We start from the raw sequence: 57,671 nt of genomic DNA on the forward strand, positions 1-57,671 counted from the left end.
CGAGCTGGGCATCGACCCCAAGCGCTTCACCCCCAAGACCTTCGCCCACCGCATCTCCGACCTCAAGAACGAGCTCGTCACCCCCGTTGAGTTCGCCGAGGAGGCGGTGACCTCCAACCCCCTGGAACGCCACCTGGCCGAGGTCTACCCCGCCTACCAGGCCCGCCTGGGGGCCGCGAACGCCCTGGACTTCGACGACCTCATTATGCGCACCGTCCAGCTCCTGCGGCAGCGCCCCGACGTGGCCGAGGCCTACCGGCGCCGCTTCCGCCACGTGCTGGTCGACGAGTACCAGGACACCAACCACGCCCAGTACGTGCTGGTCCACGAGCTCATCGGGGGACCGGGCACCTCCGGGGCCGACTCGGCCCTCCCCCCCGGTGAGCTGACCGTGGTGGGGGACTCCGACCAGTCCATCTACGCCTTCCGCGGAGCCACCATCCGCAATATCGAGGAGTTCGAGCAGGACTACCCGACGGCCCGCACCATCCTGCTGGAGCAGAACTACCGCTCCACCCAGAACATCCTCACCGCCGCCAACGCCGTCATCTCGCGCAACCCCGGGCGCCGGGAGAAGAACCTGTGGACCGACTCCGGCGACGGGCCCGCGATCATCGGCTACGTGGCCGACTCCGAGCACGACGAGGCCCGCTGGGTCAGCACCGAGATCAGCCGCCTGGCCGAGGAGGCCGGTGTGCGCCCGCGCGACGTCGCCGTCTTCTACCGCACCAACGCCCAGTCCCGTGCCCTGGAGGAGGCCTTCATCCGCTCCGGGCAGCCCTACAAGGTCGTCGGCGGCACCCGCTTCTACGAGCGCAAGGAGATCAGGGACGCCATCGCCTACCTGCGTGGCGTGGACAACCCCGACGACGACGTCTCCCTGCGTCGCGTCCTCAACGTGCCCAAGCGCGGGCTGGGGGACAAGGCGGAGGCGGCCCTGGGCGCGCACGCCTCCAGGTACTCGGTGAGCTTCGGGCGGGCCGTGGCCGACGCCGCTGGCGAGCCCCGGCCCGCCACCGGGCCGGCAGGGGCGGCACAGCCCGCGCCCGGGGCCCAGGACGGGACGGGTGAGGTGGGCTCCGGGGCGCCCGGGGCCCAGGAGCCCGCGACCACCCCGCCCGCCGTCCAGGGGCTGACCGCCCGGGCCACCCGGCAGGTGACCGCCTTCCACCAGCTCCTTACCGGCCTGCGCCACCAGCTCGCCGCCGGCGACGGCGTCGCCGACATCCTGGACTCCGCCCTGGACGCCTCCGGGTACCTCGCCGAGCTGCGCGCCAGCGACGACCCGCAGGACGCCAGCCGGGTGGAGAACCTGGCCGAGCTCCACGCGGTGGCCTCCGACTTCCAGGCGGCCAACCCCGAGGGCACGCTGGCCGACTTCCTGGAGCGGGTCAGCCTGGTGGCCGACTCCGACCAGCTCCCCCCGGGCGCCGACACCCAGGACGCCCACGCCCCGGACCAGGAGCAGGGCCAGGTCACCCTCATGACCGTCCACACCGCCAAGGGCCTGGAGTTCCCGGTCGTCTTCGTCACCGGCCTGGAGGACGGGACCTTCCCGCACTCCCGGGCCCTGGCCGAGGAGACCGAGCTGGCCGAGGAACGCCGCCTGGCCTACGTGGCCCTCACCCGCGCCCGTGAGCGCCTCTACGTGACCCGGGCCGCCGTGCGCTCCGCCTGGGGGGCGGCCAACGCCATGCCCGCCTCCCGCTTCCTGGAGGACATCCCCGCGCAGACCATGGAGTGGAGGCGCATCGCCTCCTCCACGGACGCCCTGCGTGGGGGCGGCACCGGCTGGGGGAGCAGCTGGGAGGGCGGGCTCGGAGGCGGGCGGGGCTCCTACGGCACCGGGGGCGGTGCCGGGAAGGCCGCGGGGGGCCGCCGTCGGCCCTCCTACGACGACGACTTCGCCCCGCCGATCGGCTCGGGCCGCCCGAAGCGCACGGGGCGGCTCGGCCGGGTCGAGACCCCCAAGGACCGCTTCGAGGCGCGGCGGGCCGAGCGCATGGCCAAGCGGGGCAGGCCCACGCGGCTCGACGGCTCGAGCGCCGGGGCCGATGGGGCCGACGGCGGGGCGCTGCCCGCCGCCGTCGCCGGTCTGAAGGTCGGGGACCGCGTCCGCCACGACGCCTACGGCGAGGGGGACGTCGTCGCCCTGGAGGGCGCGGGGCGCTCGACCGTCGCCCGCGTCACCTTCACCGTCGACGGCGCGAAGAACACCAAGCGCCTCATGCTGCGCCTGGCGCCGATCGCCAGGATCTGAGGGGTCCGCGCCGGCTCGGACCTGGCCGAGGCGTCCGCTACGCCCTTTTGTCTCTGCTACGCCTCTTGACCCTTCACTGTACGAGAAAAAGGAGCGTAGCAGAGGGTGAAGGGGCGCAGTAGACGGAAAAAGGCGTAGCAGACGATCCGGGGCGGTCGGGGCTGGCGCGGGCCGAGCCCGCCTCGCACAATGCGAGCCCGGGTGACATCACCAATTCGACCCCCCAGGGGGTGGAGCCGTCGCAGACGGTGTCCGCGGCGCTCGGGGTGGTGCCAGCTCCACCCCGAACCCGCCGGCTCCACCCCGGACCCTGGTGCTGGCCCCATGGAGGGGTGGGAGAGCTCGTGATGTCATTGCCGCATGGCACAGCATCCTCGTCCTCTCACCGTTTCCGCGGCCCCCGCCGCTCCGGGCTCGCGCGAGCGACGCTCCTGGCTCCAGGGGCTCGCCGGAGCGGGGCTCTTCCTCCTCACCCAGACCCTGATCATCGTCGTGGCACGAGGCGGCACGCACCTGCTGACATCCGTCATGCCGCAACCCATGGCCTACCTGACGACCGCGCTCCTCGTCTCGGCGACGTGCGTGATCACGGTCGTGGCGGGGTACCGCCTCATCGTCCGACGAATCGGTTGCCGTGAAGCGCCCGAGATGGGCGGCCCCGGCGCACTGCGCGAGCTCGCCGCGGGGCTGGCGCTGGGCGGCGCGCTCATCTGCGCCGTCTTCGCAGTCCTCGCCCTGGCGGGGGCCTACCGCATCACCGGGGTCGGCTGGTCGGAGGGCATCGCCGTCGGCCTGATATTCGGGGTCGTCGGAGGATTCAACGAGGAGACGATGTTCCGCGGATTCCTCCAGCGACTCATCGAGACCAGGCTGGGCAGCTGGTGGGCGCTCGGAACCATCTCCGTCGTCTTCGGCCTGCTGCACCTGACCAACTCCGGAGCGACCCTGTCCGGCTGCCTCATCATCGCCCTCACGGCCGCGCCGCTGCTCGGGGCCTGCTACCTGCTCACCCGGCGCCTGTGGCTGGCCATCGGGGTGCACGCGTCCTGGAACTTCATCCAGGGCGGCGTCTTCGGCTCCGACGTCTCGGGGACCGGAATGATCAAACGGGGCCTGTTCGAAGCGACCTTCCACGGGCCCGACTGGCTCACCGGCGGCCGCATGGGCGTGGAGGGCTCCGTCGTCACCGTGGTCGTGTGCGCGACGGCGGCCGCGGTGATCCTCCTGATGGCCCGACGCCGGGGAATGCTGCTGGCGCCGCGATGGCGGCGTCCGGCGCCGGCGGACGACGACGTCGTCGAGCGGCGGTGACGGCGGCGGGTGCGGGCGGGCGCCGCGCCGTCGGACGCTGACGGACGACGACGAGCGGCGTCGAGCACCGCGGACAGCGGCGGCCGGTGACGATCCGCCCGGCTCACGGGGCCATCGGGGTTGCGAGCCGGACCTGGTCGGGCCCGGCCCGCCCGGTTCACGACCGGGCCGGCACCAGGCGCACGGCCCGCCGATCGGCCCGGAAGTCGTTGACCGGGGCGTCGGAGGCGTAGCCCAGGGCGAAGCCCGTGATGAGGCCGTAGTCGGCCGGCGCCTCGAACTCGGCGTCGAAGGGGCGGCGCCAGGTGGCCAGGACCCCGAGGGGGCAGGAGTCGACGCCGCGGGCCTTGGCGGACAGGAACAGGGTTTGGAGCATGAGCCCGGCGTCGAGCGCGGCGAAGGGCATGAAGTCCTTGTGGATGAGGACGAAGCCGATGACCGGCGCGCCGAAGGCCTCGCAATTGCGCCGGGCGGCCGCGTCGCGGGCCTCGCGGTCCCGACGGGCGATGCCCATGTGCGCGTACAGCCGGCCGCCGACGGCCTGGGAGTGGGGCAGCAGCTCCGCGGGGTAGGGCGCCCAGGTGCGGTAGTCGCCGTCGGGCGCCCTGCCGCTCAGGACCAGGCGAGCCGTGGCGCCGCGCTCCTTGTGCTGGACGGGGAGGGTCGCGTCGAACTCGGCGACGTAGGCGGCGCGCAGGCGGTCCGCCCGCTCCCCGGTGGCCAGCGCCACCATGAAGGGCCGGGTGTTCGACCAGCTCGGGGCCTGGCGGGCGTCGTCGAGGATCGCGTCGAGGACCTCGCCCGGCACCGGGTCGGGCCGGAAGTCGCGCACGGAGTGCCGGGCGGCGGCCAGGTCGGAGAAGGCTTCGGGGTTCACGGCGGTGGCTCCTTGGGAAGTGCGGCGGTGCTGGCGGTCGGGGCCGCCCCGGACTCTACGACCGGCGCCGGGGGACGAAGGTGGAGTCGTCCAGCGTGCGGATGACCCGGGCGGGGGAGCCCACGGCCAGGGAGCGGGCCGGGATGTCGCGGGTGACGACGGCGCCCGCGCCGATGACGCAGTCGTCGCCGATCGTCACGCCCGGGCAGACGATGACGCCGCCGCCCAGCCACACGTTGTCCCCGATGACAATGGGATCGGCGCTCTCCAGCCCCGTTCGGCGCGGCGTCGGCTCCAGGGGGTGGATCGGGGTGAGCAGCTGGACGTTCGGGCCGAACTGGCAGTGCACCCCGATGGTGATGGTGGCGACGTCCAGGGCGGTGAGCCCGTAGTTGGCGAAACTGCCCTCGCCGACGATGATGTTCTCCCCGTAGTCCACGCGCACCGGCGGCAGGAGGATCGCACCGGCCCCCAGGTGCGGGATCGCGGCGCGCAGGTGGGCCTGGGCGTCGGGCTCGCCCTCGTCGAATGCCCGCTGGTAGCGGGACAGCTCGCGACGGGCTCGGGCGGCGATCCGCCGGGAGTCCGGGTCGTCGGACACGTACCAGTCCCCGGCGAGCATGCGCTCGCGGTTGGTCCGCGGATCCCCCTGGAGGTAGGGGGCGGCCAGGGGGAAGCGCTCCCCGGTGCCCTGGGACGGGGCGGGGGCGTCGTCGGTGCTGTGGGAGCCGGTCATGGGCACGAGCCTACCGGGCCCGCCCCGTCTGCGGCCCGTGGCGGCCCCGGCCCAGTGGGCAGACCGGGAGCCAGGAGGGTCACGGTGACCTGCGGCCCGTAGCGGGTCCGGCCCCGGCCTTGGGCGGGCCCGGCCCCGGCCCACCGCCTGGTGGCGGGCCCGCGGTCGGGCGTCGGCGGCGTGAGGGCCCGGCCCGCGGGCGGCCTCAGGGCAGGAGCGAGGCGTTAGCAGGATCCACGCCAGCGCGGCCCCCTGGGGCGGGCGGCATCAGGTGTGCGGCTCGCTCGGTGGCGGCGTGGGTGACGGCGTGGCGGTGCCGTCCCCTACCTGGAGGACCACCAGGGGCGGTGAGGTGGGCTGGGCGGAGCCGCCCCGGGGCTCCCGGGTGATGAGGACCTGCTGGCCGGGCCGGGGCGTGAGGGCCAGGAAGGAGAAGGTGTCCCCCGAGCCGGGGTCGTAGACCCCCAGCGAGGTCGTGTCGCCCCCCTGCCTGAGCCAGACCTGGAGGCTGGAGCCCGGGGCGGAGGCGGACATCCCCGCAGGCAGGCTCAGCGCCGTCATCCCCATGCCCTCCGACCAGGTCAGGGTGGCCACGTGGCCGTCTGGCATGGCCTGGGAGACCCGTCGCACGTCCTGGGCCTGGTTGAGGTGGGCGAAGTGCTCCGTGGAGGACATGGAGTCCATGGCGTTCCAGTGCCCCAGGACCGCGCCGGTGCCCAGGAGCGCCACGCACGCCGCCGCCCGCAGCACCACGGTGCGCCAGCGTCGTCGGCCCAGGGGGACCACGACGGCGTCGGCCCGCCCCGGGCCCGGGTCCTCGGACGGCGCCCTGGGCGCGGGGGACGGGGCGGGACGCTCCTGGGGCGTGCGGGCGACCTGCTCCAGGAGCCGGGCCCGCAGGGCGGGCGGTGGAGGGACCGGCTCCAGCGAGGCGCCCAGGAGGGAGGCGGTCTCCCCCTCCAGGAGCGCCTCCAGCTCGGCGTCGGCGGGGACGTCACGGGGGCCGGTGCCCCGGGTGCCGGTCATCGTTCCACCTCCAGGTGAGTGCGCAGCTTGAGCAGTCCGTCACGTACCCTCGTCTTGACCGTCCCCAGCGGCACCCCGCAGCGCCTGGCGATCTGTGCGTGGCTGAGGCCGCTGAAGTAGGCCAGCTCGAGGGTGGAGCGGTGCGGCTCGCCGACCTTCTCCAGGGCCCGGTGCAGCCGCGCCCCCTCCAGGTGGTCCTCGGCGGCCTGGGCGGTGACGTCGTAGTCGGGCTCGTAGCCGCCGCGCCAGGCGTGGTCACGGTCCCGGCAGGACTGGCTGGAGCGGACACGGTCGATAGCCCGACGGCGGGTCAGGGTCACCAGCCACGCCCGGGCACTGCCGCGCTCGGGACGGAACGTGGCGGCACGCTGCCACACCTCCAGGAACACCTCCTGGAGGACCTCCTCGGACTGGGCGCGGTCCACCACGATACGCAGCACCAGGGCCAGGAGCCTGCCCGCCCAGGCGTCGTACAGGCAGGCGAAGGCCTGGGCGTCCCCCTGCGCGACCCGGGTCAGCAGGGCGGCGTCCGGCTGTGCCTCCGGCCCCGCCCCCGTGGTGTCCTGCGGTGTCACGGTGACATCGTAGGGGACCGGGCCGGGCGGTGGCTCCCCGGCGTCGTAGCGGGGGTGGCCTGCGGGCCGGCCTGCGCGCCCTGGACGCCCGCGTGGCGCCCCGGCGCCCCGGTGTCGTGGTGGGGCGGGTGGCGTCCGGGGGACCTGTCACCCGAAGGTGAAGGAGTAGAGGGCCAGGCCGGGGGAGACGGTGAGCTCCAGCGTGCCGCTGCTGGTCTGCGGCGTGCTGAGCAGCTCCAGGGCGTCGGGCACCCCGGAGACGTGGAGGGTGCGCTCCTGGCCGCCGTCCACGCTGTAGGTGAGGTCGCCCTCGCCGGAGACCACCAGGTTGACCTGCCTGCCGTGGTAGGCCAGGCGCAGCCGGGCGGGGCCGGTCGCGGGGGAGACGGACTGCCGCCCCACGTCCCAGGTGCCCTCCAGGGCGAAGGTGTCCGGCTCCAGGGAGTCGGGGAAGGTCAGCTCCTGGCGGCCCTCCGGGAGACGTCCGGAGGCGAACGTGGAGGCCCGGGCCGCCCCCAGGTACGTCTCCGGGGTCCGCGACCCCGTCACGGTGGGGGCGTCGTCCTCGGGGGTGAACACGGGCTCGGGCAGGGCGGCGTCCGGGTCGGCCTGACGCAGCAGCTCACGCACGAGCCTCTCGGTGGTGGCCTCACCACCCTCCCCGAAGGCCACCTGACGCAGCTGGCCGGTGGCGTCGGCGAGGTAGTGGGCGGGCCAGTAGCGGTTGCCGAAGCTCCGCCAGGTGGCCAGGTCGGAGTCCACCGCCACGGGGTAGGTGATACCCAGCCTCCTGGTGCCCTCGCGCACGTTGTCCGTCTCCTTCTCGAAGGCGTACTCCGGGGAGTGGACGCCGATGACCTGCAGCCCGTAGGCGGCGTAGGTCTCGTGGAGCCTCTGGATACCGGGGACGGAGCGCTGGCAGTTGATGCACGAGTAGGCCCAGAAGTCGATGAGCTGGACCTTTCCCGCCCGGTCCGCCTCGCTCAGGGGCTGGTCGCCGGGGGTGTTGAGCCACGCGGTGGCCCCCGTGACGGCGGGCAGGGCGCCGCAGTCGGCCAGGTGGTCGGCGCCCGGGACGCAGGCCCGGTTCGACCCCGCGCCCCTGCCGTTGAGGAACCGGTCGACGCCGGCCTGGAGGGAGGCGGTGTAGTCGGGCAGGGAGCGCTGGAGGGACGCGGGCAGGTCGAGGACGAGCGCCACGGACAGGGCGACCATGAGGGCCCCGGCGGCCAGGCGCACGCCCCTCTGACGGGAGCGGAAGGCCCTGAGACGCTGGGTGACCCTCTGCCCCGCCAGCGCGAAGGCCAGCAGGGGCACGGCGGCGCCCAGGGCGAAGGACAGGGCCAGGGTCACGGTGTCCGCGCCGATCCTCCCGGTGGAGCCCGCCACGGAGACGGCCGCCAGGACCGGGCCGGCGCAGGGGACGTAGGCGGCGCCCAGGACCAGGCCCAGGGCGAGGCCGCCGGAGGGGCTGCGCGAGCCCAGCCTCTGGAACCGGGCGAAGGGGCGCTCCATGACCTCCATGACCCTCGGGACGATCATGCCCACGCCAATGAGGGCCAGCAGGACGATCCCCGTCCAGCGGACGAGGTCCTGGGGCAGGTGGAGGAGGGTGAGCAGGGTCGATCCCAGGAGGGTGAGGACGGTGAAGCTGAGCACCAGGCCGGTGACCACCAGGTAGGGGCGCCACCGGGAGGGGGGCTCGGGTCCGGCGTCGGGCCGTGCCGCCCGGGTGCCCCCGGACAGGAGGACGACAGGCAGGACCGGCAGGACACAGGGGGAGATCCCGGTAATGAGACCTCCGAGCACGCCTATGAGAACCAGGCTAATCATGACCGCTCCTTATCGGCAGGTGGTGTCACCCCGGGTTCGGAGCGGAAGGGGGTAGTGGATTGGAGGGGTGAGGGCCCCTTAAGGGGTCGGGGCTACAGCACCTCCGTCACGGCCCCCAGCAGGCCCTCACCGAGGCCGGCCGCCCGCAGGGAGGCCAGCAGGGCGGCGCCCGTCAGCCCGGAGCCCACGGCCGCCCAGGCGGCGTCCTTGACGATGTAGTCGATCCGTGCCTCCTCCAGCAGGGCGAGGACCTCCTCCTGCCAGGGGGCCTGCCGCACGGCCAGGCCGCCCACCTCCACCGTGGTCCCACGTCGTCGTGCGGTGGCGTCCACGACCCCGAGGTCCACGCTGAGCCCGCCCCCCAGGGTCGTCCCGTCGGCCTGGCGCGCAGCGGTCGGGACGTCCAGGGGGCGGCCGTCCAGGCGCACCTGTGCGGCACCGGGCGCCGACACGCCCAGGATCTCCAGCCTGAGGCGGCGGCGTGAGGGCACGACGCCCTGCGCCCCCTGCTCGCGTACGGACAGCCTGACGCCCTCCGCCGACCAGCTGGCGGTCAGGGTGGTGCGGGTCACGGCGTCGTCCCCGGGCTCCGGGGAGCCGTCGTCCTCCTCCAGCACGAACTCACCGCGCGTCCCCGGCGCGCCCGGGACCAGGACGAGCGCCAGGTGCACCGGGTTCGAGCCCGCCGCCTCGGACAGGTCGCCCGCCAGCACCAGGACGCAGCCCTCCCGCGCCAGGACCGGGAGGCGTTCCAGGGGCCGGAAGAAGGACAGCTCACGACCGCCCTCGGGGAGGACCTCGTAGCGTCGGCCCGTGACCACGTCCCACCACGTGCCCCGGGGCAGCCAGGCGTCCTCCCGGCCCAGGCGCGTGACGGCGTCGAGGGGGTGGACCATGGGGACCACCAGCAGGTCGCCGAAGAGGAACGTCGTGCGGTGGCTGTAGGCCCCCGGCTGCCGGGGGTGGTCGTGGTAGAGCGGTCGCACCGGGCCCACGCCCTGGCTGTGGGCCCGGCGGGCCCAGGTGTAGAGGGTGGGGACGAGACGGTGCCGGAGCCTCAGGTAGGCCTCCATGGTGGCCCGGGCGTCCCGGCTGTAGCGCCAGGGCTCCTTGGAGCTGAAGGCCGACCTCGTCGAGTGCAGGCGGTTGACGGGGGAGAAGCAGCCCAGCTGCACCCACCGGGCCGAGCGCTCCGGGTCGGCCGTGCCGAGCATGTGCCCGCCGATGTCGTGGGACCACCAGTAGTAGCCGATGTTCGCCGCCGTGGCCGTGAACTCCGGCTGGAAGGCCAGTGAGGCCCAGGTGGCGTGCGTGTCCCCCGAGAAGCCCACGGGCGTGCGGTGGCTGGAGGCGTCCGCGAAGCGGGAGAAGGTCACCGGCCGACGACGCCACGCACCCGGCCCGCCCCCGGTGGCACCCTCCCGGGCAGCTGGCCCGGCGGGCGACCCGGCGGGCGGGGATGCCTCCTCCCGCCGGGCAGCCGGCCCGGCGGCCGACTCAGCGGGCAGAGGCGCCTCCTGGCGGGCGGGGGCCGCCGGCCTGGCCCCGCCCCCGGGGCCCTGCGGGCGCTCGCGCCCGGAGTCCAGGTAGTGGACGTGGTTGAGCATCCACAGCGGGTCCAGGCCCGGGACGTCCGTGGCGCCCCCCTGCTGCCAGTCCAGCCACCAGAAGTCCACCCCCTGCTCCTCCAGGGGGTGGTGGACGCAGGTGAGGTAGGCGTCGGTGAAGGCCCTGTCCCCGATATTGAAGGGGATGCCCGTGCCCGTGTCCGGGTCCAGGCCCAGCCGGGCGGCCACGGCGCGGTAGGCGGCCTCGTGACGGCGGATCCCGTCGGCCGGGTGGAGGTTGAGGGCGACCTCCAGGCCGCGCCCGTGGAGGGCGGCCAGGAATCGCCCGGGGTCCGGGAAGAGCCTCCGGTTCCAGGTGTAGCCCGTCCAGCCGTTGCCGATCGCCGGGTCCACGTCCACCTCGTGCCAGTCCATGTCGACCACGGCCACGGACAGGGGGACGCCCTCGGCGGCGAAACGGTCCACGAGGGCCAGGTACTCCTCCTCGGAGTAGGCGTGGTAGCGGCTCCACCAGTTGCCCAGGAGGGCCCGGTCAATGAGCGGGGTGGGTCCGGTCAGGCGGAAGAAGTCGTCCAGGGCCGCGCGGTAGTCCTGCCCGTAGCCGAAGAGGTAGAGGTCCGTGTCCGGGGTGGAGCCGTCCACGGGGCTCGCACCGGGGCGGGGACGGACCCACTGGTCCTCGGTCAGGAGCAGGGAGGCCGAGTCGTCCAGGACGGCCCAGCCGGCCAGGGACAGCAGGCCGGGGCACAGGGGGACGGCGCCGTCGGCCTCGTCCAGGGTGCGGGCGGTACCGCCGAGGTTCGTGGGGTAGGGCTCCTGAGGGTCCCAGGTGTCCCCGAAGCGCCAGGTGCCGCCGTGGGGGTGGATGACCCGGGTGCGCAGGGCCACCTGGAGGCCGGTGCGGGAGAACCCCCGGAAGGGGCGGTAGGTGAGGTGGAGGTGCTCGGTGACGACCTCGACGCGCTCGCCCTCGCCGCTGCCGGTGCGGCGGACCCGGAAGTCCGGGACCGGGCCGAGGTCCCGGCTCGTGACGAGCTGGGTGGCGGCGTCGGTGAAGCCGCCCGGGACCGCCAGGTGCTCCATGCGGATGAGGCGGCTCGTGAGCACCGTGAAGCGGTAGCCGGGCCCCTCCACCACCGCCTCGGGGCGGGCGGGTGCCGGCAGCGGCCGGTCGGGGGCGGTGGACAGGGGCGATGACACGATACGGCTCCTGGCTGGTGGGCGGCGGGTGGGGTGTGGTACGTCAGGTGGCGGGGCCGTCGGGCATGACCCGGTGGCGCAGGGCCAGGGTGGCGGCACCCCGCGCCCAGTCGGCCCGGTGGTGCTCGCGCACCTCGAGGCGGACGTCCTCGGCCGAGGAGCGCCGCAGGGAGCTGATGCCCACCATGACCTGGTCCTCGAAGAGGGCGGCCACGTCGGCGCGCTCCCCGGCCACCACCACCACCTCGGGCAGGGTGAAGGCCGCCGCCATGGCAATGAGACGGCCCAGGCGCCGGGCGAAGGAGGAGACGACGGCCACCGCGTCCGCGTCACCCTGCACGGCCAGGCGCACCACCTGCGCAGCCTCCAGCGGGGACCGCCCGCACTCGGTCCGCCAGACACGTTCCAGGGCCGAGTCGGTCAGGGTGTCCATGGCCGCCCGGGCCGTCGCGGGGCGGGCGCCGTCGGGCACGGGGACGGTCCCCATGAGCCCGAGCTCGGCGGAGGGCGTCGTCACAACGTTCCCGTCGCAGGCCAGGCCGAAGCCCACGCCGGACCCGACCGTCACGACGTCGAAGCGGCGGTGACTGCGGCCGGCCCCGAACCACGCCTCGCCCAGGGTCAGGGCCACCAGGTCGTTGGCGACCGTGCAGGGGACGCCCAGGGCCTCCTCCGCCAGGCGGGCCAGGGGGACGGAGGACCAGCCGTAGAAGGTGGCCTCGCCCACCACCCGGCCGCCCCGGGTGGCGCCGCCCAGCGAGATCCCGGCGCAGGCCGGGGGCGGGAGCCTCCCGGCCCCGGACACGGCCTCGGCGACCGTGTCCTTGAGGAGGGCGACGACGTCGGCGGGGGAGCGGGACCCCAGCGGGACCTGGACGGAGGCGTGAGGGGTCAGGGTCAGGTCCGTGACCACGACCGTCAGGCTGGTGACGGACAGCGTGGCGCCCACGATGCTCTCCGCCTCGGCCCGCACCGCCAGGGGCGTCTGGGGGCGTCCCGTGGCCGCGACCTGCTCGGCCGTGGCCGTGAGCAGCCCGGAGGCGACCAGCGGGGCGGTCAGGCGCGTAATGGAGGCGGGGGAGATGCCGACGGCCTCCATGATCTGGGGCCGCGAGAGGCGGCCGTGGCGCAGCAGCTCCAGGACGATGCGCCGCTGGGTCCCGGTCAGGTCCGCCCAGGGGTTCTCCGGGAGGGTGGGCGGGCGACGCGTCGTCATGGGCCCATTGTGCCTGACCGGCGCGGCCGCGGCGTCCCGGCCCCGGTCTTTCTTCTGCCAGGAGAGGAAGACGGTGGCGTGGTGGCTGACGCCGGGACAGGTCCAGGTCCTCGCTTGCGCTCCTCTTTATTTAGGGGCAAAATAATCTCGTCATCGCAACGACGCACCGGGAGGTTCCCATGACAGCACTGAGCAGGCGCTCCTTCCTCGCCACGACGGCGAGGGCGGCGGCGCTCGCGGCGGCGGGAGGCTCGCTCGCCGCCTGCTCCTCGGGCCGGGACGGCAGGGTCCGCCTCGAGCTCTTCCAGTTCAAGAGCGAGGCCATAGGCCTCTTTGACAGGATCTGCGCCGACTTCAACGCGGCCAACCCGGACATCGAGGTCACCCAGAACTTCCAGGCGGACAACGTCACGGCCCTGCGCGTGCGCCTGGTCAAGGGGGACATGCCCGACCTGGTGACCATCAACGCCGACTACAACTACGGCGCCCTGGCCCGTACCGGCGTCTTCCACGACTTCGCGGGCTCCGACCTGCTGGGACGGGTCCAGCCCACCATCGCCGGCATCCTCACCAGCCTCGGCGCGGGCGCGGCGGGGGAGAACAACGGCCTGCCCTTCGCGGACAACGGCTCAGGCATTATCTACAACAAGGACGTCTTCGACTCCGTGGGCCTGACCCCGCCCACCACCTGGGCGGAGCTCATTGAGATCTGCGACGAGCTCACCGCCGCGGGCATCGCCCCCTTCTACTGGGGCTTCAAGGACAACTGGACCGGAGCCCCCATGTTCTCCTCCATCTCGGGGGGCTACCTCACCGACGGCGTCGCCGCCTGGTACCAGCGTCGCCGCGAGGGCGCGGTCTCCTTCTCCGAGCTCACCCCCGTGCTGGAGAAGATGCGCACCGTGGCTGGCTACGGCAACCCCAGCAAGTTCGAGCTCGGCTACAACGACGCCAACCAGGGCTTCGCCCAGGGCCGGGCCGCCATGTACTGGCACGGCACCTACGCCATCCCCGCCATCCGCTCCTACAACGCCGACATCAACCTGGGCACCTTCGCCACCCCCGCGGACGACGAGGCGGACACCAAGGTGGTCTCGGGGGTGGACGTGGCCCTGTGCACGGGGGTCAGCCCCAGGCACCCCGAGGAGTCCCTGCGCTTCCTGACCTACCTCATGCAGGAGACCAACCAGGCCTCCTACTGCACGCAGCAGGTCGCCTACCCTACCCTGACGGGCCTGGTCGCGGAGGACCCGGCCCTGGAGGGGCTCAACCCCTACTTCGAGGCCGGTCGCGTGGCCACCTACTCCGACCACAACTTCCCGCCCGCCGTCACCCTGAACGCCTACATCCAGCAGTTCCTCATCTCCGGCGACGTCGACGCCCTCGTCTCCACCCTGGACACCCAGTGGGACAAGGTCGTCAAGCGCCTGGCCGAGACCGCCTGAGGACGAAGGAGGACAGACCATGACCCCTGTACCCAGCACGACGGCGCCCAGGGCCGCGGCCCCGAAGGCGCCACCGGCCCCCTCACGCTCGCCTCGCCGCGGCGCCAACCGACCCAGGAGGGTCGAGCGCGCCTACATCTGGATGGTGGCCCCCGCGGCGGTCCTCTTCACGGCCCTGCTGACTGTCCCGCTCCTGACCGGCCTCTTCTACACCTTCACCAACTACCAGGGCTACGGCGAGTGGCGGTTCGTAGGGCTGACCAACTACAAGAACCTCCTCACCGACGACATTATCTGGGGCTCCTACGTCTTCACCTTCAAGTACGCCCTCGTCGCCACCGTCCTGACCAACGTCATCGCCCTGGGCCTGGCGCTCCTGCTGAACTCCCGGATGAGGGCGCGCAACCTCATGCGCGGCGTCTTCTTCCTGCCCTACATCCTGCCGGTGCTGATCGTCTCCTACGTGTTCAGCTACCTCTTCACCAACAACCTGCCCCTCATCGGCCGCGAGCTGGGCTGGGAGTGGCTGAGCACGTCCCTGCTCGCCAACGAGGACCTGGCCTGGCTGGCCATCGTCGCGGTGGGGGTGTGGCAGGCGGCCGCCTACAACACGATCATCTACCTGGCCGGGCTCCAGACCGTCCCCGAGGAGATCTACGAGGCCGCGGCGCTCGACGGCGCGGGCCCCTGGCGCCGGCTGCGCTCCATGACGCTGCCCCTCATCATCCCCTTCATGGGGATCAACATGATCCTGTCCTTCAAGAACTTCCTGGGCGTGTTCGACCAGGTGGTGGCCCTGACCAGCGGCGGTCCGGGGACGGCCACCCAGTCGATCTCCTTCCTCATCTTCAAGAACGGGTTCCAGGGCGGCGAGTACGCCTACCAGACGGCCAACGGCATTATCTACTTCCTCATTGTCGTGGCCGTCTCCTTCGCACAGCTGAAGTTCTTCCAGAGCCGGGAAAGGGTCTGAGACATGTCCGCAACCACGCCTACCTCCACCCTGGCCACCGTGCCCCCCGCCGCCCCCAGGCGTCGGCGTCGCCGCACCTACGGCGTGAGCTGGTGGACCACCGCCCTGGCCGTGGTCCTCAGCCTGACCGTCCTCGTACCGCTCTACTTCACCGTGGTGACGGCCTTCAAGACCCCCGAGGAGCTGGCCGCCTCCGGCTTCTCCCTGCCCCGCTCGTGGAACCTGGACAACTTCCGTGAGGCCTGGACCACCACCAACTACCCCCGGCGCCTCCTGGAGACCGCGGTCATTACCGTCGGCGCGGTGGTCCTCACCCTCCTGACCAACTCCCTCGTGGCCTACGCCCTGGGACGCAATATGCACCGCAAGTGGTTCCGCCGCCTCTACTACTACTTCGTGGCGGCCCTCTTCGTGCCCTTCCCGATCATTATGCTGCCGGTGGTCAAGGAGACCGCCTGGCTGCACCTGGACAACGAGGCCGGCCTGGTCCTGCTCTACACGGTCTACGGACTGGCCTTCAACATCCTCATGTACACCTCCTTCATCAAGTCCATCCCGGTGGAGCTCGAGGAGGCCGCGGCCATTGACGGGGCCAGCCGGTGGGGCGTCTTCTGGAAGGTGATCTTCCCGCTCCTGTCCCCGATGAACGCCACCGTGGGCATCCTGACCTGCCTGTGGGCGTGGAACGACTTCCTCCTGCCCCTGGTCATCCTCACCGACGAGTCCCGGGCCACGCTGCCCCTGGCGCAGTACGTCTTCCAGGGGCAGTTCAACACGAACTACACCGTCGCCTTCGCCTCCTACCTCATGGCCATCGCGCCCATGGTCCTCGTCTACGTCCTCGCCCAGCGCTGGGTCATCTCCGGCGTCATGCGCGGCTCCCAGAAGTAAAGGAGACTCCTGCCATGAGCACACCCACCCCGGCGGGCGGCCCCGCCCTGCCTCTGGTCCCCTCGCCCCGCCACGCAGGCAGCGGGCCGCACTGGTGGCGCCACGCGGTGGTCTACCAGGTCTACCCCCGCTCCTTCCAGGACAGCGACGGTGACGGCGTGGGCGACCTCCCCGGTCTCCTCTCCCGCCTGGACTACCTGGACGCCCTGGGCGTGGACGTGGTCTGGCTCAGCCCCGTCTACCGCTCCCCCCAGGACGACAACGGCTACGACGTCTCCGACTACCAGGACATTGACCCGCTCTTCGGCACCCTGGCCGACCTCGACGCCCTCGTCGCGGGCCTGCACTCCCGCGGCATGCGCCTGGTAATGGACCTGGTGGTCAACCACACCAGCGACGAGCACCCCTGGTTCCGCTCCTCCCGGCGCGGCCCCGTGCCGCCTGACGGCGCCCCCAGCCCCCACGCCGACTGGTACATCTGGCGCCCGGCCCGCCACGTGCCCGGCCTGGCCCCCGGGGAGGCGGGCACCGAGCCCACCAACTGGGGCTCGGCCTTCTCCGGGCCCGCCTGGACCTGGGACGAGGGGCGCGGGGAGTTCTACCTCCACCTCTTCAGCCCCCGGCAGCCCGACCTCAACTGGGAGAACCCCGAGGTGAGGAGGGCCGTCTACGCGATAATGCGCTGGTGGCTGGACAGGGGCGTGGACGGCTTCCGCATGGACGTCATCAACCTCATCTCCAAGACCTACCCGCTCACCGACGCCCCCGTGCCCCCCGGCGCCCGCTACGGCAACGGGTTCGGGGCCGTCGTCAACGGGCCGCGCGTCCACGAGTTCCTGGCCGAGATGAACCGGGAGGTCCTGGCCGGGCGCGTGGACGCCGCCGGGCAGCCGGTGCACGTCCTGACGGTGGGGGAGACCCCCGGCGTTACCCGTCCCGAGGCCGCCCTCTACACCGGGCCCGCCCGCGGCGAGCTCGACATGGTCTTCCAGTTCGAGCACGTGGGCCTGGCCGACGGGCCGGGCGGCAAGTTCGACCCCAGGCCCGTGGACCGGGTCGCGCTCAAGCGCAACCTCGCCGCCTGGCAGGAGGCCCTGGCCCCGGCCGTGGACGCCTCCGGCCGCCTGACCGGGGAGAGGGGCTGGAACTCCTGCTACTGGGACAACCACGACCAGCCCCGGGCCGTGAGCCGCTTCGGCGACGACGACCCCGCCTGGCGGGAGGTCAGCGCCAAGACCCTGGCGTCCGTGCTGCACCTGCACCGCGGCACCCCCTACGTCTACCAGGGCGAGGAGATCGGCATGGTCAACACGGTCTTCGCCGGTGTCAGCTCCTACCGGGACCTGGAGAGCCTCAACCACTACCACGAGCGGGTGGGGGCGGGGGACGACCCGGCGTCGGTGCTGGCCTCGCTGGCCGCCAACTCGCGTGACAACGCCCGCACCCCCGTGCAGTGGGACGCGGGCCCCCGGGCGGGCTTCACCACGGGCACGCCCTGGATCGACGTGGCCCCCAGCTGCACCGAGGTCAACGTCGCCAGCCAGGTGGGGGTGGGGGGCAGCGTCCTCGAGCACTACCGGGCGCTCATCGCCCTGCGGCACACCGACCCCGTCGTGGCCCTGGGTACCTTCCGCCTGCTCGACGCCGATGACCCCGGGTCCTGGACGGTGCTGCGCGAGCTCGTGGGCGCCGACGGCACGCGCGAGCAGGTCCTGCTGGTGGCCTCGTGCACCCGGGAGGGCCTGGAGACGGGGGCCGGCTCCGCGCTGCGGCGTCGGCTCGCCGCCGAGGGACTGGACCTGGGGCAGTGGGACGACGCGACGCGGGTGCTGGTCGCCTCCCTGCCCGCCTCCGCGGCCCTCCCCAGCGGGCGCGGGGTCCCCGGACACCTGGCGGGCTGGGACTCGGTCGTCCTGCGTCGCACCGTGTGAGGCGAACCGTGTGAGGCCCGGGCGCCGGGCGGCGCCGGGGCCGGGCGGCGTGCCCGGGAGGTGGGTCTGGGCGCTGGGTCCGCCTTTTCACCGGGAACGTACCTTAGCTGTCGGCGACGTACCCTAGAGGGCTTCTAGGGTACGTCGCCGGTGACAAAGGTACGTTCCCGGTGACGAAGGTACGTCGCCGGTGGTCAGGGGAAGTGAAGTACGGCTAGAGCGAGTCCGCGGCCGCGCGGACCTGCCCCCTGACCGGCACCAGGCGGGTGAGCTGGGTGACGTGCCGGGGCTCGAGCTCGGCCAGGCTGGCTACCCCCAGCAGCTTCATGGTGCGTACGATCTCCTCCGTGAGGATCTCAATGGCGCGGTCCACGCCCTGGCGCCCGCCGGCCATGAGCCCGTACAGGTAGGCCCGCCCAATGAGCGTGAAACTGGCACCCAGGGCCACGGCGGCAACAATGTCGGCGCCGTTCATAATGCCGGTGTCGATCATAATGGTGGCGTCCTTGCCGACCTCCCGGACCACCTCGGGCAGGAGCCGGAAGGGCACGGGGGCGCGGTCCAGCTGGCGCCCGCCGTGGTTGGACAGCAGCACGCCGTCGACCCCCAGGTCGATGAGGCGCTTGGTGTCGTGCAGGTTCTGCACGCCCTTGACAATGATCCTGCCCTTCCACATGTCGCGGATGACGGCCAGGTCGGCGTCGCTGATGGTGGGGTCCATGGCGCTGTCCAGGAGCTCGCCCACGGTCCCGCCGGTGCTCTTCAGGGAGGCGAACTCCAGCTTGGGGGTGGTCAGGAAGTCGAACCACCACCACGGGCGTGGGACGGCGTTGAGGACGGTGCCCAAGGTGATCTGGGGCGGGATGGAGAAGCCGTTGCGCCGGTCACGCAGGCGGGCCCCGGCCACCGGGGTGTCCACGGTGAACATGAGGGTGTCGAACCCGGCGGCGTCGGCACGCCGGACCAGGTCGTAGGAGATCTCCCGCTGGCGCATGACGTAGAGCTGGAACCAGTTGCGCCCGTCCGGGTTGGCGGCGCGCACGTCCTCGATGGAGGTGGTGCCCAGGGTGGACAGGGTGAAGGGGATGCCCGCGGCGCCCGCGGCCCCGGCACCGGCCACCTCGCCCTCGGTCTGCATGAGGCGGGTGAAGCCGGTGGGGGCGATGCCGAAGGGCAGGGCCGAGGTGCCGCCCAGGATCTGGCAGGACGTGTCCACGTCCAGGGCCGGGTGGAGGATGTCGGGGTGGAACTCGACGTCCCGGAAGGCCTGGCGTGCCCGGCGCAGTGAGACCTCGCCCTCGGCGGCGCCGTCGGTGTAGTCGAAGGCGGCCGCGGGTGTGCGGCGTCTGGCGATCTTGCGCAGGTCCCAGATGGTCTGGGCGGCGGTGAGCCGACGACGACGGCCGTTGAGGTCCGGGGTCTTGAAGTGCAGGAGGTCAAAGATCTCGTACGGGTTGGGGAGCTGTCGCTGGACCATTCGGAACCTCGTTGTCGAGTGGTGTGAGGGGCCTACCGGGTTAGGTGCGGCCGTGCTGCCGTGAGGGGCTGGTCCCCTCCCAGGGCCCGAGGGGCTCTGGCTGGCACCCATGACTGTAGGGAATCTCAGGGGCGAACACAAGGTGAGGCTAGCCTTATGGGCGCTCCCCGGCGCTGGTGGGTGGGTACTGGTTGGTGGGGTGTCGGTGGGTGGGGCGTCGGTGAGCCGACGCGCGCCCTCCGCCGGGCTCTGGCTGCCTCGGGCGTCTGTCGTGCGTGCGTTGTTGGGTCTGGGTGGTGTGTGCGGTGTCGGGTCTGTGCTTCGACGTCGGTCCTGGGTCTGAGGTGAACGTGCTTTCCTGGGAGTGAACGCTTCTTCTTATTGGTGAACGCGCTTTAAGGTAGGTGGACGCTACCTAGAGTGGCGTTCACTTGCCTAAAAGCGCGTTCACCCACCTAAGAGCGTGTTCACCTCCTCAGGAGCGCGTTCGTCTGCGGGGACGGTGGGAGTATGGTTGCTGGACCTTGGTGGTGTGTCCGTCGTCGTGCGTCCGTCTGCGGGGACGGCGAAGGGTGGTACTCCTTGCCGGCCCCCGCCTCTGCCGTGTCTAGCTGGCAGGGGCGGGGGCCGGGCTTTCAGGGGCGGGGCCTACGCTCCTCGGGCCTTCTAGGCCTTCTGGGCCTCCTGGGCGTCCAGCGCGGCGGCCACCCGTCGGTGCGCCTCCCAGATCTCCCCGGGCAGGCCCTTGAACTGGGACAGGTGCTCCTGACGCAGGCCCATCTCCTGGCGCCAGCGGGGCACGTCAATGGTCAGGAGGCGGTCGAGGTCCTCGTGGCTGCCCTCAAAGCCCTCCAGGTTGAGCTCCTCGACGCGCGGGACGATGCCCACCGGGGTCCGGCGTCCTGTGACCCGGCCCTCCTTGAGGTCCATGAGCCACAGCAGGGCGCGCAGGTTCTCCCCGTACCCGGGCCACAGGAAGCGGCCATCGTCGGGGTCACGCTGGAACCAGTTGACGTGGGCGAAGATCGGCTTGTGCTCGGCGGCACCCAGCACGTCCAGCCAGTGGCGGGCGTAGGCGCCCTCGGGGAAGGACATAAAGGGGCGCATGGACATGGGGTCGTAGCGCAGGCGCCCCTCGGTGCCCTCCGCGGCGAAGGTCGCCTCGGCACCCAGCGTCAGGCCGTCGTAGACACCCTCGGCCAGGTCCGTAATGGCGCGGATGAGCGGCTCACGGTCCCGACAGCGCCCGCCGAAGATAATGGCGTCGATCGGCACACCCTCGCTGCGCTCGTAGTCCTCGGCGATATTGGGCACCACGGACAGGCGGGCGGTAAAGCGCGAGTTCTTCTGCGACCACAGGTCCTCGTCGGCCCCCGAGCGCTGGTGGGCGACGGGGCGCTCGGAGACGAGCTCGTTCTTCCAGTCGCGCCAGCCGGTGACGTCGAGCGGGTAGTCGGGGGTCTTGCCCTCCCACCACAGGTCCTTGGTGCCCTCGTGGTAGGCGACGTTGACGAACAGGGTGCCGGTGCCCTCGGCAACCGCCCTCATGGCGTTGGGGTTGGACTCCCAGTTGGTGTCTTTGGCCACGCCGAAGGTGCCGTACTCGGGGTTCATGCCGTAGACGCGCCCGTCCTCGCCCACGCGCAGCCAGACGATGTCGTCGCCGTAGAAGTCGACCTCGTAGCGCTCGCCCAGGGCGGCCGGGGGCAGCATCATGGCCAGGTTCGTCTTGCCCGAGGCCGAGGGCATGCCCCCGCAGACGTGGTAGGTGCGGCCGGTGACCTTGTCCCGGATGCCGATGAGCATGAACTGCTCACCCATAAAGCGTCCCGAGGCCCAGCCGTCGTAGGAGCCCTGGCGCAGGCCGTGGGCGATCTTGCCCAGCAGGGCGTTGCCGCCGTAGGCGGAGCCGAAGTGCAGGATGGTGCGCTCGTCGGCGATGGTGGCGAACAGCCGGCGGTCCTCCTTGGTGCCCTGGCCCAGGGCGTCCAGGTCACCGGTGGCGTGGACGGCGCGCACGAAGAAGCCGGGGTCGTCCAGGTCATTGAGGTAGTCCACGCCCACGCGCGCCATGCGCAGCATCTGGAGGACCACGATGCGGTTGTCGGTGATCTCGACGCCGACGGCCCACCGAGAGAGGGGAGAACCGGGAGGGGCCATGAGGTAGGGGACGACGTACATGGTCTTGCTGGCCATGGCGCCGCTCATGCGCTCGACCTGCTGGGTACGTACCTTAGTGGCGTCGCGCCAGTTGTTGTAGACGCCCCTATCGGCGGGGTCGTGGGTGGCCACGACCGTGCGCTCCTCGGAGCGGGCGGTGTCCTTGGGGTGGCTGTGGGCCAGGTAGCGGCCGTGGCCTGCCTCAATGAGCTCCCCGGCTGCCAGGGCCTGGGCGAGAAGACGCTCGTCGGCGTCGGCGTTAACGACCTCGACGTCCTGGGGGGTGAGGATCCGGGCCCACTCGGTGACGAACTCGTGGACGTAGGGGTTGCGCAGCCCGGCCTGGGCCAGGGCTGCCGGGGCGTCCATGGTCACGGCGCCTGTCATAGAGGGTCTCCTTATGTGCTGGTGGTTGGGTGCCGGCCCGGGGCGGGCGCGGGGAGCGCTGGCCCGCCCCGGGGGCTGGCAACGAGCCTAGCCTAAATTTCGGGTACCCGAAACTCTGTAGGGTGTCGTGGCGCGGGGTCACAGGTGGCCGTGCTGGTCCTGGACGGGCTGACCTGGTCGTCCTGCGCCGCACCGCGCTCCGTGTGAGGTCCGGGGTGCGGGCAGTGGGGTGCGGATGCGTGTGGTGATGACGTCAATGAGGTGAGGTCCAGGCGGGTGCGGGCGACGGCGGGTGACCACCGCCCAGCCCATGGTGCAGGTCGTGAGGTGCAGGCGGGTGCGAGCGGCGGGCTTGGGTGGTGCGTCTGGCGTCGTGCGTCGGCGTCGGGTTTGGGTCTGAGGTGAACGTGCTCTCCTGGGGGTGAACGCTCTTTCTTGGGGGTGAACGCGCTTTAGAGTAGGTGAACGCTACCTAGAGCGGCGTTCATCTGTCTGAAAGCGCGTTCACCTCCTCGGGAGCGCGTTCACCTGGTTGAGAAGCGCGTTCGTCTGCAGGACGGTGAGAGCACGACTGCCGTACCTCGTGGGGGACAGCGAGGCACCCCCGCTCGCGCAGGGTTTGAGGCCGGGCACTAGCACGGACCCGGCGACCAGGGGAGGCACCCTCCGCTCATGCGGGGCTTGCTTGTCGCGGGCGGCGAGCTTGGCGTCGTGGGGGACAGCGGGGCACCCCTTGAGCTCCTGCCGGACGACGTAGTCCGGTGGCCTGGTTCTGCCTGGTCCCGGCCTCCCGAGCTCCTACCGGAAGGTGTAGTCGCTGCTGTTCAGGGTCATCTGCCTGCCGTCGGGGGCGGTGCAGGTCAGGGTGCTGTTGCCGGCTGTGCAGGTGAAACCGTGCGCTGACAGGCTCTGGCCCTCAGGCAGCTCCTTGAAGGCGTACCAGTTGTCCTCGCAGTACTGGGAGCCCGGCTCGGCGCTGGTGCACAGCATGCCCAGGGAGACGTCGCCCCGGCACTCGCCGACGCTGTAGCCGCCGGACCACAGCGCGAACGCCGTACCAATGTGGGCGATGCCGTAGCAGTAGTGGCGGTCCTCCTGGTGGACGTCCAGCCGGGTGCCGACCTGGCAGCTGACCGCGGGGACCGTCTGGGTGGTGAAGTACTTGTCGGTGACGCCCTGGGGGCCGTCGATGTCAGTCTGGCCGGCGGCGTCCCGCCCGGCCTGGGTGGGCTGGCTGACCTCCTGGGTGCCGATGGTGCACAGCATGTTGTTGTCCGCGGTGCGGAAGACGACGTCCCCTCCTGGCTGGGTGTAGGCCTGGACGTTCGCCAGCGGCCCTGAGGCGGTGGACGAGTCGGAGCTGGAGGGCAGGGGCGCGTTCGGTGAGAGGGCGGTCCCAGGGTCCTGGGTGGTGCCGGACGTGGCGTTAGGCGTGTCGGCGGTCTCAGTAGCGGCCTCAGTGGTGACGGTGGTGGCCGGGTCCGCCGAGGGGTCAGCCTCGGGGATCTCGTCACAGCCGGTCCCGGCCAGGGTCAGCAGGATGGCGGCGCCCAGCACCAGGGTGCGGGCACGGAACGAGTGGGACATGGGGTCTCCTCATGGTGGCAGTGGTGGAGTCGGAGAGGCGGATCGCCCCGTGTACGCAGGCTGCGCAGTGCGGGGGCTTCCTTGGCTCGCAGTGGCAGGGGTGCCATCCAGTGTAAGGCTTAGGGGAACCTTTTACGGAAGATACCGGAAGTAACCTGCTCGGACGCCGTGGTGGCCAGGACGGTCACGGCCACCATGACAGGTAGATACCAGACCGGGCCCCGGACGATCTCCCACACGAAGACCGCCCCGAACAATGGCGCCCGCTGGGTCACGGACAGCACGACGGCGCCCCCGGCCAGTGCCAGCGCCGCCACGTCCACGTCCCACCCCACCAGGTGTGAGGCGATCCCCAGTACCGCCCCCGCGCAGCCCCCCAGGGCGAAGGACGGTGCCAGCAGGCCGCCGGTGGCACCCGCCCCCAGGGTCAGACCGGTCAGCAGGGGCTTGAGGACCACCACCCCCAGCATGACCAGGACCGCGGAGGCGGTGACCGGGGCCACCAGGGCTGCGCCCAGGGCGTCACGACCGTTGCCTGGCAGCAGGGGCAGGGCCAGGCTGGCCACCCCCGTGATCAAGCCCGCGCCGCCGATACCCAGCGGCAGTCCCCACAGGCGTGCCGGGTGGTGGGCCGCGAACCGGGCCCATAGGGCGCGCGCCCCAACTCCCAGGGGCAGGGTGAGGGCCAGGAGGACGGGCAGGGCCAGGAACGTGGGCGCGGTGGCGGTCAGGGCGGGCAGGGCCAGGGCCGCCCGGTTGCCGTCCACCACCCAGGTGGTCGCCGCGGCGAGCAGGCTCACCACCAGGCAGAGCACTGTGGCACGCAGCCGCGGCCAGGTAGTGGGGCTGGGGGCGCCACCGGGTGCGGTACCCGCGCCCGGGTCCGTGCCAGTCGACGAGCCGCGGCCGGCTCCGGGTGCGTCGGGCCCCGGCGTCGCCTGAGCGGCAGGGTGCTCGGGGTCAGCGGGAGCGCTCGCGGCCCCCCGGGGCCGGTCGGTCCCCCGAGGCTGGGCGTCGGTCCCCTGGGACCGGGTGTCGGTCTTCTGGGGCCGGTCAGTCCCCCGGGGCCGGGCGTGTCGGCGCGGCAGGAGACGCAGCGCCAGGACCACCTCCAGGGCGTAGGCGGCCCCGCCCAGTGGCGCGTTGTACATGGCCGTCAGTCCCGCACCGGCGCTGGCGGCGACCAGGAGCCGGGCCTCACCGGGCCCCAGGCCCAGCCAGGACGAGACCCGGGCTGCCACGGCCCCCGCCATGAGGCGTGGCGCCCCCTCCCGGCCCACCGAGTTGCCGGCACCCACCGTAAGGACCTGGACGACGCCGTCGAGACAGGGGCGGACCAGGCCCATGCGTCGAGCCACGCCCCCGCTGGGGTCGGCGAGTGCGGCCCGGACGGTGACCACGCCACCTGTGGCACGCTCCCACCACCAGAACAGGCCCGCACCCAGGCCACCGGCCGCCGGGGCGAGGGCGGAGCGCCAGCCCGCCTGTGCCACGCGGTCAGGCAGGCTGGGGGCGTCCACCCCGTAGAAGACCAGCTCGACGCCCTCCAGGAAGCGCGCCATGGCCAGGCCGATGAGCCCGGCGGCCAGAGCACACAGCAGGACAGCGGCAAGACGGCGGGCGGGCATGACCCCACCCTACCCAGCCCCGGTAAGCCGTGCGTCGGCAGACAGGGCCTACCTTGCGCGGGCCGTCGGGGCTGGGAGGCAGAAGGCGGCTAGGAGACGGCGACGGGGCCCAACCCCGTGCGGGCCGTCGGGACCCCACCGGGGTGACCCCTGACGGAGACGACTGGGGACCAGGCAGGCAGGGGTGTCACCTGCCCGCGATCGAGGGGCGGGCCGACGTGCCTTGGGGCAGGGTGCGTCAGCGTGACCGCCGACCCGGACCAGGCTCAGGTCGGTGGCGTGCCCCGGGGCAGGGTGCGTCAGCTCGCGGCGGCCTCGTCCACGCTCGCGCCGAAGTCCGGCACCTCCTCAAGGGGCAGGATCCCGGCGTTCTGGCTGACCAGGGCGATCGCCCCGCGTAGGCCCATCCACCACTGGTTGAGGGGGCGGCGGTTGGCGCGGTCGAGCTCCTCGTTCATGTGCTCCAGGCGGTGGTGCGTGATCCGCCCACCGGTCAGGCCCACGTAGGAGGAGTGGGCGGTTCCTGCGTCGAGCTGGTCGGCCAGGAGGCGCAGGGCGTGGGCCACGAGCTTGGTGGCCATGAGACGGTCGAAGGGCGTGGGGTCCCCACCCTGCTGGAGGTGGCCGATAATGGCCTGACGCACGTCGTACAGGCCGTGGCCCTCCTCGGCGAAGATGTGCGCCAGGACGTCGGTGGTGTAGTTGACGCTGGCGCGCTCGTTGCGCACGATGAGGTAGAGCTCGCGCCCGGAGCGGAAGGCCTCCACCATGCCGGCCGTGTCCCGCGCCAGCCCCGCCAGGGTGATCCCGTCCTCGTTGAGGTAGACGCGCTCGGCACCGGTGGCGATGCCGGACATGAGGCTGAGGTAGCCGCAGCGGCGCCCCATGATCTCGGCCACGAAGCATCGGTGGGAGGCCGCGGCGGACTGCTTGATGGAGTCCAGCGCCCTCACCGCGTTGTTCAGGGCCGTGTCCGCGCCAATGCTCAGCTCGGAGCCGGGCAGGTTGTTGTCGATCGAGGCGGGCACGCACACGATCGGGATCTTGAAGGCGGGGTAGCGGTCCCGCTCGGTGACCAGCTGGTGGGCGGCCAGGTAGGCGTTGAAGCCGCCGATGACCAGCAGGGCGTCGATCTCGTGGCGCTCGATGGAGCGTCCCAGGGCGTAGAGCTGTTCCACCGTGGGGACCTCACGGCGGGTGCCCAGCTCGGCCCCGCCGTCTCCGACCCAGCCCTCGACGTCGTCCCAGGACAGGGCGTGGACGTCGCCGTCCAGGAGCCCGGGGAAGCCGCCGTGGACGCCCAGCATGGTGAAGTCGTGGTCCAGACCCAGGCGGACGGCAGCGCGCGCGGCGGTGTTCATGCCCGGGGCCAGGCCCCCGGCGTGGACGACCGCCACCCGGCGCGGGCGGTCGGCCCTTGACGTGGTGTCGATGCTCGGGCCGCGCCGGAAGGGGGCGGGCAGCGGTGGGGCGGTAGCGGCCTGGTCCTGCTCGTCCTGGGTGTGGACCGCCGGGTCCAGGGCCGGGGGCGTGGACATGGTCTCGAAGAGCTGCAGCATCTGGCCGAAGCTGGCTCCACGGGCGGCCACGGCCCCCTGGTAGTCCCCGCTGGCCACCAGGTCCTTGACGGCGCGGGTGGCATTGACCTGCTCCATCATGGGCAGGGCACGGATGCGGTTGTGACGCTCGGCGAAGATGACCGGCTCGGAGTCGGCGGTGGCGGTGACCACCTCCCGGGCAGCCGCCACCCCCAGGAGGGTGGACATCCAGCGGTCGTAGGCGCTGGGCTTGCCACCGCGCTGGACGTGGCCCAGGATCGTCACCCGGGCGTCCTCACCCAGGCGCTCGGAGAGGACCTGCTTGACGTCGTCGGCGGTGATGCGGTTGCCGGAGCGGTCCGTGGCCCCCTCGGCCACAATGACCATGGACTCACGCCGTCCGGCCTCGCGGCCCTGGCGGAGCTTGGTGCACATGTCGTCCTCCCAGCCCTCGGCCGGAGGAAGCTCGGGGACCAGCACGTAGTCGCATCCCCCGGCCACGGCCGTCATGAGCGCCAGGTACCCGCAGTGGCGTCCCATGACCTCCACCACGAAGGTGCGCTGGTGGGAGGCCGCGGTGGAGGAGATGTCGTCAATGGCCTCCAGGATGCGGTGGAGGGCGGAGTCGGTGCCGATGGTCATGTCGGCGCCCACCAGGTCGTTGTCGATGGAGCCGACCAGGCCGGTGACGATGAGGGCGGGGTGCTCGGCGGCCGTCTGGGCGCTGATCTCCCCCTTCTCGGCCAGCTCGGCCACCAGGGAGGGCCAGTTCTCCCGGAACACGTTGGTGCCGGTCAGGGAGCCGTCGCCGCCGATGACCACCAGGTGGTCGATGCCGTGCTCCAGCAGGTTGCGTGCGGCGGCGAGCTGGCCCTCGCGCGTGCGGAACTCCGCGGAGCGGGCGGTGCCGATAATGGTCCCTCCGCGGTGGAGGACCGAGGAGACCGAGTCCCAGGCCAGGGGGCGGATCCCGTCCCCGCCCTTGACGGCCCCGGCCCAGCCCTCCATGACGGCGTAGGGCTGGGCCCCCAGGCGCAGGGTGGTGCGTACGACGGCGCGCACGGCGGCGTTCATGCCCTGTGCGTCGCCGCCGGAGGTCAGGATCCCGATCCGCAGGGGCTCGGCGGTGGTGGAGGTGGTGGGCGGCGTCGTCGGCTGAGCCATGAGGGTCCTTCTCGAGCGGTCAGTGGTCAGGTCCTCCTATTGTCCCCCGACCATGGGGTCTACGTTACGTCTGTGGCGGGGCCGCTCGCCCTGGGCGGAGCGCACCACCGGGGGACGGTCCCGTTCGTCCGGTCAGAGCGGACCAAGGTCCCTGGCGTAGACGACCCTGCACATGAGATAGGCGGCGCGACCGGTTAGAATAGGTCATGGGGAGCCCGCCGTGGTCAGGGGCGGTCTGGCACCGTCTCCCGGTGGTGGGGCGGCACGGGGCGCCCCGGTCCTTGACTACCAAGCCAGGTGCGCAGCGTAGCGCCGCACCGTCCTTCTTGCGGAGGTCGATGTGTCCCACGCTCTGCCGCGTGCGCTCAGCCGTACTGTGCCAGCCCTGGCCCTCATGACGGTCACGACCGTGTGGGGCTCCACCTTCGTCATGATCAAGGGCGTGGTCGGGGTCATCCCCTCCATGGACTTCCTGGCGGTCCGGTTCGGGATCGCGGCCCTGGTCGCCCTGGCCTGGCGTGGACGCTCCCTGGCGCGCTGCCCCCGCTGGGTGTGGACCAGGGGGGCCGGTACGGGGCTGGTCTACTTCAGCGCCCAGGTGGCGCAGACGGTGGGGCTGGAGAGTGCGGACGCCTCGGTGGCCGGCTTCGTCGCCGGCACCTACGTGGTCCTGACCCCGGTGGTGCTGCGTGTGGCTCTGGGGGTGAGGGTGTCGGGGCGTACGTGGGTGGCGGTGGGTCTGGCCACGGCGGGGACGGCGGCCCTGGGCCTTAAGGGCCTGGCCCTGGGGCCGGGGGAGTCCCTGAGCCTGCTGGCCGCCCTGCTCTTCGCGGTGCACATTGTCTGGCTGGGACGGTGCGCCACCCGCGCCAACCAACTCGACCTGGCGGCGGTCCAGGTCATCGCCCTGGGGGTGGCCAGCGTCCTGGTGGGCCTGCCCGGGGGCGTGACCCTGCCCGACGACGGCGCCCAGTGGGGTGAGGTGCTCTACATGGCACTGGCCCCGGGCCTGCTGGCCCTCCTGCTCCAGACCTGGGCGCAGGCGCGCACCTCCTCGTCCAGCGCGGCCGTCATGATGGCCACTGAGCCGCTCTTCTCAGCCTTCTTCGCGGTGAGCCTGGGGGGTGAGCAGGTCACGGCCCGCCTCCTGGTCGGTGGGACGTGCATCCTGGGGGCGGCGTGCGTGGCCGAGGTACTGCCCGCGGTCCGGCAGGCCCGGGAACGGCGACTGGGCCTGGTGGCCTAGCCGGCCGGTCGTGGTTACCCGCCCTGGGCCCGGCGACGGCGTCGTTCCTGGCGTCTGCGTTGTCTTGCGCGTCGGTGCTGCCAGTGCCGTTGGGCGCGGCGCTGGTAGGTGTGGGAGTAGCCGTAGACCAGGCGGGCGGTGGCGGCGGTGAGCAGCAGCGCTAGAGCGGTCTGCCCGGGAGGGATCCCGGGGCCGCTACGGGGGTCGAAGTGCCGGGCGACCCAGGTGCCGCTGGTGAAGGCGAAGGCGATGTCACCGCGCGCGTTCACGGGGGAGAGCCCCTGGCTCGTGCGCGTCCTCTGGAACCAGGTCTCCAGGCCCCGAGGGTTTGACACTGCCCTGTCCTAGTCTAGGTGCCACGTTCCGTCGTCTCCCAGGGTGATCCAGTCGTGGGCTGGTCGGCCGTCCTCCAGGGTGTAGGCGTCTTGGGGGATAAGGCGGGCGGCGTCCAGGACGCCGATAGCCTCCAGGGACAGCCTGGCGGCGATCTCGCCCCTGAGCTGCCCCTGTGTCAGGGAGGAGCTGCTGGTCGTGGTGGCCTGGGTGGCCTGGGCCGGGTCGGCCAGGGGCTGCCAGAGGGTGTGCGGGTCCAGGCTCCAAGGTGCCGGGCCCTGGTCCAGGGCGGCCAGCACCACCCCGGCGGCGGGGCTCTCCTCGCCCTCTCCCACGCCTCTGCCCGTGGCACACGCTGAGTACAAGTATCCGTACAATCGGGCACCCCCTTGCGCGTCACTCAGCATTGAACGGTAGATATCGTTATGGTAGTGGGACTCAGTAGACTCTCTGATGCCGAAAACTATGTGGTAGGCGTTAAAGACTGATAAGGCCTTAAAGAGGAGGCTCAGGGCGGTGTCGTCGGTCAGGACCTCGCGCAGCAGGGCGGTCACCTCAGCGTCGTGGTGACCGCTCCAGGCCACGGGCAGGGTGGTCCCAAAGAGGCTGGTCCCAGGGTCAGGCGCGGACTCAGCGGCCGCGTCACCGACGTCGCTCATGGAGTTGGCGAGCATGACGGCGGTGGTGCGTCTGGCTGTGGGTGTCCAGGTGGTGGTGTCCATGCCTGCCAGGGTGATGGTGGCTTGTTCGGTGAGCCAGGCGGCCTGGGCCTCGTAGGGGTTGGGTTGGGATGTGGTGGGCTTGTAGCGCAGGGTGGAGGCCGAGGCAGCTGCGGACGCGAGGGCCTCCAGGCAGGCGGTTCCTGACTCCTGGGTGCGGGCGGACACCCACTCCCAGGTGGTGGCGTCCACCTTGGTGGCCCGGCCCTGCCTGAACTCGTACTCCTCACCAGGTGAGGGGCCGAGGGCGGCTCCTGGTAGAGGTGGGGCCAGGACGTCCAGGACCGTCTGGGGACGCCGGGCCGCGGCGGTCAGGACCGCGGGCAGGGGGCCGTAGGAGGAGTAGCGGGCCCTGACCTCCCGGGGCGCGTCTTCGGGGAAGTTCACGTACCCGCCGCCTGCCGTGGTGGTCAGGCGCGCGTACTCCACCCACCCCACCCGCGAGCCCCCGGCGGCCTCGCCAGCCATCAACCCACGAACCAGAGCATCCAGGAACCCGGCATCCAGGGCCAGAGGATCCTGGGAACCCGACTGACCGCCACCCGGGGCCTGGCCGTCACCAGCACCCAGGACCTGGGCAGCCGCCTGACCACCCCCAGGACCCGGGGTCGCCGTGTCCCCGGCACCAGGAACCTGGCCGGAGCCCGACTGCCCGCCCCCGGCACCAGGGGCCTGGTCTCCGGCCCCGGAAACCTGGCCGTCACCAGCACCCGGGGTCTGGGTGCCAGCGGCGGCGGTGGTTAGGGGGTCCTGGTTGGCGGTGAGCAGGCGCATGAATCCTGTTGGTAGTAGGAGGGTGTCGGGCTCGGCCAGATCGCCGGTCACCGTGACCAGGGCCGTCAGGTCTCGGGCCAGGGCCTCTCGGTGCCCCTCGTCCCACAGGGGTGAGGCGGTAGCCGTGGCCAGCAGGGACGTCCACACGCACGCCAACGACGTATTCTCTGCGTCCGCTCCCACGGCACCGCTCTCCCCAACGGGCAGGTGTGCTGCGACTCGTAGCAGGCCCCTGGCCCCCAGGGCGTCAGCCAGGGCAGTCGCATAAGCACCCCCATCGGCGCGCGGCGCCACGCGCTCACTGACCGCCTGCGTCAGGGCCGTGTAGTCGCCCTCGTCCAGGGCCCCAGTCAGCACGACGGCGTCCCCGAGAGCGGCACTGGCGCTATCAGCAGCATTCGGGCTAGTGGTGGTGTCTGTGCTGGCAGCAGTGACAACTCGGATGGTGGCTGGGGTACCCGGGCTGGTAGTGGAGGCTGGTGCTGTAGCTGTACCCGAAAGGACCTGTGTGGTGGGTGCGTCCGGGAGTGGTACGGCTGCTGCTCGTGGGGACACGCGGCAGGTGGGCAGGGCCAAGCAGGCCGACAGGACCAGGCACCCTGCCAGCAGCACACCCCACCCACCCCGGACGACACGACCAACAGGCCTCACACAAACCAACTCCTCACTACTCAAAGGGGATGAAAGTAGTCGTCTACGTAGACTTCAGCTCACGGGTCCACCCCGGTACTCCTCCTCGTACCAGCGCCTGCGTCGCTTCTCTCTGCGACGTTGGTGGGTGTGGGAGAAGTTGTAGACCAGGAGGGTGGTGGCAGTGGTCAGTGCCACCACCAGGGCGGCGTGCCTGGCGGGGCTCCTGGGTGTGGTGGCAGGCACGGGTTCGTGAGCTTCCTGGGATCCGTACTCGAAGGCCACGTACGTGGGACTGATGCATTCTGCTCCGAAATTGTGTGTGCGCCACACGACTTGGAACCAGGTGTTCAGATCGTACTTGTTGGCTATGGCCGTGTTCCAGTCGAGGTGCCACACGCCGTCACTGTCCCTGATGATCCACTGGAAGACGTCTGGGTAGCGTCCTTGGTAGTCTTCTTGGGGGATGAGGTGTGTGGAGTCCAGGATGCCGATGATCTCGAACCGCAGTCTCCCGTCGAGGACGGCTTGAAACTCCTGAACCGCAACTCTGTCTACTCCGCTGGTGTCCGTGGCATCCTGGTTCGCGGGGTCGGCCGGGGGGTGCCACGATGCTCCTGGGATCGGGGTCAGGCTCTGAAGCATGGTGTTGAGCAGGATCCCGGTGGCGGTGCTCGCCTCGTCAGCGCCTATTCCCCTGCCTGTGGCGCAGGCGGTGTAGAGGTAGCCGTACAGGGAGCTGTCCAGACTAGTTTCATGAAGTAGTGTAGCATAACTCACGTCGAGTCTGGTCCCGGGCTCGATATCTTTGGCGACGGCGGTAAGGTGGTGGGCGGTGAATACCCCGGCGGCCCTGGATACGGTGGTCAGGGCGGTGTCGTCCTTGAGGACCTCGCGCAGCAGGGTGGTCAGTTCCTCGTTGTGGTGCTTGCTCCATCCGGTAGGAAGAGAGTTGTAGAAGGTCTGGAAGAGGTAGAAGTGCACGTCGTCACGGGCGGCGTCCCACAGGTCGCCTACGGAGTTGGCGAGCGTGACGGCGGTGGTGCGTCTGGCTGTGGGTGTCCAGGTGGTGGTGTCCACGCCTGCCAGGGCGGTGGTCGCCTGTTCGGTGAGCCAGGCGGCCTGGGCCTCGTAGGGGTTGGGCTGGGATGTGGTGGGCCGGTAGCGCAGGGTGGAGGCCGAGGCCACGGCAGCGGTGAGGGCCTCTAGGTAGGCGGGGCCCGCTTTCTGGGTGCGGGCGGCTACCCACGCCCACAGGGATCCGTCCACCTGGGTGGCTAGGATCCGCCTGAACTCGTCCTCCTCGCTGGGCGGGGTGCTGGGGTCGGGTCCTGGTAGGGGTGGGGCCAGGATGTCTAGGACGGTGGTGGGGGTGCGGGCGGTGGCGGTCAGGACGGCGGGCAGGGGGTCGTAGGAGGCTCGGTGGGTGGTCATGTCCTGGGGTGTTCCCTCGGGGAAGTTCACGTACCCGCCGCCTGCCGTGGTGGTCAGGCGCGCGTACTCCACCCACCCCACCCGCGAGCCCCCGGCGGCCGCACCGGTCTCGCCGGCCATCAACCCATGAACCAGGGACGCCAGGAACCCGGCATCCAGGGCCAGAGGATCCCGCACATCTTCACTATCTGACGTTTGGGTGCCAGCGGCGGCGGTCAGGGGGTCCTGGTCGGCGGTGAGCAGGCGCATGAATCCTGCTGGTAGTAGGAGGGCGTCGGGCTCGGCAACGTCACCGGTCACCGTGACCAGGGACGTCAGGTCCCGGGCCAGGGCCTCTCGGTGCTCGTCGGTCCACAGGGGCGAGGCGGTGGCTGTGGCCAGCAGGGACGTCCACGTGGTGGTGGTGCCAGTGGGTAGGTGCGCCGCCACACGCACCAGGGCCCGTGCTCCCAGGGCGTCGACCAGGGCAGTCGCATAAGCACCCCCACCGGCGTGCGGGGCTACGCGCTCACTGACTGCCTGTGCCAGGGCCGTGTAGTCGCCCTCGTCCAGGGCCCTGGTCAGTGCGTCGGCGTCCCCACGGGCAGCGTCGGCAGCGTCAGCATCCGTACCAGCAGTAGCAGCACTGGTGGCGGCACCCGGGTGGGTGGTGTCTGTGCCGGTGGGGCCGGTAGTGGGGGCTGGTGCCGTACCCGAAATGACCTGGGTGGTGGGTGCGTCCGGGAACATTATGGTCGCTGACGCTCGTGGGGTCCCGGGGCAAGTGGGCAGGACCAGGCACCCTGCCAGGGCCACACCGCGGCGCACGAGGGCCCACCGGCTAGGACGATCGGCAGGAATCATACGAATCAGCTCCTTTGCTCAAGAGGGTGAAAACAACGGTCTACGTAGTCTTCAGTTCACGGGTCCATCCCGGTACTCTTCCTCGTACCAGCGGCTGTGCTGCTCCCGACGCTTACGCCGTCTCTCCTCGCGGCGTGGGCGCAGTCTCTCCCTGCGACGTTGGTGGGTGTGGGAGAAGTTGTAGACCAGGAGGGCGGTGGCAGTGGTCAGCGCCACCACCAGGGCGGCGTGCCTGGCAATGGTCCTGGAGTTCGTCGTAGGGGGTGTCGCTCCTATGCCTTTATCCAGACCGTAACCAGCGACCGTGATCAGTGTGGAGTCCGTGAGGAGGAGGGGGCCCGCTAGGTACTTATTGGTCTGCATCCAGTCATCGACTGCGCCAGCGTTCTCCTCGGCCTTGTGTGGGTCGACGTGCCAGTGCTGGTTCTCGTCCTGGGTCATCCAGTCGCTCCCGTACGACCCGCCTTTTATGTTCGGGTAGGCCTCGTCGGGGAGCAGTCCAGCCGTGGCAAGCGCGAGTATGGGTTTTCTCCTCAGTTCCCTCATGATGCGTACCTGGAGTAGTTCCCGGTCCTCGGGGGCGTACGTGCCTTCTGTCCTGGAACGGGCCCCGTACACGTAGCTGTACAGGGTCACGTCGTACATGAACGTGCCTAAAACCTGCTTATACGCCTCGTCAATACTGGTTCCTGACGGGATTCTTCCTGCGGTGACGGCTAGGTGACGGTCGGCAAGAGCCTCGGCCGCCCTGGATATGGTGGTCAGGGCGGTGTCGTCGGTCAGGACGTTCTGGAGCAGGGTAGTGAGCTCTTCGTCGTGGCGGTCCTGCCAGGATACTGGCAGGAGCTTGTCGGAACTGGCATAAAGGTCATTATGAGCGACGTCGGTGGCGGCGTCCCACAGGTCACCTATGGAGTTGGCGAGTATGACGGCGGTGGTGCGTCGGGCTGTGGGTGTCCAGGTGGTGGTGTCCACGCCTGCCAGGGTGACTACTGCCTGTTCGGTGAGCCAGGCGGCCCGGGTCTCGTAGGGGTTGGCCTGGTAGCGCAGGGTGGATGCCGAGGCCACGGCCGCGGTCAGGGCCTCCAGGCAGGCGGGGCCCGCTTCCTGGGCGCGGGCGGCCACCCACTCCCAGGTGGTGGCGTCCACCTTGGTGGCCGAGGAATGCTGGCCCGCCTGGTCTTGGCCGTCCCTGTCGTCCTGGGGTGGGGCCAGGACGTCCAGGACCGTGGCAGGGGTGCGGGTTGCGGCGGTCAAAACCGCGGGCAGGGGGTCGTAGGAGGAGTAGCGGGCCCTGACCTCCTGGGGTGTTCCCTCGGGGAAGTTCGAGTACCCGCCACCTGCCGTGGTGGTCAGACGCGCGTACTCCACCCACCCGATCCGCGAGCCCCCAGCTGTCTCACCGGCCATGACACCGCGAGTCAGGGCAGCCAGGAACCCGGCATCCAAGGCCAGAGGATCCCGGCTGTCCTCATTATCTGGGGCCTGGTCCGGGTCAGGGCTGGTGGCCTCCAGACCCTGGTCGGGGCCTGACCACTCATCCTCGGACCTGGGGTCCTGGTCGGCGGTGAGCAGGCGCCTGAAGCCCAGTGGGAGCAGGAGCGTGTCGGGCCCGGCCAGGTCGCCTGTGGTGGTGACCAGGGACACCAGGTCCCGGGCCAGGGCCTCACGGTGCCCCTCGTCCCACAAGGGCGAGGCGGTGGCCGTGGCCAGCAGGGACGTCCACACGAGTGCCGGGTGAGGCACGTCCCTGGCGCCACCCTCCGTACTTGTGACGCCACTTTCCCCTGTGGGCAGGTGCGCCGCCACCCGCACCAGGCCCCTGGCCCCCAGGGCGTCAACCAGGGCAGTCGCATAAGCACCCCCACCGGCGCGCGGGGCCACACGCTCACTGACTGCCTGCGCTAGGGCCGCGTAGTCTTTCCCCTCCAGAGCCTCAGTCAGTACGACAGCGTCCCCACGAGCAGCGTCGGCGCTATCAGCGTCCGTACTGGCAGCAGTAGCAGCACTGGTGGCAGCGCTCGGGCTGGTAGTGGGGGCTGGTGCTGTAGCCGTACCCGAAATGACCTGGGTGGTAGGTGCGTCCGGGAGTGGTAGGGCTGCTGCTCGTGGGATCGCGGTGCCGGGTGGGGTCAGGCAGGCCGACAGGACCAGGCACCCTGCCAGGGCCACGCCGCGGCGCACGAGGGCCCACCGGCTAGGACGACCAGCAGGTCTCACACGAATCAGCTCCTTTGCCCAAAGGGTGAAAACAATGGTCTACGTAGTCTTCAGTTCACGTGCCTGTCGTCTGGTATTACTCCTCGTACCAGCTCTTGTGTCGTTCCCGCCACCTGCGTAGTCGCTCCTTGCGGATCGGGCGCAGTCTCTCCCTGCGACGTTGGTGGGTGTGGGAGAAGTTGTAGACCAGGAGGGCGGTGGCAGTGGCCAGCACCGCCACCACCAGGGCGGCGTGCCTGATGGGCGCCTGGGGGTCAGTTGTGAGCACAGGGACCCAGGTCTCGAGGGCGCCGACGACGAATTTTTCGGCGAGCCAGTTGATGACACTAGGGAGGTCCTGCTCCGTCCAGATGTCGTTCAGCCAGCTGTTCAGGCCGACGGGGTCGGCCAGGGCTGCTTCCTGGTCCAGGTGCCACATCCCGTCGTTTCCCAGGGTGATCCAGTCATGGGCGGGTTGGCCGTTCTCCAGGGTGTAGGCGTCCTGGGGGATGAGGTTGGCGGCGTCCAGGATGACGGTGGTCTTCAGGCATAGCCTGTTAGCGATCTCGTTCCCGAGCTGCTCACGTGTCAGGGAGGAGCCGCTGGTCGTGGTGGCCTGGGCGGCCTGGGCGGGGGTGGCCGGGGGACGCCAGGGGGTTCCCGGGGCCGGGACGGGCTCCGGGCCCTGGTCCAGGGCGGCCAGCACCACCCCGGCGGCGGGGCTCGCCTCGTCCTTGTCCCCGCCCCTGCCCGTGACACAAGTATCGTAGACGTAGCTGTACAGGTGCGCACCTAGTCTTGTGATGCCCAGTGAAGACCGGTAAATCATTTGTAGGTAGTCTAACTCACTTGACTCAATGCTGACGGCTGTGCGTTGGAAGATGAATACGTTAGCGGCTCCGAACAGGATGGTCAGGGCGGTGTCGTCGGTCAGGACGTTCTGGAGCAGGGTAGTGAGCTCCTTGCCGTGGCGGTCCTGCCAGGATACTGGCAGGGGCTTGTCGAAACTCGCGTGACGGTTCTTGTACGCGGTACCGTTAGCTATGTCATCGATATCGCCTATGGAGTTGGCGAGCGTGACGGCGGTGGTGCGTCTGGCTGTGGGTGTCCAGGTGGTGGTGTCCACGCCTGCCAGGGTGACTACTGCTTGTTCGGTGAGCCAGGCGGCCTGGGCCTCGTAGGGGTTGGTCCGGGGTGCGGTGGGCTTGTAGCGCAGGGTGGAGGCCGAGGCCACGGCGGACGTGAGGGCCTCCAGGCAGGCGGTCCCTGACCTCTGGGTGCGGGCGGCCACCCATGTCCACAGGGATCCGTCCACCCAGGGGAACCGTTCCCGGTCCTTGTAGTTCTTCCCACTGGGTCCTAGGGTGCTGGGGTCAGCCCCCGGTAGGGGTGGGGCCAGGGTTCTGTGGCGCCCGGGGCGTCAGGACGCTGCCGTCAGCCCCCGGTAGGGGTGGGGCCAGGACGTCCAGGACCGTGGCGGGGGCGCGGGCTGTGGCGGTCAGGACCGCGGCCAGGGGGTCGTAGGAGGAGTAGCGGGCCCTGACCTCCTGGGGCGCGTCCTCGGGGAAGTTCGAGTACCCGTCGCCTGCCGTGGTGGTCAGGCGCGCGTACTCAACCCACCCGATCCGGGAGCCCCCGGCGGCCTCACTGGTCTCACCGGCCATTACCCCACGAACCAGGGACGCCAGGAACCTGGTGTCCAGCACCAGAGGATCCTGGCTGTTCTCACTGTCCGAGGCCTGGCCGTCACCAGCACCTGGGGTTTGGGTGCCGACGATGGCGGTGGTCAGGGGGTCCTGGTCGGCGGTGAGCAGGCGCCTGAAGCCCACCGGGAGCAGGAGGGTGTCGGGCTCGGCCAGGTCACCGGTGGTGGTGACCAGGGACGCCAGGTCCCGTCCCAGGGCCTCACGGTGCCCCTCGTCCCACAAGGGCGAGCTGGTAGCCGTGGCCAGCAGGGACGTCCACGTGGTGGTGCCAGTGGGTAGGTGTGCTGCGACTCGTAGCAGGGCCCGTGCTCCCAGGGCGTCGACCAGGGCAGTGGCGTATACGTCCCCACCAGCGTGCGGGGCCACACGCTCACTGACCGCCTGCGTCAGGGCCGTGTCGTCGCCCTCGTCCAGGGCCCTGGCCAGCACGACGGCGTCCCCACGGGCGGCATCGGCACCGGCAGCGTCCGCGTGGGCATTAGTCGCAGCACCCCCGCCGGTGGTAGTACCCGGGCTGGTGGTGTCTGTGCCGGTGGGGCTGGTAGTGGGGGCTGGTGCTGTAGCCGAAAGGACCTGGGTGGTGGGTGTGTCCGGGGGTGGTGTGGCTGCTGCTCGTGGGGTCCCGGTGGGTGGGGTCAGGCAGGCTGCCAGGGACAGGCACCCTACCGCCGTGCCCAGGGCACAGCGCACGAGGACCTGCCGGGTGGGGTTCCTGGTGCTCTGCTGGGGGTGGTTGGTGGGTGTGGTGGTCATGGTGTGGGTGCGGTGCCCAGGGCCTGTGCCTCGGCCACGGTCAGGGGGGTGGTCGTGGTGGTGGTGTGCGGGGGCAGGGTGCCGGTGCGTCCGGTGGTGGTGGTCCAGGTGGCCTGGTAGGTGGTGGAGACGGTCAGGGGGGTGGTGCCTCCCAGGTGGGCGCTGGAGCGGGTGAAGGTCAGGGAGCAGTCGGTGGTGGTGGCGTCGGGGGTCCAGGGGGTGCCGAACCCGGTGCACGAGACCACGGAGTCGGGGGCCTGGAGGCTCAGCCCGGTGGAGGTGGCGGTCAGGGTCACGGTGGTGGTGGCGGCGGTGGCGGTGACGGTCAGGGTGCGTGGTGTGGCGGTGGTGGCCCACACCCAGGTGTCCACGCCTACCACGGTGGCCCCGCTGCCGGTCAGGCGGGGGTTGTGGTCGGTGGCCGGTGGGGGGACGGTCACTGACTGCCAGGCCGCGGCCGCCAGGACCGAGGGGTCGATCTCGGGGGCGGGGGGCTCCTGGCCGGCGGGCACGAACACGGACGGGTGGGAGCTGAAGTAGTCCCTGGCCAGGGAGAGGTAGTCCGTGCCGTCCGGGGCGTACTGGGAGCTGCACATGGGGGAGTACCAGCGGCCCTCGGTGTCCTGGGCGTGGTCCTTGTACCCGGGGAGGTCGGTGGCCAGGGAGGACCTGTCCAGCATGGCGGCGTCCTTCCTGGCCCGGGGGGAGTCCAGGTAGGCGGCCATGTCCGCCCCGCTGAGCGAGGGCTCGTACCAGCACACCGGGTGCACCCACCCCGGCACCCCCGCCTGTACCGTCACCGGCCCCGAGGACGAGCCCCCGCCCCCCGCCACTCCCTCCACCAGCACCTCCACCGAGAACGTCGCCGACCCGTCCCCACCAGACGAAACCGAAGCAGACGCGGACGAGTTCTCTGAGGAACCATCGTGCTCGTCTTGTGCATTTGCAGGTGACGAGTGCAAGAAACTGGTAATCAGGGCTCCTGCGGCCAAAAATGCGACTAGGATACGTGACCGGTGTGAGATTCTCATATTGTGCACTCGTTCTTGCTCTTGGTTCGTTGTCCTGCGGCCTTCCATGTGCCGTCTGTGTAGACCATCTTGGTCACCATCTCTCGCATTCCCTGGAGGGTGTCCGGGTTGGTGATGTCGTTGCCGTCCGCGTCGTGCTCTGTCAGTCCGTTCTGGTCGGCACAAGTAGTGATCTCGGCGGTGAGGTTGGGGGGCTGTGAGGAGATGAAAACGTTGGTGACCGCTACCCGTACCGTCCCGGAGACCGCTGACCCTGGTTGGAGGGCCGCGTAGCTCTTCCTGATCCTGCTCAGCGAGGGCTCGGTGGCGACGGCGTCGGCCTTCTCCACGCCGGTGCCAGTGAACCAGATGTCCCAGGTGACCTGGTCGTAGGCCACGTACCCCTCCAGGGCGCTCCTCTGGGCGGCGTCCAGGCCGGGTGGGACGGAGACCACCACGTACCTGTCAGTGGACAGGCCCTGCGGGCTCAGGTCAGTAGGCGACGCCGACGCGCTGGACGTGGGCTCCTGCGTAACAGCCTGGGTGGTGGACGGGTCCAGGGGAGGCACCGTGGTAGACGACTCCGGGGACCCCGAACAGGCTGCTAGGACCAGGCACCCCACCAGCAGCACACCCCACCCACCCCGGACGACACGACCAACAGGAATCATACGAACCAGCTCCTTTGCTCAAGAGAGATAAAGTAATCGTCTACGTAGTTTTCAGTTCACGCGCCTACCTGGTGCTGCTCCTTAGTGCTGGTGTCGGTGTCGTTCCTGGCGTCTGCGTTGTCTTGCGCGTCGGTGCTGCCAGTGTCGTTGGGCGCGGCGCTGGTAGGTGTGGGAGTAGCCGTAGACCAGGCGGGCGGTGGCGGCGGTGAGCAGCAGCGCCAGGGCGGCCTGTCCGGGAGGGATCCCGGGGCCGTGGCGTGCCGGGGGGCGCCCCTGGGTGCTGACGCCCTGGTCGTAGCGTGTGCCGATGGAGTACCTGCCGGATGTCGTGGCGGCCATGACCGGGTGCGTCGTGGTCCAGGTGCGGAACCCGTCGGGGTCGTTGTCGGCCCTGTCGGGGTCCAGGTGCCAGTGGTCCTGGTCGTCCTGGTACATCCAGTCCGCGTTCCAGGGCCGCGGCGGCTGGTCGTCCGTCTCGTCCTCGAAGGGGTCGGGTGGCTCGAGGTAGGCCTCGTCAGGCAGGAGCCGCGTGCGGTCCATGACGAGCAGGAGCGTGTGGTACAGGTCGTAGGCGACGCTGTCCCCCAGGTCCTGGCTGGTCAGGGAGGGGCCACCGGTCACGGCCCGGGCGGCCCGGGCGGGGGCGGCCGGGGGCCGCCAGGGGGCGTGCGGGTCCAGGCCGTGGAGGTCCAGGCCCTGGACCAGGGCGGCAAGTGCCACCCCGGCCGCGGGGCTCTCCTCGTCCTCGCCCACGCCCCTGCCCGTGGCACACGCCGCGTACAGGTACCCCTCCAGGGTCGCCCCCCTCCCGGCGACGACCAGGAGCCAGGCGTGCGCCGCCTTCCAGGGGGTGTCCTCGGCCTGGGCCCAGGAGCCCGGCGCCCGGGCGGTGAGCGCGGCGGACAGCAGGTGACGGGCGGACAGGACCCCCACGGCCCGTGACAGGACGGCCAGGGCGGTGTCGTCGGTCAGGACCTCGCGCAGCAGGACGGTCACCTCGACGTCGTGGCGCCCGCTCCAGGCCACGGGCAGGGACCGGTAGAAGGGCTGGTAGCCCCTGGCGTAGACACCGCCGGTGGCCACGTCCCACAGGTCGCCCACGGAGTTGGCCAGCACGACGGCGGCGGCGCGCCGGGCCGGGGGCGTCCAGGCGGTGGCGTCCACCCCTGCCAGGGTGACTACTGCCTGCTCGGTGAGCCAGGCGGCCTGCTCCTCGTAGAGGTTGGTCCGGGGCGCGGTGGGCCGGTAGCGCAGGGTGGATGCCGACGCCACAGCCGCGGCCAGGGCCTCCAGGCAGGCGGGGCCCGCTTTCTGGGCGCGGGCGGCCACCCACGCCCACAGGGATCCGTCCACCCTGGTGGCCAGGACCCGCCTGACCGTGTCCCTCCTGCTGGGCCCCAGGGTCCTGGGATCCGGTCCCGACACGGGCGGCGCCAGGACGTCCAGGACCGTGGCAGGGGTGCGGGCTGCGGCGGTCAGGACCGCGGCCAGGGGGTCGTAGAGGAGGTAACGGGCCCTGACCTCCCGGGGCGCATCCTCGGGGAAGTTCGAGTACCCACCACCTGCCGTGGTGGTCAGACGCGCATACTCAACCCACCCCACCCGCAAACCCCCAGTCGTCGCACCGGTCTCACCGGCCATGACACCACGAACCAGGGACGCCAGGAACTTAGGCTCCAGGACCAGAGGATCCCGGGAACCCGACCGCCCTCTACCAGCACCCAGGCCCCGACCATCATCAGCACCCGGGCTCGCTGTGCTCCCGGCACCAGGAACCTGGTCGGGGCTGGTGGTCCCTGGGACCTGGCCAGGACCCGACTGCCCGCCCCCGGCACCAGGGGCCTGGGTGCCAGCAGCAGCTGCGGTCAGGGGGTCCTGGTCGGCGGTGAGCAGGCGCCTGAAGCCCAGCGGCAGCAGGAGCGTGTCGGGCTCGGTCAGGTCGCCGGTCACCGTGACCAGGGAGACCAGGTCCCGGGCCAGGGCCTCACGGTGCCCCTCGTCCCACAAGGGCGAGCTGGTGGCCGTGGCCAGCAGGGACGTCCACGTGCACGCTAACGGCACGCCCGGATCCGTACTACCGGTACCGCTCCCACCAGAGCCCGCCCGACCCGTGACACCACCGCCTCCCGCGGGCAGGTGCGCCGCCACCCGCACCAGGGCCCGTGCTCCCAGGGCGTCAACCAGGGCAGTCGCATAAGCACCCCCACCGGCGTGCGGGGCTACGCGCTCACCAACCGCCTGCGTCAGGGCCGTGTCGTCGCCCTCGTCCAGGGCCCTGGTCAGCACGACGGCGTCCCCACGGGCGGCGTCGGCAGCGTCAGCATCCGTACCAGCAGCAGGACCACCACCCAGGCCACCAGGCCGGTCACAGACCCCACCACCCAGGCCACCCGGAGCCGGGGAACCGGTAGCACCGCCCCTACCGTCCGCACCAGGGGCCGTCACCGGGTCCCCACCCAGGCCACCCGCACCAACGGCCCCGGTAGCCAGGGGCGTACCGGACCGGTCCGGCAACGGACCCAGACCACCCCCCTCCCCCGAACCCGCCAGCACCGCCGCCACGAACAGGACCACACACACCACCACACCCAGACCACGAAACACCACACCCCACCCAACACGACCAGCAGGTCTCACACGAATCAACTCCCCAATAGTTAGTCTGGATGCATGTTCCGCAGATTGAAAGTTTTGTGATTAGTGTTGAACTGTTGAAATTGCGACAACTGAAGCGCGACGTACTCGTGTTTGCTACGCGAAGTGAGTAGCGTCGTTAAATTATCTCTACTCCAACTTTCTGTTTGAGGACTCTCATGATTTCCCGTTTCCAGATGTAGAAGATCTGCAAAATTTGTCAGATTCTTCGCCAGACCCTTTATTCAGTCCACAGCCGAACTGATTGCTGATAACTGTGTCGTTGCTGCTTATGACACTCTGAAGAGTCGGGCTAGTTGTAAGCCATTGATTGAATCCTTCGCGGTCACTTCCTATTTTGCTTCTGTCTAGATGCCAGTGCCCTTCAGTGTCTTGGTACATCCAATCGACACTATAAGGTGATCTTAACTGCCCCTCTCCCTCATCCTCAGTTTGGTCACACGACTCAAGGTAGGCCTCCTCGGGAATGAGTCGAGCCTCGTCCATAGCTAGAATTGCTTCATCAAATAACTTTTCCTTGATCGTCGCCTGAAGGTCGGCTTGAGTGAGTCCTTCTTTCTCTTCGTTTCCTGTCATTGCGTCTTCTGCAATATCTTTTAGGTAGCCTTTAAGAATTGATGCGCCTACGCCGACCCAGGGAGGACCTCCTATTTTAATGAAAGACAAGCCTTTGTCCGCCGCCTCTAGCAGAATCGTAGCAGCATCATCCTTGTCGGACGCTCGTATTTTGCGCCCTTCGGCACAGGCGCCGTAGATGTAACCGTAGAGTCGAGCGTTCAGCGCTGCATTGGTTAAGGTCATGCCGTAATTCGACTCGAAAGTGTTGCTGGTCCTGTTGTAGGTGGTAGCGTAAGTTAGGCGTTCCGCAGAAAACCGTCCAGCTGCCTCAGATATAGTTCTTAGATATGTGTCGTCAGTCAACACGAATTGAAGGAGATTGGTTAGCTCTTCGTCGTGACGGGCGTTCCAACTTGCTGGTAGAGACTTGTCGAAAGCACTACGACCCTTTCCGTGATTTCCTTCATTAGCCGCGCTATCGATGTCGCCTATGGAATTGGCAAGTATAACTGTCATATTCTGCCTGGAAGTGGCATTCCAGTCTGAGGTGTTAATATCCTTGCCCAGCAGCATAACTGCGTGTTCGGTAAGCCAGGCTGCTCTCTCGTCGGTCGTGTCGTCGGAAGGCTTGCGCAAACCTGACGCCTTGGCGAGTACCGAGGTCAGGGGTTCCAAGTTAGCGGAACTCACTCCACGCCCGGACAGCCACTTCCATGTTGACTCGTCCATTTCAAGGGGATTGCCGGGTGCTGATGGCTTGCTAGGGGCCAGGAAGTCCAAAATGGCAGTGTCATCAGGCTGGCGTCCAAAGGCAGTCAGGAGCGCAGGTGCAGGATCCCACTTGTCGTCATTGATAATTGGGTTGTGCTCGCTATAAACACGCCATCCGACGCCTTTGGGATCCTTTGTTTCAGCATCCTTAATAGAGTTTCCCAAGGTGGCCAAAAACCTAGTATTTAGAACCGGTGGAGACTTCATCTCGGGGAGATTAACTTGTGCAGGATTGTTTTCAAGAAGCCAATCACCTCCGGTAAGCAGCAGGTCTACCCCCACTGGCAGCATAAAGCTATTGGGCCCGCTCGGGTCGTCGCTGACGTCAGTGACCAAGGAGGCCGTACTCCGAGCAAACTGGTTGCGATGCTCATCGCTCCACAAGTTCGAATCTACTGCTGTAGCAAACATGGAAGTCCACGTACGCAATACAGGGCCAGCAATCGCTGCATCATAGTCCGAATGGGATGACATATTAGGATACTCGACATTGTAGGGATACATGATCTGGGCTGCCACCAGCGCCACACCTCGTGCCCCCAGAGTGTCGGCCAGGATAGTGGCATAGATGTCGTCATCCTGGTGCACACTAACCTTGTCTTTCACAGCTTCGGAAATAGTCTCATAGTCTCCTTCGTCCAGAGCAGCCTGGATCGTAGCCGCGTCGGCTATCGCGTCGGTGATCGAGGTCGTTGCGGCCCTGACATTCTCAGTGGTATCGTCCTGCCCATCGGGTACGATATAGAAAGACCCGGCTGGGGCACCGGAGAAGGTGATTCCGCTGGACCCAGCAGTCACCGCAGCGTCCAAGCGTGTCTTAATCTCGCTGACCGTGGTCCGCAGCTCACCCACACTGGTCTCTGCCGTGGTCAGGGACGACAGGTCGGCAGGGTAACCCTGGGTTGCGTTCGAGGTACGCACAGACGACGCTGCCTGCTCGCACTTGCCTGCGAAGGAGGTTATCGTGTTCAGGGCTGACTGCAGCCCCGCCGGGTCAACCTTAACGAACGTCATGACATAACTCCTTAACTATAACCATTTCCTCAGCCCGCGGTCCTGGTCTTTTACTCGATACAGAACGCCCTACCTGACAGCCAGTGGATCCTCGCCCTGTTGTCGTCAGTCTCCTCGGGGAAGGTAGAGGGCTCAGCATCGTAGGCGGCCTGGATCTGGCTGCGGACTGTCTCGATCTGGGACAGGATGGTCGTGATGTGGGACGAGATGCTCTGAGCGTAGCTGTCACACAGGGGTGAGTCCCACTTGCTGCGGTCGTTGACCGGTGAGGACAGCTTTTCCGCTGGCCCGGGGATCTGGCCGTACCCCAGGCGGGTCAGCTCGTCCTGGGCTCGCCTGGCCACTACTCCCAGTGCGTCGCGGTACCTATTGGGGAGCTGCTTGTCGGTAACCGAACTGCTCTCGGAGGGCTGCTCCTCGTAGCTCACGAGACCACCTCGATTCTCTCTTAAAGGTTCTGCCGCCTGTCTCCCGGGGGCGCCACGTCACGGCGCCCCCGGGAGACAGGCTCGGGCCTCTCAGGCCAGGGGGGAGACCGCCGCCAGCTGGCGGGCGTCGGTGACTCCGTTAGCGGTGGCGATGTCGTTGTGGTTGTTGGCCACGTCCGTGGCCGCCGCCGCCAGGAGCTCCTCGAAGGCCACCAGCTTGGGACGGAACTCGTCCCAAGCCGCCCGGAAGTCCTTGGCGTTAGGGCTCTCCCACACCGCCGCCGCCAGGTCACGGTCCGTGTCCTTCTGGATCGTGTCCGCCAAGGTTACGTTGTTACTCAGCGTATCGTACAGGGTCGCAAGTGTGTCCAGGTCGGCCTGCAGGGACATGGCCCACCACTCTCCAATCGTCAGAGGACTCTAAGGACGGTCAACGAAGCAGTCAGCGCGTACCCCAGCTGGCACCGAGGAACGGGGCGAGGCCTTGGGATCTGCCGAGAGGCAGGATCCACCTTAGGTACGTGCAACTCATACCCCTTAGTGTATCTGAGACGCAGAACACTTGCCAGAGCTGAAACTGTTATCAATGTCACGTTTCAGCTTGCGAGGACCGTACAGAGCATAGCCATCGGCATCCTAGCTTGGTCCTCTCTGCTGTTGACACCGGGCCCGAGGGCATTATCCTACTGAGAGCCAATACCCTCACACCCTACCCCCGACCCGAGGCTGGCAACCATGACCCCCACCCCAGCAGCACGCCTCCGACGCCGTCCACCCGCAGAACCGACCCCGTCCCGCACCGGCGGGTCGCGGCTTCCCTCGGCCCCGCGCGAGCGCCGTCCGCTCCTGGCCGCCCTGGCCGTCCTCCTCATCGTGGGCGGGGCGCTGCTGGCTGGCTTCCTGGCCACCCGCATGGACAACCGCGTCCAGGTCCTCGCCGCGGCCAGCACCCTGAGGCCCGGGCACGTCATCACCGCCGACGACCTGGCTGCCACCCCCGTCTCCGCCGAGATCCGCACCCTGGTGCCCGCCAGCCAGATCGACCAGGTGATCGGCCGCACCGTGCGGGTCGAGGTCACCAAGGGCCAGCTCCTGGACACCTCCCAGCTCACCACCGGCCCCGTCCCCGGCCAGGGCGCCCAGGTGGTCGGCGCCACCCTCGAGGCCGGGCGCTTCCCCGCCAGCGGCCTCGGTCCCGGGGACGTGGTCGACCTCGTTGACACCAGCACCGGGGCCGTCCTGGCCCAGGACGTCCAGGTCCTTGACGCCGTGCCACGCTCTGACGGCGCCAAGGACTGGTCCTCCGGGGCGGTCGTCTCGCTCATCGTCCCCCAGGCCCGTGCCGCGAACCTCGCCACCCTGGGGGCCAGCGGGAACGTCGCCGTCATACTGACCGCCCGCAACCAGCCCATCGGTGACCACTGATGCTGGTCTCACTGGCCTCGGCCAAGGGCGCCCCCGGAGTCACCACCAGCGCGCACGTGCTCGCCGGGGTCTGGCCCCGCTCCGTCATCCTGGCCGAGCTCGACCCCGCCGGCTCCGACCTGCTCTACCGGGCCAGCGGGCAGGACGGGCGCCCGCTGGACCCTGAGCGGGGCCTGGTCTCCCTGGCCGCCGCCCAGCGCCGTGACCCCACGGCGGACCTGCACGACCACCTCAGCGTCATCGACGGCGGGCTCCAGGTGCTGGTGGGGCTGGCACGCCCCGAGCAGGCCTCGGCCATTGGCGCGGGGTGGGCCACCCTGGCGGCCGGCCTACGCAGGTACCCCGACGTCATCGCCGACGTGGGCCGCGTGGCTCCGGGCAGCCCCAGCCTCAGCGTCGTGCTCGCCTCCGACCTCACCCTCATCGTCACCCGCCCCGGGGTGGAGTACTACGGCCACCTGCGGGACCGCCTGGAGTGGCTCCGGGCCGAGACCGCCCACCGGGCCTCTCCCGTGCGCCTGGCCGTGCTCCTGGTGGCCCCCTGGAGGTCCCGCCACGAGGCCGACGACCTCAGTCAGCTCCTGCGCTCCAAGGGGATCGACGTCCCCGTGGCCGGGGTGCTGGCCACCGACCCCGGTGCCGCCGACACCCTGGCGGGACGCCGGCCCCGCCCCCTGGGGCGCACCCTCCTGGTCCGCTCCGCCCACGCCCTGGCCGACTCCCTGTCCCAGGTGGACGTCCCCCAGCCGTCTGAGGAGGTGCGCCCGTGAGCACCGACCAGGCCCTGGTGCGCGCCATGCGCGAGGAGGTCGCCGACCTCCTGGCCCAGCAGCGACGGGACGACGCCGCCTCCGGCCTGCCGCCCATGACCACCGAGGACGAGCGCCAGCTCGCCCGGGCCCTCATCGGCCGGGTCATGGAGCAGCACGCGCGCGGGGAGATCGCCGCCGGGCGCCCGCCCCTGACCGCCCAGGACGAGGAGGACATCTCCCAGGGCATCCACGCCGCCCTGTTCGGGGTGGGGCGCCTCCAGCCCCTCCTGGAGGACCCCGACGTCGAGAACATCGACATCAACGGCTACGACAACGTCTTCATCCAGTACGCCGACGGGCGCGAGGAGCGCGGCGCCCCCGTGGCCGACTCCGACGAGGAGCTCGTCGAGCTCGTCCAGGTCCTCGGCTCCTACTCCGGGCTCGCCTCCCGCCCCTTTGACTCCGCCAACCCCCAGCTCGACCTGCGCCTGCCCGACGGCTCGCGCCTGTCCGCCGTCATGGACGTGTGCTCCCGCCCCGCCGTCTCGGTGCGCCGGGCCCGCCTGGACCGGGTGGGGCTGGACGAGCTCGTGGTCCTGGGGACCCTCAGCCCGCGCCTGGCGGCCTTCTGCTCAGCGGCGGTACGGGCCCGCAAGAACATAATGATCGCCGGGGCCACCAACGCCGGCAAGACCACCTTCCTGCGGGCCCTGGCCAACGAGATCCCGCCCGGTGAGCGCCTCATCACGGTCGAGCGCGCCCTGGAGCTGGGGCTCGGCGAGTTCACCGACCTGCACCCCAACGTCGTCGCCTTCGAGGAGCGCCTGCCCAACTCCGAGGGCGTGGGCGCCATCTCCATGGCCGACCTGGTACGCCGCTCGCTGCGCATGAACCCCTCCCGCGTCATCGTCGGGGAGGTCCTGGGCGACGAGATCGTCACCATGCTCAACGCCATGAGCCAGGGCAACGACGGCTCCCTGTCCACCATCCACGCCAACTCCTCGGCCGAGGTGTTCAACCGGATCGCCACCTACGCCATCCAGTCCGCCGAGCACCTGCCCCAGGAGGCCACCCACCTCCTCATTGCCGGGGCCGTGGACTTCGTCATCTTCCTCACCCGGGAGAACCGGTTCAGCCAGGGAGGCGGCATGCGGCGCTACGTCGCCTCCGTGCGGGAGGTCAACGGCGTGGACGGACGGGTCCTGTCCAGCGAGGTGTTCGCCGACGACGGCAGCGGCACCGCCCAGCCCGCCGCGCCCCTGGCCTGCGCCGCCGAGCTCATGGAGACCGGCTACGACCCCGCCGCCTCCTACGCCTCCGTCAGGAGGCGGCTGTGAGCAGCGCGACGACGACCCTGGCCCTCCTGGCCGGGGCCATGGTCGGGGCGGGGATCTTCCTCCTGGTGGCGGCGGCCCTGGGGGTGGGCCTGGACGTCCCGGGCACCACGGGGCTCGGCTCCCGCCTGAGGACCCTGCCCCGCCGGATCCTGGCGGCAGCCGTCACCGCCGCCGCCCTGCTGGTGCTGACCAGGTGGGTCGTCCTGGCCGCCGCGGGCGGGTGCCTGGTGGTGGTCTGGCCCCTGTTCTTCGGGGGCGCGGCCCAGGAGCGTGAGGCGGCCGAGAGGATCGCCGCCCTGGCCACCTGGGCCGAGTCCCTGCGTGACACCATCGCCGGGGCCGTGGGCCTGGAGCAGGCCGTCCCGGCCACCGTCCACGCCGCCTCACCGGTCATCCGCGACCACCTGGCCCTCCTGGCGGACCGCATGCGGGTGCGGGTGCCGCTGCCCACGGCGCTGCGGCAGTTCGCCGACGACCTCGACGACCCCACCGCCGACCTCATTGTCTCCGCGCTCATTATGAACGCCAGGCTGCGCGGCCCCGGGCTGCGCTCCCTGCTGGGCAACCTGGCGGCCACCGCCCGCACCGAGCTGGACATGCGCCAGCGGGTCTCGGCCTCCCGCGCCGGCACCCGGCGCTCGGCACAGATCGTCATCGTCTTCTCGATCCTGATGATCATGGGGATGGCCCTGTTCAACCCCGGCTTCGTCTCCCCCTACGACAGCGCCCAGGGGCAGGTCGTCCTGCTGGTGGTCGTGGGCCTGTTCGCCGCCGGGATGATGTGGATGCGCCGACTGGCCGGTATCCGCCTGCCACGCCGGTTCCTGACCGTCACCGCACCAGAGGGCAGGTCCTCATGATCACCTGGATCCTCCTGGGGGGCGCGCTCAGCGGCTCCGGCGCCCTCATGCTCGTGCTCCTCCTGGCACCTCCCGCGGTGCAGCCCGCCGCCGCCCTGGCCGAGCTGGACACCCAGCGCGAGGAGCGTGAGCTGCGCCGTGACGTGGCCCGCCTCAACCCCGGGGGCGCGAACCTGCCGGCGTGGGCCGAGATCCTGGGCCTGCGCACCGCGGTGCTCCTGCGGCGCACCCGCCTGGACCTGGGCTCCCTGACCTCGGACCTGTCCGTGCTCAGGCGCTCCCTGGAGCACCACCTCGCCGTCTCCGTGCTGGCCGGGGTCGGCGGCTTCCTGGCCCCTCTCCTGGTCATAGCCGTTATGAGGCTCACCGGGGCGGTCCTGGACTGGTCGGTGCCGCTGCTGGGAGGCGTCGTCCTGGCCCTCCTGGCCGCCCTCACCCCCACCCTGCGCCTGCGCCGCCAGGCCGAGGAGGCCCGCCGGGACTTCCGGCACGTCGTCGGCTCCTACCTGGACCTGGTCTCCATGTCCCTGTCCGCGGGCCGGGGCGTGCCCGAGGCCCTCGACGCCGCCTCCAGCCTGTGCGACGACCCCGCCATGCTGCGCATCCGCGACGCCCTCGCCACCGCCCGCCTGCGCGGGCAGACCCCCTGGGCGGCGCTGGGCCACCTGGGCACCCAGCTGAGGATCGACGAGCTGCGGGACCTGGCCGCGGCCCTGTCCCTGGTGGCCGAGGACGGGGCCAAGATCCGCGAGTCCCTGGGGGCCCGCGCCTCCAGCATGCGGCGCAAGGACCTGGCCGACGCCGAGAGCAGGGCGGGGGAGAACTCCGAGTCCATGCTGGTGGCCCAGCTCCTGATCGCCATGGGCTTTATTGTCTTCCTTATCTACCCGGCACTGACGGGCATTGTCTCCAACCACTAGGAACTACTCATATTCTCCGACACGCTACCAAAGAAGGAAACCATGCTCCACCTCCTGTGCACACTCCAGACCCTTGCGGGAAACCTGCGCTCCCGCATCACCTCCCGCCTGTCCGAGGAACGAGGCGGCTCGACGGTCGAGTGGGTGCTCATCACCGGGTTCCTCATTGTCATCGCCGCCCTCGTGGGGCGCGTCATCTACTCCCTGGTCCAGGACGCCTCCTCCAACCTCAAGGTCCCCAGCCTTGAGAACGGCTCCTGACGGACAGACAGGCAGGTACCCGTGACCGGTCCAGGACGGCTGCTTGAGCGCTGCCGACGCGAGGAGGGGGCCTCCAGCGTCGAGCTCCTCGTCTTCTTCCCCCTGCTGCTCCTCATTATCCTCGTGACCGTCCAGGTCTCCCTGAGCTGGTACGGCAACGAGGTCGCCATCTCCACCGCCCGCGAGGTCGCCCGGGAGATCCGCGACGGCACGAACGTCAGCCAGGCGCAGCAGGGCGGCACCCGCTACGCACGCAGCACCGGCGGCAGCGCGCTGACCGACGTCGTCGTGAGCGTCTCCCTGGGCGGGGACCAGGTCACCGTCGAGGTCACCGGCAAGGCCATGGACATCGTGGCCGGGCTCGCCCCCCGGGTCCGCGCCACCGTCACCTCCCAGCTGGAGACCTTCCGGGAGGACCGGTGAGACGCGCGGCCCGGGCCGGAGGCGCCCACCTGCTGCGCCTCGCCCGCGAGGAGGAGGGCACCATGAGCGTGGAGATGGTCGTCCTGGTGCCCGTCCTCCTGCTGGTGGTGCTGGTCGCCGTGGCCGGGGCGCGGCTCGTGTCCACCCAGGCGACGGTCGACGCCGCCTCCCGGGACGCGGCCCGCGCGGCCTCCATGGCGCGCTCGGCCCCCGGCGCCGCGCAGGCCGCCCGGACCAGCCTGGAGCAGGCCGACACCGAGCGGGCCGACTGCTCGGCGGCCACCGACGTCAGCGGGTTCGGCCGCGGAGGGACCGTACGGGTCACCGTCACCTGCCGGGTCCACCTGGCCGACCTCGGCCTGGTCTTCCTGCCCGGGACCACCACCGTCACCTCGACCACCGTCTCGGTCGTGGACACCAGGAGAGGATCACGATGAGGCGTACCACCCCCGTCCCCACCACGGGCCGCCCCCGCCCGGCCCGCCTCAGCGAGCGGGGCTCGGTCTCGGTCTTCACCATTATCGTCGCCGGGGTCATGATGGCCCTGGCCGGGCTGTGCATGGAGGGCGGGCGCGTGCTCAACGAGCGCGCCACCCTCGCCGACACCGCCGAGCAGGCCGCCAGGGCCGGGGCGCAGGCCGTCTCGGAGCACAGGCTGCGCTCCGAGGGCGTGGTCGTCATCGACCCGGCGTCCGCCACCAGGGCGGTGGGCGCCTACCTCGGCGCGACCGGTCAGGACCGCAGCTGGCGGGTCCAGGTCACCGGCAGGACCGTGAGCGTGACCATGGAACGCGACCTGCCCACCACGACCCTGCACCTGGTCGGCGTGGACAGCATCCACGTCGAGGTCACCGGCCAGGCCCGCCTGGCCGTCGGAACCCGGCAGGAGGGTGACTCATGAACCGTGCCCAAGGCCTGACGACCCGCGGACCGGAACGCTTCCGCGCCCCACGCGAGCCCGAGCGGGCGCCCGCCTGGCGCTCGGTGGCCTCGGCCCTGGTCCTGGCCCTCCTCGTCCTGGGCGTGCCCGTCGGGCTGGGGGTGTGCGCCGGCGCGCCGCCCGTGCCCCACCACCTGGGCCTGGACCTGCTGGACGCCCCGCTGGGCCTGGGGGCCGTCCTGGGCCTGCTCCAGTGGGTCCTGTGGCTGGCCTGGCTCCAGCTCACGGTCTGTACGGTGGTGGAGACCGTCTCCGCGCTCCGGGGCCGGGACGTGCCCGCCCACGTCCCCCTTGCCGGCGGCATGCAGGAGCTGGTGCGCCGCCTGGTCGCCTCCGCCCTGCTCCTGGGCGCGCTAGGGGCCCCGCTCGCCGCCGCGGCCCCCGTGGACCCGGGCACGGGGGCCGGTTCCGGGACGGCCGCCGTCCAGGTCTCCGACGCCAGCAGCCCGGACGCCCCGGAGGCCTCCCGGGACGAACCCGGTACCGGCCAGGAGACGGGGCGCTCGGGCGCGGTCACGCAGGTGCGCTACATGCTCGGTGACACGGAGCTCGACCCGCAGGTCGGTGCCGAGCTGGTGGGGCGCCTGGTCTACGTGGTCCGGCCGCCTGAGGGCTACTACCACGACAACCTCTGGGACATCGCCCTGCGGTCCCTGGGGGACGGGCGCGCCTACCAGCAGATCTACGAGCTCAACGTGGGGCGGGTGCAGGCCGACGGACGCAGCCTGGAGCTGGCCCGGCTCATCCAGCCCTACTGGCTGCTCGTCATGCCCGAGGGCGCCCAGGGGGTGGAACGGGTCGTGGAGGTCCCGGTGACCGACCCCGAACCGGCCCCGCCGGCACCGGCGCCCCAGGAGCAGGACACCTCCCCGGACCAGGAGCAACAGGACCAGCCCGGCCAGGACGCCGTCCCCCGGGCCGAGAGCGTCCCCGGCGCCCAGGTCCCCGCCGTCGGCGCCCTGCTCGCCGCCTCCGTCCTGAGCCTGCTGGCCTACCAGCGCCGCCGGGCGGTAGGCGGGCGGCCCCAGGACGACGCCACCGAGCTGGAACGCAGGCTCCTTGTCAGCGCCGACCCCGAGCGCCTCGAGCGTCTCGACCGGATCCTGCGGGGCCTGGGCGCCCTGGAGCCCCGCCCGGCCCCCTACGCGGTGCTCATTGACGACGACGCCTGCCGGCTGCGCCTGGCCCGCCCCCTGGAAACCGCGCCGCAGCCCTGGGAGGTCCATGACGACGGCCTGACCTGGGTCCTGCCCGCCGGCAGGGAGCCGGAACCCGCTGACGCCCCGCCGCTCCTGCCCGGCCTGGCGCACCTGGGCCGGGACGACCAGGGCGCCGACGTCCTGGTGGACCTCGCCGCCGCCGACGGTGAGATCGCGGTCACCGGCGACCCGACCGCGGCGGCCGAGGTCGTGGCGGCCCTCGCCCTGGGGCTGTGCACCAGCCCCTGGTCCACCCGCTCCCTCGTGACGGGGGCCGGGCTCCCGGCCGCCCTGCGCCGTCTCGTGGGCGAGCGCCTGCACGACCCGGAGGACCTGGCCGACCTGGAGGACCAGGTGCTCCGCGACGGCGTCCTGACCGGGCAGGCCCCCGACGCGGCCCCGGCCTTCATGCTCGTCGTCGGCGCCCAGACCCTGCCGGCCCCGCCACCCGGACGTCAGGTGACCGTCATCCGGGCCGGGGCCCACCGGCACGCCCGCTGGCAGGTCGAGGTGGACTCGCTGGGGACCGCGCACATCGACCCGCTGGACGTGGCCCTGACCGCCAGCCGCGCCACCGAGGAGGACCTGCGCCACCTGGTGGACCTGCTGCCCCAGGCCGACACACCCCAGGGGCCCCGGCCCGCAGGCCGCAGGCGCCCACCCGTCCCCGACCCGCCCCGGCCGCCGCTGACCACCGCCGAGCTGCGTGCCGCCCCGGTACGCCTCCACATCCTGGGGCAGGTCCAGGTCGAGGGAGCCGGGACCACCGAGCCCGGGCGCCGCGACCTGCTGACCGAGGCGGCCCTGTGCGTGGCCCTCAACCCCGGGGGGATCCGCCCCCTGACCCTGGGGGCCATGCTCTGGCCCCTGGGCGTCACCAGCGACGTGGTGACCCAGACCGTGCGCAGGCTGAGGGCCTGGCTCGGCTACGACCCCGACGGCCTACCCCACCTGCGTGAGGACGACGACGGCCGCCTGCTCCTGGGGCCGGGGGCCGTCCTGGACTGGGACGTGCTGCGCTCCCTGCTGGAGGCCTCCCGCACCGCCGGGCCCGGGCGTGAGGCGGCCGTGCTCCTGGAGGCCCTGCGGCTGGTCCGCGGCCCGGTGGCCGCCGGTGTGCTCGCCCGGCGCTACAGCTGGCTCGCCCGGGTACGCACCGCCCGGCAGCTGGAGACCCTGGTGGTGGACGCGGCGCACCGCGTGGTGGAGCTCCTGGGCGGGACCGACCCCGCCGGCGCCGCCCAGGCGGTCGCCGTGGGGCTCCAGGTCGTGGACCTCAACCAGGTCCTGTGGCGCGACCGGCTGCGGCTGGCCGCCCAGGAGGGCACCGGGCCCCTGGCCGAGGCGGTCCAGGAGCTCCTGCAGGCGGCGGGGGCGCAGGACCTGGCCGCCGTCGACCCCGCTACCGCCGCGCTGGTGGAGGACCTGGCCCCGGGCCTGTCCTACCACCGGCACAGCGCCTAGGAGCGGGCGTGCAGCTCCTCGTGACCGTCCGGCGCCCCCGTGAGACGGTGGGCTACGACCTGCTGGTGACCACCCCGCCGGAGGCGACCGTGGGTGAGCTCGCCCGGTTCCTGGACGACCAGGTCCCCCACAGTGGGACCCGGTCCCCTGGGCCCACGCCACCGGGGCAGGACGGGTCCTCCCTCAGGGACGCGACCGGCGGGGCCACTGGGCCCACGCCACCGGGGCAGGACGGGTCCCCCCACCCCGACCCGCCCCCCGGGCTGTGGGACGGGCGGACCCTGCTGGAGGCGGGCGCCCGCCTCGGGGACGGCCCGGTCCGGGACGGCATGGTGCTGGGCCTGGGGGCACCGGTGCCCGGGAGCTTGGAGCCCACCGGCGTCGTCGAGGTGCGGGTGGTCGCGGGCCCTGGCGCTGGCGCCGTCCACCGCCTCGGCCTGGGCCACTACACGCTGGGCGGCCCCGGCTGCGACGTCTGCCCGGTGGGGCTGGGGGAGGAGACCAGGGCCCTGGCCACCATCGAGGTCGCCGCGGGCGGCACGGTCCGCCTGCACCCCGTTGACGAGGCTGCCAGCCGTGAGGCCCCCGTCCTGGCCCCCCGCCACCGGCCCCTGCCGGGGCCCCTGGTCCTGGACGCGCCCGCCACCGCCGGCCGACGGCGTCGCAGGCTGCTGCGCCGCGACCCCGAGGCGGTCCTGGGGGGCAAGGAGCAGCGTGACCCCGAGGGCCCGCGACTGCTGATCGAGCTCGACCGCCGTCAGGTGGAGCCGGGGGCGGTGTGGCGGCAGGGCGCGCTCCTCACCGTCGGGAGCAACCTGCTGACCGTGGGTCCCGTGCCCGCGGCGGACGCGGTCACCACCCCCACGCCCGAGGAGCCCAGCGTGGACTTCAACCGCCCGCCCCGCCTGAGCCGCCCGGAGCGCACCACGGAGTTCACCCTCCCCACGCAGCCGGAGAGACCACGCAAGGCACCCATACCGCTGACGGTCATGCTCTCTCCCATTGTCATGGGCGGGGCAATGTTCCTCATGACCGGCAGAGCCTACTCGTTGCTGTTCGTTATTCTTTCACCATTGATGATGATCGCTAATGTCGTCCAGGGGCGCAGCAACTCCAAGCGGCAGTACCGGGAGGCAATGAGACGCTACCGGGAGCAGCGCACCACCGTCGAGGACGCGGCCTGGGAGGCGCTGACCCAGGAGAGGCGCCAGCGCCGCCTGGACTGCCCCGACGCCGCCGAGCTCCTCCTACGGGCCACCGGCCCCCGTGCCGCCCTGTGGGAGAGGCGCCCCGGCGACCCGGACTGGCTGGAGCTGCGGGTCGGGACCGCCGACCAGCCCAGCGGGGTCCTCATGCACGACCCGGCCCGGGCCCGCCACGAGGAGCCCCTGGTGTGGACCGCGCCGGACGTCCCCGTCAGCGTGCACCTGGGACGCCTGGGCGTGGTGGGCGTGACCGGCACCCGCCGGGAGCGGGTCGCCGCCTGGCTGACGGCCCAGTGCGCCACCCTCCACTCCCCGACGGAGCTGGGCGTCGTCCTGCTCATAGACCCCGGCCAGGGGGCCGCCGGGGCCCGCAGGTGGGACTGGTGCCGGTGGCTGCCGCACCTGCGGACCGAGCCCGGGGCCCCGGCCCGCGTCGGCCTGGACGAGGAGTCCGTCTCCCGGCGCGTCAACGAGCTGCTGACCGTCCTGGACGCCCGGGCGCAGGGCGAGGAGGTGGGAGAGAGGGCGGTCGTGGTCCTCGACGGCGCCCACGCCCTGCGGCTACGCCCGGGGGTGGTCCGCCTCCTGCGTGAGGGCCCGGCCGCGGGCCTCCGCCTGGTCTGCGTGGACACGGACCGGACCTCCCTGCCCCAGGAGTGCCGTGCGGTGGTGGACACCACCGGCCCCACGCCGTCGGTCAGCCAGACGGACGCCTACACGGTGGAGCACGTCCTGCTGGACGAGCCCGGTGACGACTGGTGCGAGAGGCTGGCACGCGCCCTGGCGCCCGTGCGCGACGTCTCCGCTCTGGCCGACGACGGCGCCGTCCCGTCCTCCTCCCGGCTGCTGGACGTCCTGGGGATACCCGAGGCCCGGCTCGAGGACGTCCTGCGCTCCTGGCGCCGGGCACGCCCCACCACCCGCGCCGTCATCGGGGAGGACGCGGAGGGGACCTTTACCGTGGACGTGCGTGCCGACGGCCCCCACGCCCTGGTCGCGGGGACCACCGGCTCAGGCAAGTCCGAGCTCCTCCAGACCCTCATCGCCTCCCTGTGCGTGGGCAACACGCCCGCGTCCATGACCTTCGTCCTAGTTGACTACAAGGGCGGTGCCGCCTTCAAGGACTGTGCCCGCCTGCCGCACACGGTGGGCATGGTCACCGACCTCGACGGGCACCTGACCAGCCGCGCGCTGGAGTCGCTCGGGGCCGAGCTGCGCCGCCGCGAACGCCAGCTGGCGGCGGCGGACGCCAAGGACATTGAGGACTACACCGCCGCCACGGGCCCCCAGGACGAGCCCATGCCCCGCCTGGTGATCATTATCGACGAGTTCGCGGCGCTGGTGGCCGAGCTGCCCGA

At 70.9% G+C, this 57,671-nt stretch carries 43 protein-coding genes (2 of these 43 cut by a window edge); 18 read left to right on the forward strand and 25 right to left on the reverse strand.

Annotated features, from left to right (window positions below):
- Both JJJ15_RS11405 and JJJ15_RS11410 read left to right on the forward strand, forming a co-directional pair.
- Positions 1-2,260, forward strand: the 3' portion of a protein-coding gene (locus JJJ15_RS11405; RefSeq protein WP_200510812.1) for a UvrD-helicase domain-containing protein. The gene continues 764 nt to the left of window position 1, outside the view; 2,260 of the gene's 3,024 nt are visible here — the last part of the coding sequence; the start codon falls outside the window, past its left edge; it ends in the stop codon at positions 2,258-2,260.
- 360 nt (positions 2,261-2,620) lie between these two features.
- Complete coding sequence (locus tag JJJ15_RS11410) at positions 2,621-3,571, forward strand: CPBP family intramembrane glutamic endopeptidase (protein WP_200510813.1); 951 nt, start codon at positions 2,621-2,623, stop codon at positions 3,569-3,571.
- A 157-nt stretch (positions 3,572-3,728) separates the two neighbouring features.
- On the opposite strand, the gene JJJ15_RS11415 is transcribed toward JJJ15_RS11410, so the two are convergent.
- The 7 genes from JJJ15_RS11415 to JJJ15_RS11445 all read right to left on the reverse strand — a co-directional run bounded on the left by JJJ15_RS11415 (position 3,729) and on the right by JJJ15_RS11445 (position 12,602).
- Positions 3,729-4,448, reverse strand: a complete 720-nt coding sequence (locus tag JJJ15_RS11415; RefSeq protein ID WP_106108751.1) for a nitroreductase — start codon at positions 4,446-4,448, stop codon at positions 3,729-3,731.
- Between the two features lie 55 nt (positions 4,449-4,503).
- Complete coding sequence (locus tag JJJ15_RS11420) at positions 4,504-5,070, reverse strand: sugar O-acetyltransferase (protein ID WP_174714785.1); 567 nt, start codon at positions 5,068-5,070, stop codon at positions 4,504-4,506.
- 381 nt (positions 5,071-5,451) lie between these two features.
- Positions 5,452-6,210 (reverse strand): anti-sigma factor, encoded by a 759-nt coding sequence (locus JJJ15_RS11425; RefSeq protein ID WP_200510814.1) that lies wholly within the window; start codon positions 6,208-6,210, stop codon positions 5,452-5,454.
- On the reverse strand, positions 6,207-6,785 hold the full coding sequence (locus JJJ15_RS11430; RefSeq protein ID WP_106108754.1) for a sigma-70 family RNA polymerase sigma factor: 579 nt from the start codon (positions 6,783-6,785) through the stop codon (positions 6,207-6,209). Before JJJ15_RS11430 ends, JJJ15_RS11425 begins: the two co-directional genes overlap by 4 nt.
- Before the next feature lie 147 nt (positions 6,786-6,932).
- Positions 6,933-8,618: a cytochrome c biogenesis protein CcdA gene (locus JJJ15_RS11435; protein ID WP_200510815.1), complete on the reverse strand. Its 1,686-nt coding sequence runs from the start codon at positions 8,616-8,618 to the stop codon at positions 6,933-6,935.
- Positions 8,619-8,710: 92 nt separating this feature from the next.
- Complete coding sequence (locus tag JJJ15_RS11440; protein ID WP_200510816.1) at positions 8,711-11,386, reverse strand: TIM-barrel domain-containing protein; 2,676 nt, start codon at positions 11,384-11,386, stop codon at positions 8,711-8,713.
- Positions 11,387-11,429: 43 nt separating this feature from the next.
- Complete coding sequence (locus JJJ15_RS11445; protein WP_200510817.1) at positions 11,430-12,602, reverse strand: ROK family transcriptional regulator; 1,173 nt, start codon at positions 12,600-12,602, stop codon at positions 11,430-11,432.
- Positions 12,603-12,781: 179 nt separating this feature from the next.
- Between JJJ15_RS11445 and JJJ15_RS11450 the strand changes: the two genes are divergently transcribed.
- Genes JJJ15_RS11450 through JJJ15_RS11465 form a run of 4 tightly spaced genes read left to right on the forward strand, consistent with a single transcriptional unit; the run spans position 12,782 to position 17,842 of the window.
- Positions 12,782-14,047 (forward strand): extracellular solute-binding protein, encoded by a 1,266-nt coding sequence (locus JJJ15_RS11450; protein ID WP_200510818.1) that lies wholly within the window; start codon positions 12,782-12,784, stop codon positions 14,045-14,047.
- Positions 14,048-14,066: 19 nt separating this feature from the next.
- Entirely contained in the window at positions 14,067-15,020 is a 954-nt protein-coding gene (locus tag JJJ15_RS11455; protein ID WP_246742054.1) for a sugar ABC transporter permease, read from the forward strand.
- 3 nt (positions 15,021-15,023) lie between these two features.
- Positions 15,024-15,911 (forward strand): carbohydrate ABC transporter permease, encoded by an 888-nt coding sequence (locus tag JJJ15_RS11460; protein WP_200510819.1) that lies wholly within the window; start codon positions 15,024-15,026, stop codon positions 15,909-15,911.
- A gap of 14 nt (positions 15,912-15,925) precedes the next feature.
- A complete protein-coding gene (locus tag JJJ15_RS11465; RefSeq protein WP_200510820.1) occupies positions 15,926-17,842 on the forward strand; it encodes an alpha-glucosidase in 1,917 nt (638 codons plus the stop codon).
- Positions 17,843-18,056: 214 nt separating this feature from the next.
- Here JJJ15_RS11465 and JJJ15_RS11470 read toward each other — a convergent pair whose 3' ends face one another.
- The 5 genes from JJJ15_RS11470 to JJJ15_RS11490 all read right to left on the reverse strand — a co-directional run bounded on the left by JJJ15_RS11470 (position 18,057) and on the right by JJJ15_RS11490 (position 27,783).
- A complete protein-coding gene (locus JJJ15_RS11470) occupies positions 18,057-19,319 on the reverse strand; it encodes an alpha-hydroxy acid oxidase (RefSeq protein WP_106108761.1) in 1,263 nt (420 codons plus the stop codon).
- Positions 19,320-19,985: 666 nt separating this feature from the next.
- Positions 19,986-21,866, reverse strand: a complete 1,881-nt coding sequence (locus tag JJJ15_RS11475) for a phosphoenolpyruvate carboxykinase (GTP) (protein ID WP_246742055.1) — start codon at positions 21,864-21,866, stop codon at positions 19,986-19,988.
- Between the two features lie 798 nt (positions 21,867-22,664).
- Entirely contained in the window at positions 22,665-23,453 is a 789-nt protein-coding gene (locus tag JJJ15_RS11480) for a hypothetical protein (protein ID WP_200510821.1), read from the reverse strand.
- 119 nt (positions 23,454-23,572) lie between these two features.
- On the reverse strand, positions 23,573-25,081 hold the full coding sequence (locus JJJ15_RS11485; RefSeq protein WP_200510822.1) for a chloride channel protein: 1,509 nt from the start codon (positions 25,079-25,081) through the stop codon (positions 23,573-23,575).
- 299 nt (positions 25,082-25,380) lie between these two features.
- Positions 25,381-27,783, reverse strand: coding sequence for a 6-phosphofructokinase (locus JJJ15_RS11490; protein ID WP_200510823.1), 2,403 nt, complete (start codon positions 27,781-27,783; stop codon positions 25,381-25,383).
- Between the two features lie 394 nt (positions 27,784-28,177).
- Between JJJ15_RS11490 and JJJ15_RS11495 the strand changes: the two genes are divergently transcribed.
- Positions 28,178-29,029: a DMT family transporter gene (locus JJJ15_RS11495; RefSeq protein WP_200510824.1), complete on the forward strand. Its 852-nt coding sequence runs from the start codon at positions 28,178-28,180 to the stop codon at positions 29,027-29,029.
- Positions 29,030-29,043: 14 nt separating this feature from the next.
- On the opposite strand, the gene JJJ15_RS11500 is transcribed toward JJJ15_RS11495, so the two are convergent.
- The 13 genes from JJJ15_RS11500 to JJJ15_RS11555 all read right to left on the reverse strand — a co-directional run bounded on the left by JJJ15_RS11500 (position 29,044) and on the right by JJJ15_RS11555 (position 45,851).
- Complete coding sequence (locus JJJ15_RS11500; RefSeq protein ID WP_200510825.1) at positions 29,044-29,364, reverse strand: hypothetical protein; 321 nt, start codon at positions 29,362-29,364, stop codon at positions 29,044-29,046.
- Positions 29,365-29,373: 9 nt separating this feature from the next.
- Positions 29,374-31,212 carry a DUF6571 family protein gene (locus tag JJJ15_RS11505; protein ID WP_200510826.1) on the reverse strand — a complete coding sequence of 613 codons (1,839 nt, stop codon included), beginning with the start codon at positions 31,210-31,212 and terminating at the stop codon, positions 29,374-29,376.
- A 348-nt stretch (positions 31,213-31,560) separates the two neighbouring features.
- Positions 31,561-33,648: a hypothetical protein gene (locus tag JJJ15_RS11510; protein WP_200510827.1), complete on the reverse strand. Its 2,088-nt coding sequence runs from the start codon at positions 33,646-33,648 to the stop codon at positions 31,561-31,563.
- Positions 33,649-33,813: 165 nt separating this feature from the next.
- Positions 33,814-35,490 carry a hypothetical protein gene (locus tag JJJ15_RS11515; RefSeq protein ID WP_200510828.1) on the reverse strand — a complete coding sequence of 559 codons (1,677 nt, stop codon included), beginning with the start codon at positions 35,488-35,490 and terminating at the stop codon, positions 33,814-33,816.
- Between the two features lie 568 nt (positions 35,491-36,058).
- Positions 36,059-37,276 (reverse strand): hypothetical protein, encoded by a 1,218-nt coding sequence (locus JJJ15_RS11520; protein ID WP_200510829.1) that lies wholly within the window; start codon positions 37,274-37,276, stop codon positions 36,059-36,061.
- A gap of 58 nt (positions 37,277-37,334) precedes the next feature.
- On the reverse strand, positions 37,335-38,420 hold the full coding sequence (locus JJJ15_RS11525) for a hypothetical protein (RefSeq protein WP_200510830.1): 1,086 nt from the start codon (positions 38,418-38,420) through the stop codon (positions 37,335-37,337).
- Positions 38,417-39,268, reverse strand: coding sequence for a hypothetical protein (locus JJJ15_RS13550; RefSeq protein ID WP_210338800.1), 852 nt, complete (start codon positions 39,266-39,268; stop codon positions 38,417-38,419). Before JJJ15_RS13550 ends, JJJ15_RS11525 begins: the two co-directional genes overlap by 4 nt.
- Positions 39,269-39,447: 179 nt before the next feature.
- Positions 39,448-40,101 carry a hypothetical protein gene (locus JJJ15_RS11535; protein WP_200510831.1) on the reverse strand — a complete coding sequence of 218 codons (654 nt, stop codon included), beginning with the start codon at positions 40,099-40,101 and terminating at the stop codon, positions 39,448-39,450.
- An 81-nt stretch (positions 40,102-40,182) separates the two neighbouring features.
- Complete coding sequence (locus JJJ15_RS11540; protein ID WP_200510832.1) at positions 40,183-42,387, reverse strand: hypothetical protein; 2,205 nt, start codon at positions 42,385-42,387, stop codon at positions 40,183-40,185.
- The gene (locus tag JJJ15_RS13555; RefSeq protein WP_281433013.1) at positions 42,381-42,515 is read right to left on the reverse strand and encodes a hypothetical protein; all 135 of its coding nucleotides are present in this window, start codon (positions 42,513-42,515) and stop codon (positions 42,381-42,383) included. The genes JJJ15_RS11540 and JJJ15_RS13555 overlap by 7 nt, the downstream gene beginning before the upstream one ends.
- 397 nt (positions 42,516-42,912) lie before the next feature.
- A complete protein-coding gene (locus JJJ15_RS11545; RefSeq protein ID WP_348641476.1) occupies positions 42,913-45,099 on the reverse strand; it encodes a DUF6571 family protein in 2,187 nt (728 codons plus the stop codon).
- Between the two features lie 50 nt (positions 45,100-45,149).
- Positions 45,150-45,527, reverse strand: a complete 378-nt coding sequence (locus JJJ15_RS11550; protein ID WP_200510834.1) for a hypothetical protein — start codon at positions 45,525-45,527, stop codon at positions 45,150-45,152.
- Between the two features lie 90 nt (positions 45,528-45,617).
- Positions 45,618-45,851 (reverse strand): hypothetical protein, encoded by a 234-nt coding sequence (locus JJJ15_RS11555; protein ID WP_246742056.1) that lies wholly within the window; start codon positions 45,849-45,851, stop codon positions 45,618-45,620.
- Positions 45,852-46,262: 411 nt separating this feature from the next.
- Between JJJ15_RS11555 and JJJ15_RS11560 the strand changes: the two genes are divergently transcribed.
- The 11 genes in view from JJJ15_RS11560 to JJJ15_RS13560 are tightly spaced (at most 42 nt apart) and all read left to right on the forward strand, a layout consistent with a single transcriptional unit that may run on beyond the window.
- Positions 46,263-46,952 carry an SAF domain-containing protein gene (locus tag JJJ15_RS11560; RefSeq protein WP_200510835.1) on the forward strand — a complete coding sequence of 230 codons (690 nt, stop codon included), beginning with the start codon at positions 46,263-46,265 and terminating at the stop codon, positions 46,950-46,952.
- A complete protein-coding gene (locus tag JJJ15_RS11565) occupies positions 46,952-47,722 on the forward strand; it encodes a hypothetical protein (protein WP_106108773.1) in 771 nt (256 codons plus the stop codon). The genes JJJ15_RS11560 and JJJ15_RS11565 overlap by 1 nt, the downstream gene beginning before the upstream one ends.
- Positions 47,719-49,041 (forward strand): ATPase, T2SS/T4P/T4SS family, encoded by a 1,323-nt coding sequence (locus tag JJJ15_RS11570; RefSeq protein ID WP_200510836.1) that lies wholly within the window; start codon positions 47,719-47,721, stop codon positions 49,039-49,041. The genes JJJ15_RS11565 and JJJ15_RS11570 overlap by 4 nt, the downstream gene beginning before the upstream one ends.
- Positions 49,038-49,901: a type II secretion system F family protein gene (locus JJJ15_RS11575; RefSeq protein ID WP_200510837.1), complete on the forward strand. Its 864-nt coding sequence runs from the start codon at positions 49,038-49,040 to the stop codon at positions 49,899-49,901. Before JJJ15_RS11570 ends, JJJ15_RS11575 begins: the two co-directional genes overlap by 4 nt.
- A complete protein-coding gene (locus JJJ15_RS11580) occupies positions 49,898-50,821 on the forward strand; it encodes a type II secretion system F family protein (RefSeq protein ID WP_200510838.1) in 924 nt (307 codons plus the stop codon). The genes JJJ15_RS11575 and JJJ15_RS11580 overlap by 4 nt, the downstream gene beginning before the upstream one ends.
- Before the next feature lie 42 nt (positions 50,822-50,863).
- Positions 50,864-51,082, forward strand: a complete 219-nt coding sequence (locus JJJ15_RS11585) for a hypothetical protein (RefSeq protein ID WP_200510839.1) — start codon at positions 50,864-50,866, stop codon at positions 51,080-51,082.
- A gap of 21 nt (positions 51,083-51,103) precedes the next feature.
- Positions 51,104-51,505, forward strand: coding sequence for a TadE/TadG family type IV pilus assembly protein (locus JJJ15_RS11590; RefSeq protein ID WP_200510840.1), 402 nt, complete (start codon positions 51,104-51,106; stop codon positions 51,503-51,505).
- Positions 51,502-51,942 carry a TadE/TadG family type IV pilus assembly protein gene (locus JJJ15_RS11595; protein WP_246742057.1) on the forward strand — a complete coding sequence of 147 codons (441 nt, stop codon included), beginning with the start codon at positions 51,502-51,504 and terminating at the stop codon, positions 51,940-51,942. Before JJJ15_RS11590 ends, JJJ15_RS11595 begins: the two co-directional genes overlap by 4 nt.
- Positions 51,939-52,406: a pilus assembly protein TadG-related protein gene (locus JJJ15_RS11600; protein WP_200510841.1), complete on the forward strand. Its 468-nt coding sequence runs from the start codon at positions 51,939-51,941 to the stop codon at positions 52,404-52,406. Before JJJ15_RS11595 ends, JJJ15_RS11600 begins: the two co-directional genes overlap by 4 nt.
- On the forward strand, positions 52,403-55,108 hold the full coding sequence (locus JJJ15_RS11605) for a hypothetical protein (RefSeq protein ID WP_200510842.1): 2,706 nt from the start codon (positions 52,403-52,405) through the stop codon (positions 55,106-55,108). Before JJJ15_RS11600 ends, JJJ15_RS11605 begins: the two co-directional genes overlap by 4 nt.
- A gap of 8 nt (positions 55,109-55,116) precedes the next feature.
- Positions 55,117-57,671: the 5' portion of an FtsK/SpoIIIE domain-containing protein gene (locus JJJ15_RS13560; protein WP_200510843.1), read on the forward strand. 2,134 nt of this gene lie beyond the right edge of the window; the window shows 2,555 of its 4,689 coding nt (coding positions 1-2,555); it begins with the start codon at positions 55,117-55,119; its stop codon lies beyond the right edge, outside the window.

Origin of the sequence: Actinomyces sp. HMT897, assembly GCF_016626125.1 — a bacterium.
GTDB lineage: Bacteria > Actinomycetota > Actinomycetes > Actinomycetales > Actinomycetaceae > Actinomyces.

What these genes read in the sequence shown, in the direction of transcription:
- JJJ15_RS11490 (WP_200510823.1), bottom strand. Translation starts at nt 27,783, where the DNA reads ATGGCTCAGCCGACGACGCCGCCCACCACCTCCACCACCGCCGAGCCC.
- JJJ15_RS11565 (WP_106108773.1), top strand. Translation starts at nt 46,952, where the DNA reads ATGCTGGTCTCACTGGCCTCGGCCAAGGGCGCCCCCGGAGTCACCACC.
- JJJ15_RS11420 (WP_174714785.1), bottom strand. Translation starts at nt 5,070, where the DNA reads ATGCTCGCCGGGGACTGGTACGTGTCCGACGACCCGGACTCCCGGCGG.
- JJJ15_RS11495 (WP_200510824.1), top strand. Translation starts at nt 28,178, where the DNA reads ATGACGGTCACGACCGTGTGGGGCTCCACCTTCGTCATGATCAAGGGC.
- JJJ15_RS11560 (WP_200510835.1), top strand. Translation starts at nt 46,263, where the DNA reads ATGACCCCCACCCCAGCAGCACGCCTCCGACGCCGTCCACCCGCAGAA.
- JJJ15_RS11480 (WP_200510821.1), bottom strand. Translation starts at nt 23,453, where the DNA reads ATGTCCCACTCGTTCCGTGCCCGCACCCTGGTGCTGGGCGCCGCCATC.
- JJJ15_RS11600 (WP_200510841.1), top strand. Translation starts at nt 51,939, where the DNA reads ATGAGGCGTACCACCCCCGTCCCCACCACGGGCCGCCCCCGCCCGGCC.
- JJJ15_RS11455 (WP_246742054.1), top strand. Translation starts at nt 14,067, where the DNA reads ATGACCCCTGTACCCAGCACGACGGCGCCCAGGGCCGCGGCCCCGAAG.
- JJJ15_RS11475 (WP_246742055.1), bottom strand. Translation starts at nt 21,866, where the DNA reads ATGACAGGCGCCGTGACCATGGACGCCCCGGCAGCCCTGGCCCAGGCC.
- JJJ15_RS11545 (WP_348641476.1), bottom strand. Translation starts at nt 45,099, where the DNA reads ATGACGTTCGTTAAGGTTGACCCGGCGGGGCTGCAGTCAGCCCTGAAC.
- JJJ15_RS11580 (WP_200510838.1), top strand. Translation starts at nt 49,898, where the DNA reads ATGATCACCTGGATCCTCCTGGGGGGCGCGCTCAGCGGCTCCGGCGCC.
- JJJ15_RS11460 (WP_200510819.1), top strand. Translation starts at nt 15,024, where the DNA reads ATGTCCGCAACCACGCCTACCTCCACCCTGGCCACCGTGCCCCCCGCC.
- JJJ15_RS11465 (WP_200510820.1), top strand. Translation starts at nt 15,926, where the DNA reads ATGAGCACACCCACCCCGGCGGGCGGCCCCGCCCTGCCTCTGGTCCCC.
- JJJ15_RS11510 (WP_200510827.1), bottom strand. Translation starts at nt 33,648, where the DNA reads ATGTTCCCGGACGCACCCACCACCCAGGTCATTTCGGGTACGGCACCA.
- JJJ15_RS11450 (WP_200510818.1), top strand. Translation starts at nt 12,782, where the DNA reads ATGACAGCACTGAGCAGGCGCTCCTTCCTCGCCACGACGGCGAGGGCG.
- JJJ15_RS11425 (WP_200510814.1), bottom strand. Translation starts at nt 6,210, where the DNA reads ATGACCGGCACCCGGGGCACCGGCCCCCGTGACGTCCCCGCCGACGCC.
- JJJ15_RS11445 (WP_200510817.1), bottom strand. Translation starts at nt 12,602, where the DNA reads ATGACGACGCGTCGCCCGCCCACCCTCCCGGAGAACCCCTGGGCGGAC.
- JJJ15_RS11585 (WP_200510839.1), top strand. Translation starts at nt 50,864, where the DNA reads ATGCTCCACCTCCTGTGCACACTCCAGACCCTTGCGGGAAACCTGCGC.
- JJJ15_RS11605 (WP_200510842.1), top strand. Translation starts at nt 52,403, where the DNA reads ATGAACCGTGCCCAAGGCCTGACGACCCGCGGACCGGAACGCTTCCGC.
- JJJ15_RS11435 (WP_200510815.1), bottom strand. Translation starts at nt 8,618, where the DNA reads ATGATTAGCCTGGTTCTCATAGGCGTGCTCGGAGGTCTCATTACCGGG.
- JJJ15_RS11410 (WP_200510813.1), top strand. Translation starts at nt 2,621, where the DNA reads ATGGCACAGCATCCTCGTCCTCTCACCGTTTCCGCGGCCCCCGCCGCT.
- JJJ15_RS11485 (WP_200510822.1), bottom strand. Translation starts at nt 25,081, where the DNA reads ATGCCCGCCCGCCGTCTTGCCGCTGTCCTGCTGTGTGCTCTGGCCGCC.
- JJJ15_RS11470 (WP_106108761.1), bottom strand. Translation starts at nt 19,319, where the DNA reads ATGGTCCAGCGACAGCTCCCCAACCCGTACGAGATCTTTGACCTCCTG.
- JJJ15_RS11535 (WP_200510831.1), bottom strand. Translation starts at nt 40,101, where the DNA reads ATGATTCCTGTTGGTCGTGTCGTCCGGGGTGGGTGGGGTGTGCTGCTG.
- JJJ15_RS11525 (WP_200510830.1), bottom strand. Translation starts at nt 38,420, where the DNA reads ATGACCACCACACCCACCAACCACCCCCAGCAGAGCACCAGGAACCCC.